The organism is Enterococcus sp. DIV1937 (genome assembly GCF_050535975.1).
Classification (GTDB): Bacteria; Bacillota; Bacilli; order Lactobacillales; family Enterococcaceae; genus Enterococcus; species Enterococcus faecalis.
The window spans coordinates 2,229,116-2,283,789 of sequence record NZ_CP172909.1 but is presented as its reverse complement, the minus strand read 5'-3'; the positions used below and the strand labels follow the sequence as shown (position 1 = coordinate 2,283,789).

The 54,674-nt window shown below is 36.8% G+C and carries 73 protein-coding genes, 2 tRNA genes and 1 riboswitch (2 of these 76 running past the window's edge); of the genes, 67 read left to right on the top strand and 8 right to left on the bottom strand.

The genetic code is table 11. From position 1 onward, the window contains the following. Positions 1–277, bottom strand: the 5' portion of a protein-coding gene (locus IGL13_RS10980) for a hypothetical protein (protein ID WP_430604605.1). The gene continues 278 nt to the left of window position 1, outside the view; 277 of the gene's 555 nt are visible here — the first part of the coding sequence; it begins with the start codon at positions 275–277; its stop codon lies off the left edge, out of view. 247 nt (positions 278–524) lie between these two features. On the opposite strand from IGL13_RS10980, the gene IGL13_RS10975 reads away from it, so the two are divergent. The 15 genes from IGL13_RS10975 to IGL13_RS10905 all read left to right on the top strand — a co-directional run bounded on the left by IGL13_RS10975 (position 525) and on the right by IGL13_RS10905 (position 8,116). Further along, positions 525–647, top strand: coding sequence for a hypothetical protein (locus IGL13_RS10975; RefSeq protein ID WP_002414628.1), 123 nt, complete (start codon positions 525–527; stop codon positions 645–647). Continuing rightward, the gene (locus IGL13_RS10970; protein WP_002381628.1) at positions 631–1,110 is read left to right on the top strand and encodes a siphovirus Gp157 family protein; all 480 of its coding nucleotides are present in this window, start codon (positions 631–633) and stop codon (positions 1,108–1,110) included. Before IGL13_RS10975 ends, IGL13_RS10970 begins: the two co-directional genes overlap by 17 nt. A gap of 11 nt (positions 1,111–1,121) precedes the next feature. Beyond that, positions 1,122–2,138 (top strand): AAA family ATPase, encoded by a 1,017-nt coding sequence (locus IGL13_RS10965; RefSeq protein ID WP_104842323.1) that lies wholly within the window; start codon positions 1,122–1,124, stop codon positions 2,136–2,138. Between the two features lie 4 nt (positions 2,139–2,142). Then, positions 2,143–2,784, top strand: a complete 642-nt coding sequence (locus tag IGL13_RS10960; protein ID WP_002401957.1) for a putative HNHc nuclease — start codon at positions 2,143–2,145, stop codon at positions 2,782–2,784. A gap of 5 nt (positions 2,785–2,789) precedes the next feature. After that, on the top strand, positions 2,790–3,275 hold the full coding sequence (locus IGL13_RS10955; protein WP_430601640.1) for a hypothetical protein: 486 nt from the start codon (positions 2,790–2,792) through the stop codon (positions 3,273–3,275). Between the two features lie 19 nt (positions 3,276–3,294). Continuing rightward, positions 3,295–4,137: a DNA replication protein gene (locus tag IGL13_RS10950; protein ID WP_430604646.1), complete on the top strand. Its 843-nt coding sequence runs from the start codon at positions 3,295–3,297 to the stop codon at positions 4,135–4,137. 4 nt (positions 4,138–4,141) lie between these two features. Further along, on the top strand, positions 4,142–4,669 hold the full coding sequence (gene ssb, locus IGL13_RS10945) for a single-stranded DNA-binding protein (protein WP_430604604.1): 528 nt from the start codon (positions 4,142–4,144) through the stop codon (positions 4,667–4,669). An 11-nt stretch (positions 4,670–4,680) separates the two neighbouring features. Then, the gene (locus IGL13_RS10940; RefSeq protein WP_033600926.1) at positions 4,681–5,010 is read left to right on the top strand and encodes a hypothetical protein; all 330 of its coding nucleotides are present in this window, start codon (positions 4,681–4,683) and stop codon (positions 5,008–5,010) included. Between the two features lie 19 nt (positions 5,011–5,029). Then, positions 5,030–5,236, top strand: coding sequence for a hypothetical protein (locus IGL13_RS10935; RefSeq protein ID WP_430604603.1), 207 nt, complete (start codon positions 5,030–5,032; stop codon positions 5,234–5,236). Positions 5,237–5,288: 52 nt separating this feature from the next. Beyond that, a complete protein-coding gene (locus IGL13_RS10930) occupies positions 5,289–6,242 on the top strand; it encodes a DNA cytosine methyltransferase (RefSeq protein WP_430604602.1) in 954 nt (317 codons plus the stop codon). Positions 6,243–6,247: 5 nt separating this feature from the next. After that, positions 6,248–6,643: a YopX family protein gene (locus IGL13_RS10925; RefSeq protein ID WP_430604601.1), complete on the top strand. Its 396-nt coding sequence runs from the start codon at positions 6,248–6,250 to the stop codon at positions 6,641–6,643. After that, positions 6,644–6,955: a hypothetical protein gene (locus IGL13_RS10920; protein WP_430604600.1), complete on the top strand. Its 312-nt coding sequence runs from the start codon at positions 6,644–6,646 to the stop codon at positions 6,953–6,955. Then, complete coding sequence (locus IGL13_RS10915) at positions 6,952–7,200, top strand: hypothetical protein (protein WP_126268790.1); 249 nt, start codon at positions 6,952–6,954, stop codon at positions 7,198–7,200. The genes IGL13_RS10920 and IGL13_RS10915 overlap by 4 nt, the downstream gene beginning before the upstream one ends. 11 nt (positions 7,201–7,211) lie before the next feature. After that, the gene (locus IGL13_RS10910; protein ID WP_126268791.1) at positions 7,212–7,730 is read left to right on the top strand and encodes a DUF1642 domain-containing protein; all 519 of its coding nucleotides are present in this window, start codon (positions 7,212–7,214) and stop codon (positions 7,728–7,730) included. 182 nt (positions 7,731–7,912) lie between these two features. Then, positions 7,913–8,116 (top strand): hypothetical protein, encoded by a 204-nt coding sequence (locus tag IGL13_RS10905; protein WP_430604599.1) that lies wholly within the window; start codon positions 7,913–7,915, stop codon positions 8,114–8,116. Between the two features lie 36 nt (positions 8,117–8,152). Here IGL13_RS10905 and IGL13_RS10900 read toward each other — a convergent pair whose 3' ends face one another. Continuing rightward, on the bottom strand, positions 8,153–8,302 hold the full coding sequence (locus tag IGL13_RS10900) for a hypothetical protein (RefSeq protein ID WP_164549970.1): 150 nt from the start codon (positions 8,300–8,302) through the stop codon (positions 8,153–8,155). Positions 8,303–8,388: 86 nt separating this feature from the next. Here IGL13_RS10900 and IGL13_RS10895 point away from each other — a divergent pair, with 86 nt between their 5' ends. The 35 genes from IGL13_RS10895 to IGL13_RS10725 all read left to right on the top strand — a co-directional run bounded on the left by IGL13_RS10895 (position 8,389) and on the right by IGL13_RS10725 (position 34,291). Further along, on the top strand, positions 8,389–8,796 hold the full coding sequence (locus IGL13_RS10895) for a transcriptional regulator (protein ID WP_002364505.1): 408 nt from the start codon (positions 8,389–8,391) through the stop codon (positions 8,794–8,796). Positions 8,797–9,071: 275 nt separating this feature from the next. Then, entirely contained in the window at positions 9,072–9,956 is an 885-nt protein-coding gene (locus tag IGL13_RS10890; RefSeq protein WP_430604598.1) for a hypothetical protein, read from the top strand. A 93-nt stretch (positions 9,957–10,049) separates the two neighbouring features. After that, positions 10,050–10,268, top strand: a complete 219-nt coding sequence (locus IGL13_RS10885; protein ID WP_104859439.1) for a hypothetical protein — start codon at positions 10,050–10,052, stop codon at positions 10,266–10,268. Positions 10,269–10,321: 53 nt separating this feature from the next. Further along, complete coding sequence (locus tag IGL13_RS10880) at positions 10,322–10,783, top strand: terminase small subunit (RefSeq protein ID WP_430604597.1); 462 nt, start codon at positions 10,322–10,324, stop codon at positions 10,781–10,783. Next, the gene (locus tag IGL13_RS10875) at positions 10,773–12,047 is read left to right on the top strand and encodes a PBSX family phage terminase large subunit (protein WP_267569773.1); all 1,275 of its coding nucleotides are present in this window, start codon (positions 10,773–10,775) and stop codon (positions 12,045–12,047) included. Before IGL13_RS10880 ends, IGL13_RS10875 begins: the two co-directional genes overlap by 11 nt. A gap of 12 nt (positions 12,048–12,059) precedes the next feature. Beyond that, the gene (locus IGL13_RS10870) at positions 12,060–13,535 is read left to right on the top strand and encodes a phage portal protein (protein WP_430604596.1); all 1,476 of its coding nucleotides are present in this window, start codon (positions 12,060–12,062) and stop codon (positions 13,533–13,535) included. Continuing rightward, positions 13,510–15,294, top strand: a complete 1,785-nt coding sequence (locus tag IGL13_RS10865) for a head protein (RefSeq protein ID WP_311051416.1) — start codon at positions 13,510–13,512, stop codon at positions 15,292–15,294. Before IGL13_RS10870 ends, IGL13_RS10865 begins: the two co-directional genes overlap by 26 nt. Beyond that, complete coding sequence (locus IGL13_RS10860) at positions 15,295–15,525, top strand: hypothetical protein (protein ID WP_010708925.1); 231 nt, start codon at positions 15,295–15,297, stop codon at positions 15,523–15,525. Between the two features lie 56 nt (positions 15,526–15,581). Continuing rightward, complete coding sequence (locus IGL13_RS10855; protein WP_105194825.1) at positions 15,582–15,902, top strand: hypothetical protein; 321 nt, start codon at positions 15,582–15,584, stop codon at positions 15,900–15,902. Positions 15,903–16,120: 218 nt separating this feature from the next. Further along, complete coding sequence (locus tag IGL13_RS10850; protein WP_010716907.1) at positions 16,121–16,750, top strand: capsid assembly scaffolding protein Gp46 family protein; 630 nt, start codon at positions 16,121–16,123, stop codon at positions 16,748–16,750. Between the two features lie 13 nt (positions 16,751–16,763). Then, positions 16,764–17,666: an SU10 major capsid protein gene (locus IGL13_RS10845; protein ID WP_104670709.1), complete on the top strand. Its 903-nt coding sequence runs from the start codon at positions 16,764–16,766 to the stop codon at positions 17,664–17,666. A gap of 23 nt (positions 17,667–17,689) precedes the next feature. Continuing rightward, positions 17,690–17,926, top strand: coding sequence for a hypothetical protein (locus IGL13_RS10840; RefSeq protein WP_430604595.1), 237 nt, complete (start codon positions 17,690–17,692; stop codon positions 17,924–17,926). Positions 17,927–17,934: 8 nt separating this feature from the next. Further along, on the top strand, positions 17,935–18,279 hold the full coding sequence (locus IGL13_RS10835) for a hypothetical protein (RefSeq protein WP_002395886.1): 345 nt from the start codon (positions 17,935–17,937) through the stop codon (positions 18,277–18,279). Then, a complete protein-coding gene (locus IGL13_RS10830) occupies positions 18,276–18,653 on the top strand; it encodes a hypothetical protein (RefSeq protein ID WP_002404932.1) in 378 nt (125 codons plus the stop codon). Before IGL13_RS10835 ends, IGL13_RS10830 begins: the two co-directional genes overlap by 4 nt. Continuing rightward, complete coding sequence (locus tag IGL13_RS10825) at positions 18,646–19,044, top strand: HK97 gp10 family phage protein (RefSeq protein WP_002402415.1); 399 nt, start codon at positions 18,646–18,648, stop codon at positions 19,042–19,044. Before IGL13_RS10830 ends, IGL13_RS10825 begins: the two co-directional genes overlap by 8 nt. A gap of 3 nt (positions 19,045–19,047) precedes the next feature. Beyond that, entirely contained in the window at positions 19,048–19,422 is a 375-nt protein-coding gene (locus tag IGL13_RS10820; RefSeq protein ID WP_010712243.1) for a phage tail terminator family protein, read from the top strand. Beyond that, positions 19,423–20,265: a major tail protein gene (locus tag IGL13_RS10815; RefSeq protein WP_430604594.1), complete on the top strand. Its 843-nt coding sequence runs from the start codon at positions 19,423–19,425 to the stop codon at positions 20,263–20,265. Between the two features lie 52 nt (positions 20,266–20,317). Continuing rightward, positions 20,318–20,671: a phage tail assembly chaperone G gene (gene gpG / locus IGL13_RS10810; protein ID WP_002364485.1), complete on the top strand. Its 354-nt coding sequence runs from the start codon at positions 20,318–20,320 to the stop codon at positions 20,669–20,671. Positions 20,672–20,919: 248 nt separating this feature from the next. Then, entirely contained in the window at positions 20,920–23,817 is a 2,898-nt protein-coding gene (locus tag IGL13_RS10805) for a tape measure protein (RefSeq protein ID WP_430604645.1), read from the top strand. Next, entirely contained in the window at positions 23,807–24,541 is a 735-nt protein-coding gene (locus IGL13_RS10800) for a phage tail protein (protein ID WP_430604593.1), read from the top strand. Before IGL13_RS10805 ends, IGL13_RS10800 begins: the two co-directional genes overlap by 11 nt. Continuing rightward, on the top strand, positions 24,523–27,237 hold the full coding sequence (locus tag IGL13_RS10795; RefSeq protein WP_430604592.1) for a phage tail spike protein: 2,715 nt from the start codon (positions 24,523–24,525) through the stop codon (positions 27,235–27,237). Before IGL13_RS10800 ends, IGL13_RS10795 begins: the two co-directional genes overlap by 19 nt. A gap of 13 nt (positions 27,238–27,250) precedes the next feature. Further along, complete coding sequence (locus IGL13_RS10790; protein WP_430604591.1) at positions 27,251–28,123, top strand: phage baseplate upper protein; 873 nt, start codon at positions 27,251–27,253, stop codon at positions 28,121–28,123. Next, positions 28,120–28,437 (top strand): hypothetical protein, encoded by a 318-nt coding sequence (locus IGL13_RS10785; RefSeq protein WP_430604590.1) that lies wholly within the window; start codon positions 28,120–28,122, stop codon positions 28,435–28,437. Before IGL13_RS10790 ends, IGL13_RS10785 begins: the two co-directional genes overlap by 4 nt. Further along, positions 28,430–28,747, top strand: a complete 318-nt coding sequence (locus IGL13_RS10780; RefSeq protein WP_010816177.1) for a hypothetical protein — start codon at positions 28,430–28,432, stop codon at positions 28,745–28,747. Before IGL13_RS10785 ends, IGL13_RS10780 begins: the two co-directional genes overlap by 8 nt. Further along, a complete protein-coding gene (locus IGL13_RS10775) occupies positions 28,747–29,235 on the top strand; it encodes a hypothetical protein (protein WP_002411010.1) in 489 nt (162 codons plus the stop codon). Before IGL13_RS10780 ends, IGL13_RS10775 begins: the two co-directional genes overlap by 1 nt. Before the next feature lie 10 nt (positions 29,236–29,245). Then, positions 29,246–29,566 carry a hypothetical protein gene (locus IGL13_RS10770; protein WP_430604589.1) on the top strand — a complete coding sequence of 107 codons (321 nt, stop codon included), beginning with the start codon at positions 29,246–29,248 and terminating at the stop codon, positions 29,564–29,566. A 1-nt stretch (position 29,567) separates the two neighbouring features. Next, positions 29,568–29,723, top strand: coding sequence for an XkdX family protein (locus tag IGL13_RS10765; protein ID WP_002411012.1), 156 nt, complete (start codon positions 29,568–29,570; stop codon positions 29,721–29,723). Positions 29,724–29,756: 33 nt separating this feature from the next. Further along, the gene (locus IGL13_RS10760) at positions 29,757–29,990 is read left to right on the top strand and encodes a hemolysin XhlA family protein (protein ID WP_002367247.1); all 234 of its coding nucleotides are present in this window, start codon (positions 29,757–29,759) and stop codon (positions 29,988–29,990) included. Between the two features lie 2 nt (positions 29,991–29,992). After that, entirely contained in the window at positions 29,993–30,196 is a 204-nt protein-coding gene (locus IGL13_RS10755) for a phage holin (RefSeq protein WP_002369080.1), read from the top strand. A gap of 4 nt (positions 30,197–30,200) precedes the next feature. Continuing rightward, the gene (locus tag IGL13_RS10750) at positions 30,201–31,460 is read left to right on the top strand and encodes a LysM peptidoglycan-binding domain-containing protein (RefSeq protein ID WP_430604588.1); all 1,260 of its coding nucleotides are present in this window, start codon (positions 30,201–30,203) and stop codon (positions 31,458–31,460) included. A 73-nt stretch (positions 31,461–31,533) separates the two neighbouring features. Beyond that, positions 31,534–31,607: transfer RNA gene (locus IGL13_RS10745), tRNA-Ile, on the top strand. Positions 31,608–31,726: 119 nt separating this feature from the next. After that, positions 31,727–32,212: a hypothetical protein gene (locus tag IGL13_RS10740; protein ID WP_010730080.1), complete on the top strand. Its 486-nt coding sequence runs from the start codon at positions 31,727–31,729 to the stop codon at positions 32,210–32,212. Positions 32,213–32,540: 328 nt separating this feature from the next. After that, positions 32,541–32,630 (top strand) — tRNA-Ser (locus IGL13_RS10735). A gap of 89 nt (positions 32,631–32,719) precedes the next feature. Continuing rightward, positions 32,720–32,971, top strand: a complete 252-nt coding sequence (locus tag IGL13_RS10730; RefSeq protein ID WP_002401667.1) for a hypothetical protein — start codon at positions 32,720–32,722, stop codon at positions 32,969–32,971. A 255-nt stretch (positions 32,972–33,226) separates the two neighbouring features. Further along, positions 33,227–34,291 carry an FUSC family protein gene (locus tag IGL13_RS10725; RefSeq protein WP_002378657.1) on the top strand — a complete coding sequence of 355 codons (1,065 nt, stop codon included), beginning with the start codon at positions 33,227–33,229 and terminating at the stop codon, positions 34,289–34,291. 259 nt (positions 34,292–34,550) lie between these two features. Here the strand turns inward: IGL13_RS10725 and IGL13_RS10720 are convergent, their stop codons facing one another. From IGL13_RS10720 to IGL13_RS10710, 3 genes are all read right to left on the bottom strand, one after another. Next, entirely contained in the window at positions 34,551–35,282 is a 732-nt protein-coding gene (locus IGL13_RS10720; protein ID WP_410497184.1) for a DUF4950 domain-containing protein, read from the bottom strand. Between the two features lie 353 nt (positions 35,283–35,635). After that, the gene (locus IGL13_RS10715; RefSeq protein ID WP_002401669.1) at positions 35,636–37,201 is read right to left on the bottom strand and encodes a membrane protein; all 1,566 of its coding nucleotides are present in this window, start codon (positions 37,199–37,201) and stop codon (positions 35,636–35,638) included. Between the two features lie 90 nt (positions 37,202–37,291). Then, complete coding sequence (locus tag IGL13_RS10710) at positions 37,292–37,867, bottom strand: DUF805 domain-containing protein (protein ID WP_002378653.1); 576 nt, start codon at positions 37,865–37,867, stop codon at positions 37,292–37,294. A 165-nt stretch (positions 37,868–38,032) separates the two neighbouring features. Here IGL13_RS10710 and IGL13_RS10705 point away from each other — a divergent pair, with 165 nt between their 5' ends. The 8 genes from IGL13_RS10705 to IGL13_RS10670 all read left to right on the top strand — a co-directional run bounded on the left by IGL13_RS10705 (position 38,033) and on the right by IGL13_RS10670 (position 44,100). Next, positions 38,033–38,803, top strand: a complete 771-nt coding sequence (locus IGL13_RS10705) for an alpha/beta fold hydrolase (protein WP_002356329.1) — start codon at positions 38,033–38,035, stop codon at positions 38,801–38,803. Positions 38,804–38,890: 87 nt separating this feature from the next. Next, entirely contained in the window at positions 38,891–39,433 is a 543-nt protein-coding gene (locus IGL13_RS10700) for a 5-formyltetrahydrofolate cyclo-ligase (RefSeq protein ID WP_002362346.1), read from the top strand. Positions 39,434–39,443: 10 nt separating this feature from the next. Next, positions 39,444–40,154 (top strand): rhomboid family intramembrane serine protease, encoded by a 711-nt coding sequence (locus IGL13_RS10695; protein ID WP_002362481.1) that lies wholly within the window; start codon positions 39,444–39,446, stop codon positions 40,152–40,154. Between the two features lie 17 nt (positions 40,155–40,171). After that, positions 40,172–40,390 (top strand): YqgQ family protein, encoded by a 219-nt coding sequence (locus tag IGL13_RS10690; RefSeq protein ID WP_002356332.1) that lies wholly within the window; start codon positions 40,172–40,174, stop codon positions 40,388–40,390. Further along, entirely contained in the window at positions 40,391–41,362 is a 972-nt protein-coding gene (locus tag IGL13_RS10685) for an ROK family glucokinase (RefSeq protein ID WP_002356333.1), read from the top strand. Between the two features lie 15 nt (positions 41,363–41,377). Further along, positions 41,378–41,776, top strand: coding sequence for a rhodanese-like domain-containing protein (locus IGL13_RS10680; RefSeq protein WP_002356334.1), 399 nt, complete (start codon positions 41,378–41,380; stop codon positions 41,774–41,776). A 121-nt stretch (positions 41,777–41,897) separates the two neighbouring features. Then, positions 41,898–42,248: a DUF488 domain-containing protein gene (locus tag IGL13_RS10675; RefSeq protein WP_002365077.1), complete on the top strand. Its 351-nt coding sequence runs from the start codon at positions 41,898–41,900 to the stop codon at positions 42,246–42,248. A 13-nt stretch (positions 42,249–42,261) separates the two neighbouring features. Further along, on the top strand, positions 42,262–44,100 hold the full coding sequence (locus IGL13_RS10670; RefSeq protein WP_002378650.1) for an FAD/NAD(P)-binding protein: 1,839 nt from the start codon (positions 42,262–42,264) through the stop codon (positions 44,098–44,100). Positions 44,101–44,262: 162 nt separating this feature from the next. Here IGL13_RS10670 and IGL13_RS10665 read toward each other — a convergent pair whose 3' ends face one another. After that, positions 44,263–44,430 carry a DUF3042 family protein gene (locus IGL13_RS10665; RefSeq protein ID WP_002356337.1) on the bottom strand — a complete coding sequence of 56 codons (168 nt, stop codon included), beginning with the start codon at positions 44,428–44,430 and terminating at the stop codon, positions 44,263–44,265. Positions 44,431–44,697: 267 nt separating this feature from the next. Here IGL13_RS10665 and galE point away from each other — a divergent pair, with 267 nt between their 5' ends. From galE to thiD, 8 genes are all read left to right on the top strand, one after another. Beyond that, positions 44,698–45,690, top strand: a complete 993-nt coding sequence (galE, locus tag IGL13_RS10660) for a UDP-glucose 4-epimerase GalE (protein ID WP_010710225.1) — start codon at positions 44,698–44,700, stop codon at positions 45,688–45,690. Beyond that, complete coding sequence (locus tag IGL13_RS10655) at positions 45,671–46,921, top strand: UDP-glucose--hexose-1-phosphate uridylyltransferase (RefSeq protein WP_002378648.1); 1,251 nt, start codon at positions 45,671–45,673, stop codon at positions 46,919–46,921. The genes galE and IGL13_RS10655 overlap by 20 nt, the downstream gene beginning before the upstream one ends. Positions 46,922–46,992: 71 nt before the next feature. Further along, a complete protein-coding gene (dnaX, locus tag IGL13_RS10650; protein ID WP_002356340.1) occupies positions 46,993–48,753 on the top strand; it encodes a DNA polymerase III subunit gamma/tau in 1,761 nt (586 codons plus the stop codon). 20 nt (positions 48,754–48,773) lie between these two features. Then, on the top strand, positions 48,774–49,088 hold the full coding sequence (locus IGL13_RS10645; protein ID WP_002382484.1) for a YbaB/EbfC family nucleoid-associated protein: 315 nt from the start codon (positions 48,774–48,776) through the stop codon (positions 49,086–49,088). A 147-nt stretch (positions 49,089–49,235) separates the two neighbouring features. Next, positions 49,236–49,324, top strand: a riboswitch (TPP riboswitch). A gap of 140 nt (positions 49,325–49,464) precedes the next feature. Then, a complete protein-coding gene (thiW, locus tag IGL13_RS10640) occupies positions 49,465–49,953 on the top strand; it encodes an energy coupling factor transporter S component ThiW (RefSeq protein ID WP_002356342.1) in 489 nt (162 codons plus the stop codon). Continuing rightward, positions 49,937–50,755, top strand: coding sequence for a hydroxyethylthiazole kinase (locus IGL13_RS10635; protein WP_002378646.1), 819 nt, complete (start codon positions 49,937–49,939; stop codon positions 50,753–50,755). Before thiW ends, IGL13_RS10635 begins: the two co-directional genes overlap by 17 nt. Then, entirely contained in the window at positions 50,752–51,387 is a 636-nt protein-coding gene (gene thiE, locus IGL13_RS10630) for a thiamine phosphate synthase (RefSeq protein ID WP_002368794.1), read from the top strand. Before IGL13_RS10635 ends, thiE begins: the two co-directional genes overlap by 4 nt. After that, entirely contained in the window at positions 51,384–52,214 is an 831-nt protein-coding gene (gene thiD, locus IGL13_RS10625; RefSeq protein WP_002362487.1) for a bifunctional hydroxymethylpyrimidine kinase/phosphomethylpyrimidine kinase, read from the top strand. The genes thiE and thiD overlap by 4 nt, the downstream gene beginning before the upstream one ends. A gap of 93 nt (positions 52,215–52,307) precedes the next feature. Here the strand turns inward: thiD and IGL13_RS10620 are convergent, their stop codons facing one another. Further along, positions 52,308–52,664 (bottom strand): winged helix-turn-helix transcriptional regulator, encoded by a 357-nt coding sequence (locus tag IGL13_RS10620; RefSeq protein WP_002356348.1) that lies wholly within the window; start codon positions 52,662–52,664, stop codon positions 52,308–52,310. Positions 52,665–52,808: 144 nt separating this feature from the next. Between IGL13_RS10620 and IGL13_RS10615 the strand changes: the two genes are divergently transcribed. Further along, the gene (locus IGL13_RS10615; protein ID WP_002378645.1) at positions 52,809–53,981 is read left to right on the top strand and encodes an MFS transporter; all 1,173 of its coding nucleotides are present in this window, start codon (positions 52,809–52,811) and stop codon (positions 53,979–53,981) included. A 68-nt stretch (positions 53,982–54,049) separates the two neighbouring features. Here IGL13_RS10615 and IGL13_RS10610 read toward each other — a convergent pair whose 3' ends face one another. Beyond that, positions 54,050–54,674, bottom strand: the final stretch of a protein-coding gene (locus IGL13_RS10610; RefSeq protein ID WP_002362334.1) for an MFS transporter. 737 nt of this gene lie beyond the right edge of the window; only the last 625 of its 1,362 coding nucleotides appear in the window; its start codon lies off the right edge, out of view — the gene reads right to left on this strand; it ends in the stop codon at positions 54,050–54,052.

Sequence of the window (54,674 nt, the reverse complement as noted above, 5' to 3'; positions counted from 1 at the left end):
TCGAAATAACAAACACTTTATATACTGGTGATTGATTCGAATTATTAGCTATCACATTTGGAATTTTTTCGAGTGAGACAGGGCTGTTTTTATCAGCTTGTTTATTGTTCCAAACGGAAACATTTTTTGATTGTTCTAACTTTATATTTTGCTCATTTTCATAATTAACTTTTTTTATTTGATTGTTGTTTTGCATCACATTCCAAATAGCAAATAAAGCTCCGATAGTAGTTACACATTTTACAAAAACATCAAAATATTTTTTCAAATTATTCATCACCTTTCAAGTTAAAGTATACCAAAGAAAGTAGGTAGAATTAAATGACAAGAAAAGAAAAACTAGAGCAAACGAAAAAACTTGCTGATTTATGGTATCAGCAACAAAAAAATAAAATATACATTGCGCAACAAAAAGAGCGCAGAGGTGTTGCATGACGACAAAAAAGCGACTTAAGCCGGCAAGCAATAAGTCGCATACAAAAATTATACAAGAAAAATTATATCACAGAAATGAGGTCTTGTGAATGAATCGTAGTGAAGCAGATGCGCTAGATCAATTTTTAACAGAGCCGTCAGAAGAATTACAGAAAATCGAACCAGAATGGGAATATGACGAGGAGGAAGATAGCCGTGGCAACACTTTATGAACTTAGCAACGATTATTTAAAAGTTTTGTCATTAGCTGAAGAGCTTGATGATGGAACATTAAAAGATACGTTAGATAGTATTAGCGATTCAATCGATCTAAAAGTAGAAAACACAGCAAAAGTAGTTAAAGAACTTGAAAGCAACATATCTATTGTTGAAAAAGAAATCAAACGGCTACAGTCACGAAAAACAACGCTTTCTAATAATGTAAAGAACCTAAAAGGATATCTGCAAGATGAAATGGAAAAGGTAGGCAAAACGAAAATCAAGGGCGAATTATTCAATGTAGGAATTCAAAACAATCCAGTTTCCGTGAATATTATAGACGAAAAATTAATTCCTATTGGCTTTTTAATTCCTCAACCTCCCAAAGTTGATAAAACAGCTTTGAAAGAAGAACTGAAACATGGGGAAATCAAAGGTGCAGAATTAGTTCAAACTAAGAGTTTGAGAATTAGATAGGAGGTTTCAATATGGAAATAAAAAAGGCTAAACGCGAAAAAATAAAAGTTCCTATCATGATAACTGGCGCAAGTGGTAGTGGAAAAACAGTAAGTGCGTTGTTTATTGCTAAAGGAATTATTGAAAAAATGCATTCAGACTTATCAGAACAAGAACAATGGGAAAAAATAGGTGTCATTGACACTGAGCACAAACGATCGTTGTTATATGCTGATTCAACTATTGGGAATGTCGACATAGGGGAATTTTTGCATATTGATTTTGAAGCACCATTTACTGTACAGCGATATATACAGGCTTTTAATTTATTCAAACAAGCTGGGGTTGAGGTGGTGATAGTCGATTCTCTAACACATGCTTGGAGTGGTGAAGGTGGCATTTTAGAACAAGTAGAAAACCATCAGAGAGGCAACTCTAAAAATCAAATGTTGGCTTGGAATAAAGTAAAACCATTAGAGAAAGAATTTCTTAAGTTAGTAACAGGAAATTCAATGTATGTGATTGGAACGTCTAGAAGTAAGCAAGCCTACGACATGGAAAAAAATGAACAAGGTAAAACACAAGTAGTAAAACTAGGGTTGAAACCTGATCAAAAAGATAGTTTGGAATATGAATTTGCTATCGCTTTACGTATTGATCAGGACCACATAGCGGAAGCTACCAAAGATAACTCAAATATGTTTAATATGCCTTTTAAAATAACAAAAGAAGTAGGCGGAAAAATATATGAGTGGAGTAGCGAAGGAATAGATTTAGAAAAATTAAAAGATGAATTAATTAGTAGTATTACAGAACTTGCTACACAATCTGAAAATCATGAAAATATGTTTAAAGAGTTGCACAGCAAGATTAACAACGTACCTTTAAAAAACGTAAAAACTAAAGTTCTTGAGCGTATGAAAGAAATGTTAGAAAAGATTGAAGTTCCTAGTGTAGAACAACAAAGTGAAAACGAACTCGATGAAGAACAAACAGAATTATTTGACGAGGCAAATCCTCCTATTGCAAATGATTTTGAAAAGAAGTGATTGAATGATTGGAAAAATCATAAACCACAAAGGGAATAAATTGGCCATCGAATTTGAGGATGAAATAAATTCAAATTTTCTCGAACTTCTGGCTAATAACGATGATAATTTAGCGAAAGTTGAATTCTTAGATAATCGACAGATGTCTCAAAAACAGAATGCACTTTCTCACGTTCTAATAGCCGATGTGGCACGTTGGAGCTATGACGAACCTAAATGGATTGAAAGTGTCTTGAAATACTACTACGAAGCTAAGAGTGGTGTTTATTTTGAACATAGTAGAGCTACCAAGAATGAAGCGACTGAGTGGATCGGTTTCTTAATTGAGTTCATTTTGAAAAACGATATACCACTTGAAAAAAGATACCAATACTTGCTTGAAAATAACAAATGGTTTTATTACTGCCTGAAATATCGTAAGTGCTGTATTTGCGGTAAGCATGCTGACGTTTGTCACATTGAGGTTGTTGGTATGGGGCGTAATCGTAAAAAAATCAATCATGAGACATTCACATTTTATGCTGGTTGCCGTCAGCACCATCAAGAGGAGCACCAAATAGGCACTAAGAACTTCTTGAATAAGTATCAAATTAAACCAGTGAAATTAAACATCGAAGAACGTAAGAAACTGAACATAGGAGGATGATTTAAATGCCAAACTGGGCAGAGGGAACACTTAAAATTAGAGGAAAAAAAGAGAATGTAATCAGATTTTTGAAAGAGGGGATAATTGCTTCACCTAATTTTAAAATGACTGAAGATGGACCAGTCACAGTCCCACAAAAGGTTGAAATTTCTGAAGATGATTATTCAACCACATTGTACAGTGAGAACGAATTCTACATCAATAATACCAGACGTGCTTTCATAGATAGAAAAGAGATAGAAGTATGGCACGAAGAATGTGATGAAGCGTTAGCAGAGATATTAGATTTTAAACAGGCTTGGGGTGTTATCGAAGAAGATTTTGAAGGTATTTCAAAAAAATATAATATCGATATTAAAATTTTTGTTTTTGAACAGGGGATGGAGTTCACACAAGAAGTTGAAATTATAGAAGGGGAAACAACTAAAAATATTGTGAAAAAATACGATGACTATTTTTGGGAAGTGCCGTTTTCAACTATAGGAGGTTAGATAATTGGCTGAAAGAAGAATGTTTGCAAAGACCATCATTGATAGCGATGCATTTTTAGACATGCCGCTGTCAACTCAATCTCTTTATTTTCATTTGTCAATGCGAGCGGATGATGATGGATTTATTAATAATCCTAAGAAGATCCAACGAATGGTTGGATGTGGAGATGATGATTTAAAGCTATTAATGGCCAAAAGATTTATTTTAGTTTTTGATAGCGGGGTTATTGTTATCAAGCATTGGAAAATTCATAACTATATCCGAAATGATCGATACAAACCAACTCTATATCAAGAAGAAAAGGCTGAATTAGCTGAGAAAAATAGTAAAGCATATACCTTTAAAACCGAGATTATAGAGAGTGAAAACAATCTTGGTATACCAGATGACAACCGCATGGGATACCAAATGGATACACAGGTTAGGTTAGGTAAGGATAGGTTAGTTAAGGATAAAAAAAAGAATAGTGTTGAGCCGAGCTCAACTGTGCATGAATTATTCGAAAAAGTTTGGAAAACTTATCCAAAGAAAACCAACAAGAAAAAAGCTAGAGAACAATTTTTAAAGAAGTTCAAGACGGAAGAAGATTTAGAGTCGTTTAAAAAAGGATATAAAGACTATCTTGCGTATATTAAATTAAACGATTGGTACCATCCACAAGAATTGTTTCGTTGGATCCGTGATGATCGTTATAACGATGAATATGATTTATCTCAAACAAATAAACAGCCTGCGTATTCTAAGGCGCCAGTGAGACAAGAGCAGTTACCAAATTGGACTGGAATGCAAGAAGATGTGCCTTTATCAGCTGAAGAATTAGCTGAATTAGAACGACAAAAACAAGAATTATTAGGAGAGTGACAATATGATAAACCAAGTTGTGTTAGTTGGACGTTTAACGAAAGATATAGATTTACGCTACACCGCAAGTGGTTCTGCAGTTGGAAGCTTTACTCTTGCTGTAAACCGTAACTTTACGAATCAAAATGGTGACCGTGAAGCAGACTTTATCAACTGTGTGATTTGGCGTAAACCTGCTGAAACAATGGCTAATTATGCCCATAAAGGAACATTATTAGGAGTTGTTGGAAGAATTCAAACTCGTAATTATGACAACCAACAAGGCCAACGTGTCTATGTGACTGAAGTTGTTTGCGAAAATTTCCAATTATTAGAGTCAAAAAGCACCAACGAGAATAGAAATAGCATTCAGACTTCACAGAATAGCGGTACAGGCGTTCAAAATAATTTCGAGAGTAATTATGCCACGAATCAAAACAAAGGCTTAAATCAGCAAAATAACAGCCAACAAATGTCGTTTGGTGGAGATGTAGATCCGTTCGCAGGTGCAGGTAATTCAATCGACATTAGCGATGATGATCTGCCTTTTTAGGAGGTTAAAAAATGAACAGTGTAATTTTTGAAGATATTGCACGTATTCAAGCTGAAAAAAAGCAAAAGCGAAAAGAAATGCTTAAGTTAATGAATGAAAACCCAGATTGGTATAGACATCCAAAAAGCATGGTCTATCGTCAAATTAAAATGCTTGGTAGGGATATTGGTGAGCAAACAATGGATAAATCTAAACCAATCAGCTCAATTGATAAAGACAAGTTCACCATTCAAGAATATTTGTATTTGCAGTGGGTTGGTTATTCAGTGAATGCAATCATAGAAGCGTTAGGAATGCCTAGAAACAAATTCTGGGAATATAAAGCTGAACATTTAAATTAGATTTATAAAATGAAAGTGAGTGTTCATTTTGTTAGAGATATATTACACGCCAACATCCGCTATTATTGCGGATGCATTGGTTAGAAAATACGAAGTTGTTTCTTTAGAAACAGCTAGAAATATTGCCAAGAAATTTAAAGCTAGCTTGAAACAGAAAACGGATCTTTATGTAATTGAAAGTATTTTGATTGATGCTGGTTATAAAAATGAGCCAGTGAATTTATAGAAGGGAGTGGAGGTTTGGTCGACCACAAAGAATTCTTTACTCCTTTGAAATTATGATACAAATTTTAGAACTATTTGGTGGTATTGGTGCGCCGAGAAAAGCATTAATAAATTTAGGAATTCCGCACAAATCAATTGATTATGTTGAATGGAATGAAAAAGCAGTACGAAGTTATAACGCTATGTTTGAAAAAGAAATAAAATATCAACCGCAATCTGTTGTTGGATGGAATTTGAAGCCAGATATTTTAGTGCATGGTAGCCCTTGTCAAGATTTTTCTATTGGTGGTAAGCAATATGGCGGTAATGTTGAAGATGGAACAAGAAGTAGCCTGATGTTTGAGACACTTAAAATTATAGAAAACTTTGGTATATGGAAACCTCGAGTAGTAATTTGGGAGAATGTTCCAAATGTATTCTCAAAAAAACTAGTTGGAGCGTTCCAAAAATACTTAAGTGATATGGAAAAGCTAGGATATTTTACAACATATAAAATCTTAAATGCAATGGATTTTGGTATTCCTCAAAAACGAAAAAGAGTATTTGCTATTAGTAAATTAGATGGTGAGCCATTCAATTTTGATCTACTTAAACACAGACCGCTAAAACCACTGAGGAATTTTCTGGAAGTCACCACTGATCAAAAGTATTTGGTGACACAGCCTAGTATGTTATCAAAGATTAGAAGTAAAAGTAGCTTAGCAACTGGTTTCAGTGGCAGATTAGAAGTCGTAAAAGATTTTGTTTATACGATTACCACGAGACAAGATCGATGTCCCAATAGCGGTTTGATTGAGTATGAGAAAAACAAATATAGGATTCTAACTGAAAAAGAGTGTTGGCGGTTAATGGGGTTTGATGATGATGATTTTATCAACGCTAAAAAAGCAAACCCTGGAAAAAACGAAAAGTACAAAAATACGACACTTTATCATCAAGCAGGAAACAGTATTGTAGTCCCTGTTTTAGAAGCGATTTTTGAATGTTTATTACCAGAAAGCGAGTGAAGAAGATGATTCCAAAATTTAGAGCTTGGGAGCCAGATGTAAAATATATGAACGATCAAGTACGAGTGACGAGTAATCGATTCGGAAGTGGTGAGGTTTGGGTTGAGGCGATCGAATCTTTTGGATGGATAGAATTGAAACCAGAGCATCTTATGCAATCCATTGGATTAAAAGACAAGAACGGCGTTGAAATTTTTGAGGGTGATATTGTTCAGTATCGAGATGGAGAATATAGCTACCTAGGTATCGTGAAAAGAGACTGTTATCAATTTTTTATCGATGGAATAGAACCAGATGACAACTATGATTTTATTGATGTTTCTAATACCTTTGACGGAACTAGTTCATTAGAAATCATCGGAAATATCCATGAAAATCCAGAACTATTGGAGGGAAATTAAATGCATGAACTAATAAAAGAAATTGAACGTCAATTAGAAATGGATCGCATTGAAGAAGGAAATATGTCAGCAGAAGATGTTTTATACATCGTAAAAGGTTTTAAAAGACCATATCTAAACGAAAATCAGCAGATCGTTCTGGATTGGTTGAAAGAGGATTATTCTAAAAACAGTTATATGTCGCCTTTTGGGACAATTTACGACACAATTCGGTATCGTGAAATTAAAATCAGAATGCTATCAAAAAAAGAACAAGCGGAAGTCTTACAAGCATTTAGCCAGTGGGCCCTTGAACAGGAGGAAGCGGAATGAGTTATGAAGTAACGTATGACGAGAACGTCAGCAATAATGTGCAACAAAAAAATATTGTTGTCAATGGTAGGCATTTATACAAGGTTTATCTTGAAAAAGAAGCCTATCGTAAAAATGGGGAGACGGGTGTTAATTACACGTTAGATATTAAATGTGATGAAACTGGCGTCAATGTACAAGCGGTGTTACCACACGAGGTCCTTTATGAAATAAATAAAATGATAGGCGACAGTCTGAAATTTTAGGAGGAACAGCGATGAATAAACAAGAATTGATTGAAGAATTAGAATGCATAGAAGTTTCTACAGACAGCCTTGATTATTTGAAAGGTGCTGACTATGCCACCGAAAGAGCAATTAATTTAGCAAAACAACTAGATGAACCGATAAAAGTTTTTGTTCCGAAGTTTGTAGCTGATTGGCTTGATAAACATAAGTATTCCACTAATATAATTGATCTCTTTTCAAATGTTGAGTACGCAACTGACTCAGATGGGTTTATTGCTGAAAAATGGGAATACCGCGGAGAGCTTTACGATTGGTTGAGTGATAATTCAGATACACTGTTTACGTTGTGTGATGCAATACGATACGGCTACGAAGTAGAGAAAGAGCCACTTTATTATGTGAAATTGCCAGAAATTGGATATATGAGATTTGGTTATAGATATTTTTATTCAAAAGATGTGGAAGAAGCAAAAAAATATACTGAACAAGAAATCAAAGCAATTGATGAACGTTACTGGGATTTTGCTGTGAAAGTTGATGGTGAATAGATGAAACGCAACTGGAAAAGAGTAATAAATAAATTTAGTGGCATTGCAATAATGATTCTTGTAGCAAAAGCAACCGTGAGCCATTTCGTGTATGGAAATGACATAACAAGCAGTGACCTTGTTTATTTCCTTTCATGCTCGTTTATTTTGGGATTAGGGCTATATTTAGGAGGTTCCAGTGTATGAGTTATCCAGAAGTTTTTATCTTAGGAAGGCAAGTAGATGGCGTGTATGTTGAATACTTACATGGAGCAGAGCAATCCGATTTATTTTTCGATTATACGATAGCTCGTGATGAAAGAAATCATATGAATAAAACCAATATGAAAGATGGCGAATGGAAAATTTTGAAATACGCTAGGCTGATAACGATAGAACGAAAATAGCCCTCATAATACATGAGGGACTATTATAAAAAAATATTACTTTTGAGAGGTATCCATGTATTTTTTTGGATCTGGCGTTTCTAATTTACAATGTTTACAAACATAATCACCAGTTTTCATTCCATGAAGCACTTCTTTTTCAAATACATGTTTACACTTTTGTTGTTTGGGGGTTAAGGCGTTCATTGCTTTCACTCCTATATTAAAAAATAATTAATTTAATAACATTATACCAGAAAAAAGTTTTAGTTAATACTATTTGGAGGAGAAATATGCGAACGTCAACATTTAACTATATAAAAGACATTTTAGGAGACTATTACAAAACAGATGACTACATTCGACAACGAGAGTTGGAACTACGACATCCGTATAAAGAAACGGATATCAATGGCGATATTCAAGGAAAAGGGACTAATTCGGCTACCACTGAACGGTTAGCTATTACTATAGCTACAGATCGTCGATTATGGAATTTAGAAAGGAACCGCAATATTATCCAAAGTTGCCTAGCAGAATCGGATGAACAGACGCAGGTAATCATTGAAGAGCTTTACTTAAAAAACAGACCAACACTCACTTTATTAGGGGTAGCTCAACAGTTGTTTATCAGTAAAAACACAGCCTATCGATTAAGAAATGCTTTTTTTGAAAGAGTCGCAGAAGAATTAGGATTGTAATGGGAATTTGTTGGGAATTTTAACTGTAGTCAATATGGTAAATTAGTAGTGTGAGAAGTGTAAGGAAATCAAAAATAAATATTATCTCGTTGCTAACACTGATCACACTATCACTCGCAAACTGATACGTTCTCTTATTAGAGGGGAGGTGAAGAGCCTTCTCTTTTTTTCTATAGGTTTGCGAGTGTTTGTTTGTAGACTTGCAAATATCCATTGAAATATATTTTTTTATGTTCAATAATATAAAGAGATATTAAAATGGAGGCTAAAATTATATGATGTGTTTACAGATGTTTTATTATTGGTTATTTGCTAAAACGATAAATTATTATACGAGTCTAAATGTTTTAGGTATAACTGGAGGAAATATATTTTTTGCTAAAGACGGAACCTTTCAGTGGTCAAGTATAGCAGCGCTAGTCAGCTTTGTTGCAGCATGCTTAACATTTGTAGGAGTTTTCATCAATGTAAGCACTCAAAAGAAAATAGCACAACAACAAATAGATGCTAATTTAAAGGCAAAGGCAAGAATAGAATGGATAAATGGAGTAAGAGAAAAGTCATCTGAACTTATATCATTGTTACTATCATTGCAGAAAGAAGAAACTGCATTTCATGAACAATGGTTAAAAGTGGAAGAGACGTCTGAATTATTAAAGCTTTTCTTTAGTTCAAAGACGATTGAAGATATAGAAAAAGATATCCATGTCCAAGAGGATAATATTTTTGTGTCTGAAAAAGCCGAGGAAATTCTTTATAACGAATGTAACAACAACGGTAAGAATATATTTGTTAGAAGATATATTGAATGTTTAATAGAATTGTACGAAAATGATAAATATAAGTCCAAGGCAAAATATAGAAAATCAATTGCTAAAATTTTGAATAGAGATTTGTTTGATCAGACATCGTTGTACTTTGAAGGTGTAGATAAAATGGTAGAAGTAAAAAATAGTCCAGAAAAAACAGGAAAAGATTATCTGAATGAAGAAAAAATATTCGAATATGAGAGATTAAAAACTAGTATACCTTATAATCAAAAAAGATTAGAAAAGGTAGATCAAGAGCTACAAAAATATAGAGAAGTAATTAGTGAGTTTTCGAAAATTATTTCTTATTATTTAAAAATAGAATGGGATAAAGCTAAAGAAGGAAAATAGAATCATCGTTGTTTAACATATGGTTCATATTTTTAATGGCTAAACACCTCCCACAAAATCAAATTTAAATTGTATAATTATTAAATGTAGGAGGTGATAACATTGGATAAGGTGCTATTAAAGAGAATTCAAAATGGAGAAAATACGTCAAAAGAAGTTTTGGGTATAGATACAGATAATTATTGTTCTATTATTTCTAAGTTATATTATGATGGATATATTACGGAACCTGTAAGAGCATCGGATGATTACATTAGCTTAGCAGGTTGTGCTTTAACAGAAAAAGGTTTGGAATATATAAATAAATCTTGAATTAAGACTTCGAAAGGAGTCTTTTTATTTTGTTTAGAAAGAAGGTGAATAACATGATAAAGAATCCAAAACATCAGGTTTTTGCTGATGAATGGTTAATTGATATGAATGGTACGAGAGCATATAAGGTTGCATATCCAAATATAAAAAAAGATATCACAGCAAGAGTAAATGCAAGCAGACTGCTAACAGATGCTAACGTGAAGCAATATATCGATGAACAGCTAGAAAAGATGCAGAACGAAAGAGTTGCAGATGCACAAGAAGTCCTTGAGTATCTCACTAGCACCATGCGTGGTGAAAAAATGAAGGGTGTTTATAATACCGAAACAACTAATGATGAAGGGGAAATATTTACGCATCAGAAAAACTATGAATATACTCCTAGCACTGAGGAGAGGACTAAAGCAGCGGAATTACTTGGTAAACGTCATGCGCTGTTCACCGACAAGCAACAAATAGAAGTTACTGAAATGCCAGTGTTTGTTGATGATATCGGTGATGATGATGGTTAAGAAAAAACTATCAGAATTATTACCGAAAAAATTTCATTCGGTATGGAGAGCCACTCTTAATTCGGACATACTCAATATTGTTTGTAAGGGTGGACGTGGTTCTGGTAAATCATCAGATATCGCACATATTATTACTCAATTACTTATGAGGTATGCTGTCAATGCAGTTGGCATTCGATATGTTGATAATACATTAGAACAATCAATCTACGAGCAAATGAAGTGGGCGATTGAACAGCAAGGGGTAACGCATCTATTTAAATTTAATAAATCGCCGTTGAGAATCACATACATACCTCGTGGTAATTATATGATTTTCAGAGGTGCCCAAAATCCTGAAAGAATCAAGTCTTTAAAAGATAGTCGGTTCCCGTTTGCGATTGGCTGGATTGAGGAGTTAGGCGAGTTTAAAACTGAAGATGAAGTAACGACCATTACCAATTCACTTTTACGTGGTGAATTAGGAAATGGTCTTTTTTATAAATTCTTTTTCAGCTACAACCCGCCAAAACGTCGACAATCTTGGGTGAACAAAAAATATGAATCTAGTTTCCAACCTGAGAATACATTTGTTCATCACTCTACTTATAAAGATAATCCTTTTATTTCGAGAGAATTCTTGAAAGAAGTGGAGGCAGCAAGAGATAGAAATCCTTTGCGTGCTAGATGGGAATACGATGGTGAAGCAATCGGTTCTGGAGTAGTTCCATTCAGTAACCTAAAAGTGGAGAAAGGCTGTATAACTGATGAAATGGTTGCTAACTTTGATAATATCAGAAATGGTCTTGATTTCGGTTATGCTACCGATCCGCTAGCATTTGTTAGATGGCACTACGATAAGAAAAAGAATGGCATCTATGCTGTTGATGAAATCTATGGAGTGAAAATCAGTAATCGTGAGTTTGCCCAAAAGGCGAAAGCAAAAGGTTATCAGTCTGATCGTATTGCATCGGATTCAGCAGAACCTAAATCCATAGCAGAATTGAACAATGAACACGGAATGAGCCACGTATTTGGGGTTAAAAAAGGCCCCGACTCTGTGCAGTATGGCGAGGAATGGTTGGATGATTTGGATTTTATTTGTATCGACCCACTAAGAACTCCCAATATAGCCAAAGAGTTTGAAAACATTGATTATCAGACGGATAAAGATGGCAATCCTAAGCCAAGGCTTGAGGATAAAGATAACCACACAATCGATGCAACAAGATACGCTTTTAGCGAAGACATGGAGAAAAATAACGTAAGTTTCATTAAATTTTAGGAGGTGGAATGATTGTTTCAAAGTAATTTAACATTGAGTCGATATAAAAGACTACGAACGAAATATTCTACGCAAATAAACGAAGAGCTGTTTGATCCAAATGACTTTATAACAGAGATGAAGCCATTTTTTGATGACAGAGAGCGTAAATACAAAGCTTATACAAGTGAAGAAAATGAGATTGATAGCAGACCTAAACCAAACACGAAAATTATAAAAGTGAATAATAAACTTCACGCTGGCTTATACAACACCATTGTTGATCAAGCAGCTGATCATTTCACTGGTATCCCAGTTAAATGGGATTATGATATTACAGAACAAAGAAAGTCCTTAATTCAAAAAACAAAGGATTTATTTTTAGGTAACGTCAGCGCGAAAATTAAAACGCCTAAAGAATTCGATAGACTAGCAGAATTAGTTAAAGAAATGCGATTCGCAATGTTGGATTCGGACACGGCACGATATCAAGGCGCTTGTGGGGTGGCTTTTCGTTTGTTAGAACCCGTTAAAACTGAGGGCGAGTGGCAATTGTGGGCATGTAATGTTGAGCCGTGGAGAGCCGAAAAATATGAGAATGCAGATATTTTCATTCGAGAGAAATATGACACACACCAAAAGAAATTTTTCGAAGAAATGAAAGTTGTTACTAAGAAAAAAATCTTAACGTATAACAGATACGTGGAAACGAATTTAATGAATGCGGCTGAAACATTTAAATTGACAGCAGAAACTGATAACCCTTTAGAAACGTTCTACCTATCAGAATTTAAAAACAACACAAACCGTTATTGTGATTTTGAAGTAGCAGAGGAACTTTCTGATGCATTTGATAGAAGCCTGTCAGACCAACAAAACGAGGTAGAGCAATTTAAATTAGCGTATATGATGATTAGCGGGTCCCGTTTAGGTGAAGAAGAAGCACAGGGGATGATGGAGCAATTAGGTATTATTAACTTGCCAGATCCACAAGCTAAGGTTGGCTATGTAACGAAAGATATTAACAAAGATTTCAACGAGTATCATCTTAATCAGCTGAAAAAGCTTTATTACACAGTCACTAAGTCAATCGACTTCAACGATGAAGTATTTAAATCCAATAGCTCTGGTGAAGCTCGCAAGTGGCAAATAATAGCACTAGAAGCCAAAACAAACACGAAAGAACAGTATTTCAAAGAAGGATTAAAAGAAGTTGCAGAGACGATGGCAGCTTTTATAAAATTTAACGATAAATTAGAAGTAGATGTTTCTAAAATTGTGTTTACATTTAGTCGTAGTTTACCAACTGATATTGGATATCTTGCTGAGGCGTTGCCTAAATTAGCACCTTATGTATCAAAACGTACTATCATTAATCAAATTCCATTCGTTAAAGATCCAGATTACGAGGCGGACATGATGAATTTAGAACAAGGGCAAAACTATCCAAGTGGGGAATACGGCAAGCTAGGCGGTGCGGATAATGACGAAGAAGAAAACAACGGCTAGTGAACGTTATTGGGAAAAACGCCGAGAATTAGAAGACAAAGCACGTTTGAAACTAGAGAAGAAAACTCTTAGTGAGCTAAAAACTGTTTTTGAACGTGCTTTAGTTAAAATTCAACGACAGCTATTGTCACAAGCGGATTTACATGACATCACACAAAGTGAAATGCTAGAAGACTTTAGCAAACGAGACCAAGAAAAGTACCGCAAGTATATCGAAAAAAACTATGAAAAGTTGATGGAATCAGATGAAGCTTATAAGCAATTCATTGATGAATATTTTCCGTCCTATGACTATGCGAAAGTTAATCGTTTGTTACAATTACGAGCAGATATCTTTTCAACGCTAGCTGATGAAGCAATCGCAAGCGACGTTAACGGTAAATTTAATAACGACTTAGAAAACATTACAAAACGAATCTACAATTCTAATTCTAATGCGTTGATGCAATTATTAGGCGGCTCAGCACCTGGATTAACTAAGAATGAACTAGAAAACATCATGAACTATCCGTGGAGCGGAAAAACATTTTCATCTCGCTTGTGGGGCAATATATCAACTCTAGAGCAACGTTTGAGCAATTCCATTATTAATTCATTGGCAAGTGGTGGAGGGGTTGTGGAAGCTCTTAATACGATGAAGAACGATGGTGTTATTAGCGGCATGTTTAAGTTAGAGCAGGGAAAGTTTAATCGATCGATTGAAAATCTTGTTAGAACGGAATATTCCCATTTTGCTGTAGAGGGCATTAGAGAATCATTTAGAGGGGCTAACGTTAAAGAATCAGAAAGTTGGTCTGCAGAAGATGAACGAGTTTGTTCCATTTGTGGCGGATTTCATGGCCAATTAATTAAGAATGAACATCCTCCCTACCACACGTTGTGCAGATGCACAGAAATACCAAGAATTCCAGAAATAAGCGATGATATTGACGCTTTGTATGAAGAAATGTTCGGTAATCTGTTAGACGAATTCGCAAGTGATCAGTGGGGTGTTAAGTTGAATCATCCGAAAGTGTCTATAAAAACTAGTATCTTTGATAAAACAAATATGGCAAAATCAATTGGTGAAGAGAACTATTTGAAGTTTATAGAAAGTTTAGATTCTATAGATAATACTCAAATTAAAGAACTGCTAAATTGTTTAGGGAATCGCTTCAATTTTAAAGACATTTCAGAATCAAAAAGCTTTGTTAATGGTAATGATATACAATTATCAAAAGAAGCGTTTGACGGCACTAAAAATAAAACTCAAATGCAAGTAGTATTTCATGAACTGGGTCATGCTATAGATAATATCGGTGTGGAAATGTTAGACAGTGATTTTGATCGCATATCTGTAATGCCAGAATATAAATTAAAAAATGCAATAAAAAAAGATTTATTAAACGTTTTCAATAATGATTTAAAAGAAGCAAATGGAGATAATTATCAACAAGTCAAAAATCTAAAAAAACTTTCTGTTTTTGATCAAAGTGCTATAGTTAGAAAATATAAGAAACTATCTGAAATATCTCCGAAAGCATACTCTGCATTGTCAGATATGATGGAATCCACAGGTGGTTTTATAGATCACCCGTTAGGATTTGGGCACGGAACTAAATACTGGAAAGCATATGGAATGCAAGAAACAGAATTTTTTGCTCATATGACTGAAACCGTTGTTAACAAAGAAGCTAAAAAAATGATGTACGAAGTATTTCCAACAGCATCGAAAATATGGGAAAATATGTTAGATGACATCTTAAAGGCGGTGAAATAAATGTTCAGTTGCGAAGATGGTGCATGGCCTATTATTGATGCTGCGATTAAAAAGTATGAACAACATTTTCATGATGAGTTTCCAATATATGAATATATCGATGTAACAAAGAGTGATGACTTCGATTTTTCTATTCAAGGTGCTAAAAAATTAGCGATACTCATTGATAAGCATATTAAAGAAAATAAATTGGTCCACGTCCCGTCAGATTACCATAGCAGACTTTACTAAGCACTTAAAGGATAACTTTGAGTGCTATTTTTATACCCTAAATTGGAGGTGAGATCATGAAAGGTTTATTCGAAGCAGTATTAAATCTAGAAGTTACCAATGGTACAGAAAAAGCCTATAAAAAAGCTTTTGAAGAAGAAAACGAACGATATTTGACCAAGCACACTTTGAGAGACGGCAACGGTAATATCGTCAAAGATGAGCTTGAAACAGTTTGGGGTGGTAATTATTGTCACGTTGATATTTTATATTCGTTACCAGGTAAAAAAAGTAAATTAACTATTTCGATTGTGTCTAGGACTCTACAAAATGTAAAAGATGCTGTCACTGATTATCAAATGCTAGGCGCTGAACTGGTCCATAAGAATTGGGAGTGATTAGATGGATCCCTATGATTACTTAGATGCAGATTATGAAGAGCATTTACTAAGAGAAGAAGAGCAATTAAAGCCTAACAAAAGTTAGGCTTTTTATCTTGTCCGAAATGACGTTAAACTAGCGCAATGCTGGGCTTGATTGAATGGTGGGGCGCAATAAATAAATCTAAAGCAATGCGGGGCGTGCAAACGAATCGCGGGGCGAAAGGAGAAACAAAATGAAAACAAAAAAATTATTACCAATGAATTTGCAGATGTTTGCTGATGGTGGGGGAAATGAACCAGAGTTCACTATTGATGATTTTAAAGCATTTGTCGAATCGAATGAAGATGCACAGAAATTCATTCAATCTCAATCACAAAGTGCTGCAGACAAACAATTAGAAGCTTGGAAACAGAATAACCTTGATAAGCTAAAACAGGAAGCTGTGAAGCAATATGAAGAAGCTAAAAAGAACAAAACACCAGAACAGCTAGAACTTGAGAAATTAAAAGCTGAGTTTGAAGCAGAGAAAGCTAAGAGCCGTTCGAACGAAAATAAAGCTTTTGTTGCTGAACAAATTGCAGGATTAGAGCTTGATAAAGAGTTGAAAGATTCAGTTTCCCAGTTCATGTTGAACACTTTAGTTAGTTCAGATACAGAATTCACACAGAAAGCTGTAGAAGCGTTCACAGGCGTTTTAGGAACAATCAACGAGAAGCATGCAGAAGCCATCAAAAACATGGAAATGGGTAAAGCTTTTGGTAATAAGCTGCAACAAACTAATGCGGCTAATGGTAATCAGTCAACGCAACCGATTGAAAATCCTAAAGAAGCATTAGGGCAAAAATTACAAGCATTTAATTAGGAGGAATTTATAAATGAAAAAAACTACACTTAATAACCTTGAATATTTAGACATTTCACAAGAAATCAATGCGTTACAACGTCCGTCAACACCTTTTTTAAGCTGGCTATTAGGAGCTGGTAAAACTAGTCCAGCAACTTCTACGGAGATCAAATGGCGTGAATCAGAACTTGATGGAGAAGATTCATCTGCGCAATTAGAAGGTGGAGACTATACAGATGCAGATTCAGGGCGTAAATGGTTCAATAACTACACTGAAATTTTCCGTAAATCTACTTCTGTTTCAGGTACATTAGATGCTATCAATGTAAATGGGGTAGGTAGTGAATTAGCTAATCAAGTATCTCAACGTGCATTAGAAATGAAGTTAGATTTGAACAAAAAGCTATTAATTGGTGTAAAAGCTAATGAAAATGGTACTAAAGGTCGTCAAATGGCTGGTGTAATTAACTTAATCAACTCTGATAACTTAGTTAAAACGTCTGCAGCTGATGCAGTAACACGTAAAGATGTGGATAAAATGTTTAAAACTATGTTTGACAAAGGTTATGCAGGAGAAAAACTATGTCTGGTTTCGACTGATATGGTTGATTTAATGACCGATGAAGTTGATAAAGCGGGCACTAAAGTGTTTAACTTTGGAGATCAAGTAGCTTTTGGATTGCAGCTAGGGAAAATTGTTTCAAATTATGGATCAGGTACAGCTTTAATTGAGCCGTCACTGCCAAGTGGAACAATGATTGCGTTAGATACAAACTATGTGGAGCTACGTCCGTTACGTGAATGGCGCGCAGAGGAATTAGCTAAAACAACTGATTCAAAACGTATTGGTTTAGTTGGTGAATACACGATTGAATACAACGCTTCAAATTCAGGGGCAATCTTAAACCTTGCAACTGCAGCCCCGGGTGAATAATTAAAAAGTAAAGGAGAATAATTATGGTTAAAAAGTCAGAGGTCAAAGAAGAAGCAATCGAAGAGACAAAAGAAGTAACTGAAGAAGTGAAACCTGCAACAAAAACATTCAAAGTTTTAAAAAATAAAAATTTCGTTGGTTTTGTTCATCCTGAAACACGTAAATTTATTACAGCAGTTGACGGAAAAATCGAAGTGAGTGTTTCTGATAAAAAAGCTATTACAATTTTAGAAGAAGCTGCAGATTTAACAGAAATTTAGGTGATTATATGACAGACGAACAAAAAAAAGTAATTATAGAAAAAGTTTCAAAAATGCTACCTAATGTTTCAAAAGAGCGTATTTCGTCTGTCTTAGACCTAGTTCTTTTGGAAATCGGATCTTACAATACATGTAAGATTGAAATTGATTGGGATTTACTTACCTCGCTTGTAATTGAAATTCTATATCAGTCACTTAAAAGTGAAACGGAACAAGCTGTAACTAGCATTAAGCGCGGTGATACATCTATTAGCTATGCAACTACGCAGCAGAGTATAACAGCGTTGCTTGGCAATTACAGCGACACTATTAAACGTTTAATTGGCTGTGATAGTGGGGTGTTTTTCTATTGAATGAAGCGGATATTTTGGCAATGACCTATCTTGACACTTGTGTCATTGAAAGAATGAACGATATTGAAAATTCTGAAACAGGCATCACTGAGCAAGGGTATTCACCGATCCACGGAGGTAAATTAAAGTGTGCTCTTTCCCAAAGTGGACTGGGTAGCGCTGGAAGCTTACCAGTTGTTGAAAACAAAGGAACCTTTAATATCACTTACGAAGATCAAAAATTGTTTTTAATGCCTGATGTAGATGTGAAAAAGGCCGACAGAATCACTGTCATTCAAAGTACAGGTCAAAAGCATATTTTATTTGCAAAGAAACCCTTTAACTATCCAAGTCACATCGAAGTGACATTGACAGGAAGTGCAATCGATGAGTAAAAGTGATTTTAGAATGACCTCGAATGCTGACAAAGTTATTGCTAATTTAAAGAAAATGACACCAATTGCTGAAAAAGAAGGTATTGCGATGGTCAATGATTCCTTAGCGAAGATTTATCAGTTAATTGTACCTATTACGCCGATTAAAACAGGTGATTTAAGACGTGGATACAGAATCATTAAAGCTAGAAAAACATCAAGTGGTAGAATTGTTGGCGCCTTAATTAACAATGAAAAATATTTTAAATATGTAAACGATGGGCACCGAACTAAGAATGGTGGATTTGTTAAAGGCCGATTCATGTTACAAAAGTCTTATAAATTAGCTCATGCAACTTATATTCCAAAACGGTTTAAACAAATGGCGATTGTCATTGCTAAGAAAGGATAGAGTATGTACGATAAAATTTTAAAAATGCTTACTAGCAAAATAAAACAGTTCTCGGATGCACCTATCTATCTTGATGATGTGATGCAATCGTCAGAACCGTTTTATTTTGTTTTAAGCGTAGAAGAAAGCATGACTGATAATGTTGGCCAAAACGTTCAGAATAAAGCATATAACGTTGATATTGCGTTAGTTGATAGCAAGAAAAATAAACAATTAGTAACAAGCCTAACAGAAAACTGTGGGGCTTTTTTTAATGTTTTGAATTTAGATGAAAATGAACTATTTTCAGAAGATTATCAGACATTTAAAACAGATGGAATTCAACATGTTAATTTTAATGTTGCTTTTCCTCAATTAATCGAATGGAGTGAAGAATAGATGGCAGTTAAAAAAAATGTAAGTGTCATTTCTGTGGAGAAACCAACCTGGTTCCCACTAACAGATGACACAGGTACTTTCCCAATCTACGGAGAGCCAACAACAATCGGGACTGCAGTAAGTATTAAACCAGATGTTACAACAGAAACAACGCCTGACTATGGCGATAGTGTAGTTCAAGATCAGTACGTTGCATTTGGTGGTGCAGAAGTTACTTTGGAAACAAATGGATACCAGAATGAAGTTTTAGCTGAAATTACGGGTGGTGAAAAATTGAAAGGCGGTGTTTTACGATCCGCAGATGATATTGCACCAGATGGAGCATTTGCTTATCGCCGTCGTAAATCAAATGGTAAATATCGCTACACAATTTTTTATAAAGGCAAATTTGCATTGACTTCTGATGAATCATCAACTCTAGAAGGTAGTTCAGTATCTTACACTCATCCAGAGTGGACAGGTTCATTTGTTGATGTTCCTGGTGTCGGATACATGTATTCAGTCGATGAAGACGATGAAGGTGTTGACTTAGATATGATCAAAAATTGGTTTACTACGGTTACTAATCCACGTGAAGAGTCTACAAATCCTGTCAGTGGTGTAACTTTAGATAAAACGGAATTAGTTCTAACGGTTGGTGAAACTGCAACTCTAACGCCAACAATTACACCTGAAAACGCAACAAACAAAAACTATTCATTCAAATCAAATGATACTTCAATTGCAACAGTAACACCTGTGCAAGGAAAAGTTACAGCAGTAACAGCAGGAACCACAACTGTTGTTGTCACTACTGAAGATGGCAACCATACAGCTGAATGCAGCGTAACAGTTAATGCATAATAAAATTTAAGGACGGCCAAGTGTCGTCCTATTTATATGGAGGAATAAAAAAATGGCAAGCAAATTACAAACGACAATTAAACTTTACTTGAAAGATGAAGAAGGCAATTTCACCACTAAACAATTTAAATCCGCTGAAATGTTACCAGGATCTGTTATGGAAGATGCGACAGAATTACAAGTAGAACTAGAAGAAATCGTTAAAACAAACGACATGGAGGAAATTCGGCCTGTTTTGCGTAAATGTTATGACTTTATCGCAAAAGTTATTTTTGAAGGTCAATTTACGGGTCAAGAATTTCTAGACGGAATGGATGCACGTGAAATCTTAAAAATTACGGGTCAACTATTAGGGTCTGTCTCTAGCGGTTATGATGCCGTTTATTCTGACCAGAAAAAAAAGTAACAGATCTCCTTTATCATCCTCATTTTAAATTTAGTCCACAGTACCGAGAAGCAGAATTAAAAATTGCGTTGCTTGAAAATGGCTGGACACTAAACGAAATTGAGAATACAGACTTGAACGAACTTATGAAGCTTTATGCGTTCAGAGATGCTGTTAAAGAATTTGAAGAGCTTAAATTCCTTGATGAACACACAATGTTCTAAGAAGGGAGGGGGTACTTATTGAACAATGAAGACTTAGTCTTAAAAATGATACTAGATGAATCAGGATTCTCCCAAGGTCTAAATTCGGCAGTAAAAAAGTTGCAAGGTTTTGATGGAGAGGTTGACAGAACAGGACAAAAAGGCGGCCGCTCTCTTGGATCTATTTGGACGTCATTTGTTGGTAACTTTTTAGCCAGCGGAGCAACTAAAATTATTTCAAAAGGAATTGGGCTGATTACCAGCAACATCGATGGGGCCATTAATCGCGTGGATACGTTAAATAACGCAAACCGTGTATTTGAAAATATGGGTTTTTCAGCTGGTGAAACATCAAAGACAATGGATAGCTTAAAGAAGAGTATCCAAGGGTTACCTACACCTTTAGACAGCGCAATTAAAGGTGTTCAATTAATTGCTTCGTCTACAAATGACTTAGGAAAATCAGAACAGATTTTCGCAGCTTTAAATAATGGTATCCTCGGCTTTGGTGGGTCTGCAGAGATGGTAGACAATGCTATTATCCAGCTGTCCCAATCGTTCTCAAATGGTAAAGTAGATGCGCAAACTTGGAACTCAATGATTAACAGTGGTTTGGGTCCAGCGTTGAATGCTTTAGCGAAGCAAATGGGGTTAACTGCTGGTCAGATGAAAGAAGGTCTCTCTGATGGTTCAATTTCAGTTGAAGAATTTCAAGACTCTCTAATTAAATTGAATAAAGAAGGCGGAGGAGGTCTTAAATCATTAGAACAGATTGCTAAAGACTCTACTGCAGGTATTAAAACCGGATTGGCTAACATGAAAACTGCGATCGTTCGTGGTGTGGCCAACGTTGTAACTAAAATTGACGAAGGTTTAAAGGGCGCAGGTTTTGGAAGTATTAGTGAAATCATTGCTGACAAAGGCGCAAAGATGGAAGCGGCTTTATCTAAGTTTGCTGAAATGATTCCGCCAATGATAAAGACAGTTAAAACATTGTATGATACGTTAAAACCTTATGCACCGTTGCTTGCAGGTTTAGCTGGTAGCATTGGTACGTTGATGCTTGTGAATAAAGTGAATGCAGCATTTAAAGCTTGGAGGGAAGGTACAGAAGCACTTTCGATAGCTCAAGCAATTTTAAATAAGACAATGCTATCAAATCCTTTTGTTGCAATCTTAACTGCTGTAGTAGGGTTAGTCACAGCGTTTATTTATCTTTGGAAAACCAATGAAGGTTTTAGAGATGCTGTTAAAAACATTTGGAAAAACATACAGGAGGTCATTTCAAGCGCTGCTGATGTAGTTGTAAAAGCATGGAATTCTACAATGGAATTTTTCAGCAATATGTGGGATGGCACAAAAGAAGCTTTTTCGAATGCTGGTACATGGATGAAAGAAGCTCCTGGAAACGCAGCCGACTGGGTTAAAAATAAATGGACTGGGACTAAAGAATTCTTTAGTGGACTTTGGGATTCAACAAAAGAAAGCTCAAAAAACACATGGGAAAACATCAAGCAGGGTGCTGCTGATAGTGCTAAAAGCGTTGGCGAAAGTTTTAAAAATGGCTTTGATAATGCGAAAGATTGGTTTAAGGGTATTGGAAAATCAATATCAGATGTTTTCACAAAAGCATTTAATTTTGTTTGGAAATACATGGGGCCATATATAACAGGAATCAAAAATGCGTTCAAGATGGTTGTTAACGCTATGAAAGCGAACATTGAAAATGTCAAAATGATCGCTGAAAATGTCGTTACCATTCTAAAAAATGTTCTGTTAGCTCCGATACTTTTCATTACATCAATGATTACAGGCGGATGGGAAGAAGCAAAAGAGAACATGATTGCCGTTTGGGATAATATTGCTGAAGCAGCTCAAACAATATGGTTTGGTATTAAAAATATCTTTTATAATACGGTTACAGCTATTTCCTATTCAGTCACTTCTATTTTTAATGGATTGATGTTGACAATTAAAAAGATTTGGATTGATGTGAAGTTATTTTTCACTTTGCTTTGGATTGATATTAAATATGGAGCAATCAATATCTGGATTGAAGTTAAGTATTCCATAATTGAAATTTGGATAAATATTAAATTTGAAGCAATTAGAATATGGGAAAGTTTGAAAACTTGGTTCTTTGAAACAGTAGAAAACATTAAAAATGGTGTGATTGATGGCTGGACCAACCTAAAACAAGGAACCATTGATACATTTAATGCAACTGTTCAATGGTCAAAAGATACATGGTCCAATTTCAAACAGTGGATTGTTGATACGGCGGTCGGAATAAAAGATGGTGTTGTTCAAACCTGGTATAGAATTAGAAATGGCACAATAGAAACCTTCAACAACATGGTACAAGGTGCTAAAAACGCATGGAATAATCTCACAAGAAGTGTCAGTGATACAGTGTCGAATGTAAAACAAACTTTTGAAGATTTAAAACATATTGATTTATTTGAAATTGGTAAAAACATTATTCAAGGTTTGGTCGATGGTATCGGATCTATGATTAACGCAGTGAGGGAAAAAATTCAAGAAGTAGCTGGTAATATCAAAGAAAAAATCAAAGGGGCTTTAGATATTCATTCTCCTTCGCGCTGGATGCGAGATATGATTGGTAAAAATATCGTGTTGGGTGTTGTGGATGGCATTGACCAAGAAAAAGGAACTTTGGATAAATCGGTTAAAAATATGGCTGATTTACCTACAGAATTACCGGATTTTTCTGTCACAGGTAGATATGCTAATCAACAGGAATCACAAAGATCTAAATCAGATAAGAACAACAGCAATGCAACGACTACCTTTGGTGGTGATACCTTTAACATTAATTTACAAGCAATGGGTGAATTAGATGATAAGCAATTAATGAGCATGGCTCAAAAATTAGTTAAATACATTCAAGTTGTCAAAAATAGAGATAGCGATGCAGTAGGAGGTGCTTTTGGTGGAATTTAAAAGAGGTCAGTTTTTTCTTAATGGAAAACATAGCTCTGAATTCAATGTGTTTATGAGAGAAAGACCTGAACGACTTTCTGCGGGACGTGTAGTAGAGCTTAGGGAGCGAATGGGTAATGATTCAATAGCTGTTGATTTTGAGTATTATAAAAATGTAGAACGCACCATTACATGCTATGCGAAAGCAAGAAATTTACAAGAAGTTTCTTTCTTAGAAGATGAAATCTCGTTCTGGCTCGATATGGGAAACTACTCAGACTTTATCGTCTATTTTGATGAACATTACATTTATCAAGCCATCGTAACAAGTCCACCAAAGTTTACAGGAACAAGAAAAACAGGGTTTTTAATTCCCTTTGAGTTTACTGTAAGTATCCGACCTTTCAAAAAAAATCGTATTGGCCAATATTGGACACGTAATCCTAAACAATTAATAAACACAGAAAAATATCCTTCAGAACCTACTATTCAGATTTTTGGTTCTGGGGATATTTCTTTTTTCATCAATAATCAGGAATACGCATTAAAATCGATTGCTGGAGACATCATTATTGATTCAGAAAAACAAGAAGCTTATCGAAACTCAGGTGGAGCTTTTGAAATTTTGGATCATAAAACACTTTTCAAAGATTACCCAATTTTAAAAAGTGGAGAAAATAATTTTCGCTGGACTGGAAAAGTTACAGAGTTTAAGGTTCAGCCTAATTGGAGGCGGAAAGTTTGATTCCAGTTATTTTTAAACCTGGAGAAAAAGATTTTACAACAAACGGCTTAGGACGTCTTATTGATGCGACACGTTGCGAAATCACTGAAGAAGCAAACGGAAAATATGAACTAGAAATGGACTATCCAGCGATTAGCAGATTTAGTGATTATTTCGAAAATGGCTATCAAATTAAAGCAAAGCCAAATGACTTAGAAGAATACCACATTTTCGAGATCAAACAAACGTTTAAAGATACGTTTACTAATAGTATTGTCATTTATGCTCAATCTCGTACTTATAAACTAGGAAATAGACAAGTAAGGCTAGTGACAGTTGATAATCGTAATGGCTCAGAAGCAATGAAATTAATCGAACAGAACATGGATGAACCATGCGATATCAAACTTCATTCTGATATTAACACAGCTTCTAGTACGATATTTGAAGCTAGAAACGTACTTAATTGTATTGCTGGTGAACAAGGTTCTTTGCTTCAATACTGGGGAGGAGAAATCAAACGAGAACCTTTTAAATTATCTTTGTTAAGACGTAGAGGACGAGATAACGTTGGAACTGTTCGTTATGGTAAAGATTTAAAAGGATTAACCATTAAATTTGATTGGCAATCAATTGTTACTAAAGTTTTACCATTTGCAGAGCTTCAAAGTGGTGCAGACGGAACTTCTCAACGGATTTATGGAAATGCGGTTAAAAGCGAATATATTACCAAGTATCCAGATGTTTACGCTCAATATGTTCAGTTTACTGAAGATCAAGGAGTAAAAGATTTATCCAGCTTAAATAAAGTAGCAGGTAAATACTTCACTACATTATATCCAGGAAGTGATAAGCCTAAAGTTTCTATTGAACTAGAAATTGAGAAACTCACGGATTCAGAAGAAGCAAAAGAATTTGCGAAAATGAGAAACTATAATTTATTCGATACGTTCACTGTGTATCACAAGTTTTATGATATTGACATTCAAACGAAAGTTACAGGGATTGTCTATGATGCTTTAGCAGAAAAAACAATAAAGATTACTGCTGGAGATATCCAAGTTGCTTTTTATAAACAGCAAAGTCAAGATTTTCAAGAAGCAATTAAAACCTTAACTAAAAAAGACTACATGAGTAATTTTATTGATTACATTACCGATTTAATCAATGGCGTGAAAGGTGGTAGTATTCTTCAATATCCTAAAAATAGGCCACATACGCTTTATTTTATGGATACAGGTTCCACAGATACTGCAAAAAATGTCATCGCCATTAATAACCAAGGTATCGGTTTTTCAACTACTGGATGGAAAGGCCCCTTTAGAAATGCTTGGACCATTGATGGTATTTTAAATGCTGACTTTATCCGAGCAGGTAAAATTAGATCGGATATTTTTGAAACGTCATTCAATGCATATGGAGATATTTTGCGTTTAGTTAACGGCGCTCTGCAAGCTTGGAATGGGAAAACGAAAATAATGGAATTGACTAAGCAAGGATTAGAATTCTGGAATGGCAATAGCCACATTGGCTCAATAGGAACAAAAGGGAATCCTTTTCCAGACTTGAGAGATGTTAATGGAAATCTTGTAGTATCTGATGGTAATTCGTTACTACTGGTCGCAGATAACCCTCAGAAAATTATTGGATTATCTAATCAATCAGGAGCAGGTCATTTAATTACTGGTCTAACACAGTTCTTTGTTGGAAATAATTTTAACTTCTTTGGACCAAAAGGAAGCAAATCAACTATAACAGTTGATAGATTGATTGTCGGAGGTAAAGAAGTAATACCTGGTGATGGATCAGGCGGCAATGATGGTGATGTACCACCAGAGCTAACAACCGAAAAAGAGAAAAACGCTTGGGCGGTTTGGCAGTTCTTAAAATCAAAAGGCTACAGCGAACAAGCAGCCGCTGGGATTTTAGGAAACATGGATCAAGAATCTGGAATTATGCCCGATATTGACGAAGGCGGCGGAGGTCCTGGATACGGGTTAGTTCAATGGACATCGCCAATTGCTGGTGAAAGCGGCCGTGCTTATGTGCAACGTTTGCTAGGTCAAGCTGGAATCAGTGGAGACTATCGAAATATTACCACACAGTTGAAGTTGCTTGATTGGCATATGCATAATGGCCAATACATTCCATCGGCAGCTTATCCATATTCTGTTGCACAATTTAAAGCATTAACAGATATAGGTACCGCTACTATGGCATTCGAGGCAAACTTTGAACGCCCAGCGGTCACACATCCAGAACGAATTCCGATGGCCCAATATTGGTATGAGTTGCTGAAAGACTTGAAACCTAGCAAGCCAACTTGGATGAACCCTGTTCGTTCAACTTATACGATTACTCAAGAATGGGACCAGATCGGCTGGGGAACGAACGTTATTCACGGCGGTATAGATATTGCTTCAGTGCCAGCAGGCACGAGCCCCCCTGTTTATGTGGCACGTAGCGGCACAGTTGAAACTGTCACTTATGATGGAACTGGTGGAAACTATGTTGTTGTTAAACATGATGATGGTTATTGGACCTATTATGGTCATTTGGATTCAGTTGATTTAGTTGTTGGTGAAAAAGTGACTACTAATAGTCGTGTTGGGATAATGGGTTCCACTGGACTTGCTAAAGGTATTCATCTCCATTTTGAAGTATGGAAAGGCGCTCAGTGGCAGCGAATAAATCCGCGTGATGTTATTAATTTTTGAAAGGAGCAAATAAATGGTTAAATGGCAAGCGACACTAAGCACCACGGAGCCATACAATTACATTGGTATTCAAAATGTACGGCAAGGGAACCGAAATACCGAGGTTTTAGAAGCTGTATTAGTTGAAAATGCTTTGCCACTTGATTTAACAGGTTGCGAAGTATTTTTTGAATCAGTTATTGATAATAAATATCCGATTCAACGAGCAGCAAAAATTGTGAATGCCAAAAAAGGGATTATCCAGTATACCTTTGATGAATACTCTATGCAGTCATTGCACAGACAGGAAGCATATTTCAGTATTCATAAAGGCGACAATCTAATTGGTGCAACGCAGAATTTCTCTTATTTTGTGGTGAATGCTGCTTCGAAAACAGAGGGCGAAATGGGCTCTTATTGGCAGTCCATTGAAGATTTAATCGCAGACATGACTGCTTTTATCAACGAAAATAAGGGCGATTTTACTGATTGGATGAATGCTAGAAAAGAAGAGTTCGAAGCGTGGCGAGATGCGCAAAAAACAGATTTCACTTCATGGTTCGAATCAATCAAAGATATTTTAAAAACTGTTGATCCAGGCGGCACAATGTTAGTCGAATTAATGGATGCACGTGTAGACATACAAGGAGTGCGCCACAATTCACTTTCAGAGCGTTTGTTGTCGGATATGGATTATTTGTATCAGAGATTAGAGGAACGCTTATTTACATTAAAACATGGCAATGTAAGTACACTGGAAATTCTTCAAGATGATTCATTTTCAACCAATCATCAAGTGAAAGTAATCGGTAGTGTTAACCGTCCGATGAAAGATGGCGCATTGATTATTGCTAAAATTGATGATGAAAAACAAAACACGTTTAGAATTGAGGGTGTTAGTAAATGATAGAATCAAAAAGAATGATGGAAACAGATGAAAAAGGCGTTAAACGTCAGTTTTTTCCGATGACACACGTATCAGCAATCATTGGATTATCAGAAATAATGGGCGGGCAATCGATGGTTTCATCTGTTAACGGAAGATCAGGTTCAGTAATTATTACACGTGCAGATTTAGATTTACCTAAAGATGGTGTGATGATATCTCAAGAAGAATATTCAAAAATCACACAAATCATCGCAGATTATGAAGCAGGTAAACTAGGTGGTTCTAGTGTGGAATTTGAAAAAGTAAAAGGAGATGAAGAATCAAATGCCTGATTTATATGTAGTTAAAAAAGACGGCGTAGCTATTGATGTACAAACTAGTACAACTGGTGTTGTTGGATTAAATGAATTTGTAGATGCAAAACTAGGTGATGCTGGAGCAGGTACTGTTTCATCTGTAAATGGTCATACAGGCGAAGTTATATTGAATGCTGCTGACGTAAAAGCATTGCCTGACACTACTGTTATTCCAACAATACCAAGTAATGCTACTGCTGAAAAAGACGGTTTAATGTCTAAAACGGATAAAGCGAAACTGGATGCATTGCCAGTTTTCACATTTGAAAAGGTGGGTGAAGTTTAATGGATATTGTTCAATTAATGGAAAACAATGAGCCAAAAGCAATGGCAACTGTGGTAGAAGCTGTCGATGGATTAGAAAACTATCCAACTAAAGCAGATGCCGACAAATCATATCAAAAGATTATTCAAGGATCACCGCTATGGACCGGTGTGTGGTATGGTGGAGCTTCCGGAAGTGGCACAACACCATCAAAGCCACTGTCGCAGTGCCAAAATGGTTGGATTTTGCAATGGCAGGAAATGAGTTCAACAGGACAAGCCAATGACGCAGTTTTTCAATTCCAGTACGTGCCAAAAAATCACATCTCTAATAGCGGGAGTGGTGGAACTGTGTTTAATTTAAACGCGTATAATGGCAAAAATCCTCAAACAAAATATTTGTATATAAAAGATGCAAAAATCACTGGTCATGATTTAAATGCACCTGACGGTACAGCTGCTGGATCGGGGAATAAAATGTATATTTTGACAAAAATTTTCGAATATTAGGAGGGGTAAAATGAAAATATGGATTGATAATGTAAAAGGGTTTTTGCAAGGTTATTCACTAGTAGAACAACCGAAAACAATTGAAGTTGAAGTAAATGAAGATTTCTCTGACTTCTTCAATTATCGATGGGATGGAACGAGTTTAATTTACGATCCTGACAACGTCCCAGAACCTGCCCCAACACCACCAACGGAAGTGGAACTTTTACAAAAACAGAATGCTGAACTAATGAAGCAAGTTTCTCAGCAAAATCAAGTTATTCAACAAACTCAAAGAATGACTGGTGAATTGATGAAACAAGTAGCTGAACTTACGAAAGGGGCGGAATAAGATGAAAACGAATGTTTTTCCAGGTTTCGATAATATTAAACAGTTGTATGATTGGAATTGTTATACAAAACAGGATTTAGTTGATTACGTGAATATGAATTGTTTAACCGAAGAAGAATACACAAAAATTTGTGGGGAACCGTTTAGCGAAAGCTAGACGGTTTTTTGTTACAGGAATGGAGACGATAACTTGAAAGATGAGCCTTTAATTGAAATCGTCGATCGTTTGGCACGGATTGAAACAAAGTTGGATAATCATGAACAATTAAGAGAGAAAGCAGACATAGCGCTCTCAATGGCCAAAAACAATGAAGGCGATATTGCGGAAATAAAAGAGAATCAAAAGTGGACATGGCGAACAATTGCGGGAATCGGGGTTTCTGTTGCTGTTTACTTAATAACGAAATACTTAGGAGGAATTTGAAAATGATACTACCAGACAAGTATTATAAAATCATCAAATGGGGAGTACTCACTGTACTACCTGCTAGTTCTGTTTTAGTAGCAACGTTAGGCAAAGCCTACGGATGGCAACAAACAGATATGGCTGTTTTAACTATCAATGCCATTGCAACTTTTTTAGGAGTAGTAACAGGCGTGTCAGCATATAATTTAAAAGACAAGGAGTAAACGAATGAAAAAGAAAATTTTAGTAGGAGCGCTTGTCGCTCTGTTTTTTATGCCTTTAAATGTATTAGCTGCAAGAGGCGATCAAGGTGTGGACTGGGCTATTTACCAAGGTGAACAAGGTCGTTTTGGCTATGCGCATGATAAATTCGCTATCGCTCAAGTTGGCGGCTACAATGCTAGTGGTATTTACGAGCAGTATACCTATAAAACGCAAGTAGCAAGTGCCATTGCTCAAGGAAAACGAGCGCACACTTATATTTGGTACGATACGTTCGGTAGCATGGACATTGCCAAAACAACAATGGATTACTTCTTGCCACGTATTCAAACGCCTAAAAATTCCATTGTTGCATTAGATTTTGAACATGGAGCTAGTCCTGATGTAAACGCAAATACAGAAACGATTTTGTATGGTATGCGCCGTATAAAACAAGCAGGATATACACCAATGTATTACAGCTATAAGCCTTTTACGTTGCAATATGTGGACTATCAGCGAATTATTAAAGAGTTCCCTAACTCTTTATGGATTGCAGCGTATCCTAGCTATGATGTAACACCAAGTCCATTGTATAACTATTTCCCTAGTATGGATGGTATTGCAATTTGGCAATTTACATCTACTTATATTGCTGGTGGGTTAGATGGTAACGTAGACTTAACAGGTATTACTGATAATGGCTACACAGATACCAATAAACCAGAAACGGACACACCAGCAACAGATGCAGGGGAAGAAATCGAAAAAACACCCAATTCCGATGCTAAAGTCGGCGACACTGTTAAAGTGAAATTTAGTGTTGATGCTTGGGCAACAGGCGAAGCTATTCCAGATTGGGTAAAAGGAAACAGCTATAAAGTACAAGAAGTAACTGGAAGCAGAGTATTGTTAGAAGGTATCCTGTCATGGATTAGCAAAGGCGATATTGAATTATTGCCAGATGCAACAGTTGTTCCTGATAAGCAACCAGAAACAACACACATAGTACAATACGGCGAAACGTTATCCAGCATTGCTTATCAATATGGAACAGACTATCAAACGTTGGCGGCATTAAATGGATTGGCTAATCCAAATCTTATTTATCCTGGTAAAGCTTTGAAAGTAAATGGATCAGCAGTAAGCAACGTTTACACAGTTCAATACGGTGATAATTTATCAAGTATTGCAGCTAAACTCGGCACTACTTATCAAGCCTTAGCTGCATTAAACGGATTAGCAAATCCTAACTTGATTTATCCAGGACAAACGTTGAACTATTGATAGTTTTAATATAAAATAAGGATACGCTTATTAAATTTCTCTTGAGTCGTCTTCCCCAAGGCGGCTCTTTTTAGGACCATTAGCTCAGTTGGTTAGAGCCAATCGCTCATAACGGTTAGGCCACAGGTTCGAGTCCTGTATGGTCCATAGTAAAACACCTGCCTCTTTTTCTTACGAGAGGTGTGTGTTTTTTGTTATGTGAATATTTTTTTGTTGAAAAACAGAACAAACGTTCGTATAATGTTTCTGATAGGAGAGTGTATCAGATGGTGAGACGAACGAAAAAAGAGTTTAAACCTTACAACGATTATGTTGACCGTCCTTTTGAATTAAAGTGGCCAACGGCGTTTCCGTTGGGCGAATTGACTGAAGCAATAAAGAGTACTGATGAATATCATGCTCGCAATATTGATAGACTGCCGCAGCAATCACAGCGACAAATAGAATATTTTTTAGATCGCTCTATTAAGCAAAATAAAGTTTTAGAAATCCAATTGAATTCGTTAGATGAATATGACCGAGTGAAACCACATGTTTTTGGTGTATTTCGTGGAATGGCAGAATTCGATGTTGTGCTGATTGGTGAACAAGAAATCGATTTTTACGATATAAGACATATTCAGATTCATAATTTCACCAAGTGGAGTGAAGAGCACGTAACGGAAGAAAAACCCTTTGAGGAAGACCCAGAATACGATGAAGCAATCGATGAATTTGTGGACGAATATTTCGATGATGAATGGATAGAATAATTAGAAATGTAAAAGCTCTACTTCTCACTCACGGGAAGTAGGGCCTTTTTTGTTTATTCGGTATAATTTATATATCTATTCGCTTGCCTTTTTTAATTTTTTGATGTAGATTTTATCTTGTTGTTATAGTCTATTTTGCTAATTTGAATTAAAATGATATTACGCAAACCCTTGTGAGTTCTAGTCTGTCTAAATATGGTGTTGCATAAAAATTACACCGTGAAACTAAATAATTTAGTTAGATAGAGCCTAGAATCCTTGTTGTGTAAGGGTCTAGGCTTTTTATCTTTTGATTCATTACATGTTCATTTGTAGATGGAATGTAGAGGGAGGATTACCCAAGTTTGGCTGAAGGGGACGGTCTCGAAAACCGTTAGGCGAGTAACATCGTGCAAGGGTTCGAATCCCTTATCCTCCGTACTGAGAAGCAGTTGAGTTATTAGTTGCAAATAAAACGACAGAGACGTACACTTAAAGTAGAAAAATACTTAAGAAGAGGTGTCTATTATGTCAAACTATGAAGAAAAAGAAGCGCAAGCATTAGTAAAAATTGCTGACGTTTTGAACAAATTGGATGCAAGTTTAGAAGAGTTGGGCTCGCTAGATGAGGATACAAAAAAACATAGTATGAAGAGATGGATTGTTGAAAAAAAAGCCATTCATGAGATTAAAAAAATTGCACAAGAAGCTGGTAAGTATGACAAGTATGATGAAAAAGAATTAGAAAAAGAAATGGATCTGTTGGAAAAGTTTATGTAAAAAAGCGCTAGCTTTTGTTCAACAGTTATTTAAGTTTGAGTCTAGAATTAATCGTTTTGATTTTTTCTAGGCTTATTTTTTATGAAGTAAGCAAATCGTATCGGGAGAGGTATTGGAATAAGAAATAAAGCATGTATTGATTCAGAAAAAAAGTTGTAGTAAAATGTTCGTCACAACTACTTTTCTTATGATTTCATAGAAGGAAAAGTTGGAATAATGAATTGAGAAGAGTCGATTTTTAGGAGATGATTTTAGGTGACTTTTTATCAATTATTGCAGTTAGATCCATTTATTTTAAAACAAAAAATTCATCAAGCGGACACTAAAAAACAGCGGAGATATTTTTGGCGCGCCTTGTTAATAAGAGATATTTTATTAGTTTCGTTTGCGATTTTATGGGTGTCGACGATTACTTTTTTCTTTGGAAAAGCTGTAGCGCCTTTTTCAATTGTATTATTTTGTTTGCTGTTGAGTATCCGTTTCGTCTCATATGGCTACAGGGAAAAACAGGCCTTGCTTAGTTTAGGAATCGTGTTAACAATTCTAGGTGTTAGTCCACTAATTTCACTGATTTCTGTATCATTTTTACAATGGGGTCTTCATTTTATCTGCTTGCTGGCATTGTTTTTCTTAACTGGTAAAAACCCTAAAATGGGTAATCCTGGCTTGTATACGTTCTCCTACTTATATTTAGTTGGCACGGTTCACTATCAATCGTTTCAGCAATTAGAACAAACTTTCTTTGTATTAGTGTTTGCTTATCTACTTTTAGCTTTTGTTTATCATGTGAAACATAAAAAATTGGATCAAGAGATTACTTTTATACAGATGGTTACAGAAAATGGTTTTTTTAATCAAAGAAATATTTGGTTTGGTTATTACGCTTTAGGCATTAGCTTATTACTTTTTATAGGAACGCACCTTCAGATTGACCGCTTTATGTGGGCAACATTTGCTAGTTCGTCATTATTTTCTGGGTATAATACGTTTAAATTGTCTGAACGAGCAAAAGAACGAATAATAGGGGTCGTTATTGGTTCTCTAGTATCGGCTATCTTGTTATTTTATATACCAACGAACCTACTTGGTATTTTAGGAGGACTTTGTTTAGGCTTATGCACATCTTATAAAAGTAAAACGATTTTTAATTGTGTTGGTGCTATCATGGCAGCTTCTATGATATTTGGGCTAGAAACAAGTCTTTACTTAAGAATTTTGTTAAATATGTTGGGGCTAGCTTACGGTTTGCTTTATCATTTTGTCTTTGTAAAAACTATGTCCTATTGCAATCGCAAAGAGTGGCTGAAATTGTCTGAATAAAAGGAGCCTAACATTCTTTCTTGAAAGAATGTTAGGCTCCTTAGACATTTTTGTTTATATTTCATATTATCAAATTATATGCATGCTGTTAATCAATGCCCAACTGCTATATCAAATGTCGCAATTTTTGCTGAGCCAGTAGGTACAAGGTCTAGTTCCACTTCGTCAAACTGATTGCCATCAACTGGTATCCCAAAGTAAATGGTAGATAGTCCAGTTCTACTTTTATAGACTATTATCTATTAGTATACCTAAATTTCTATTTAATTCGTAATGACTGACCAGGATAAAAAACAGAAGTTTCAATGCCTGGATTTAATGCTAATAATTCTTCTAAGGTTAAACCATTTCTTTCGGCTAACTGTCGCCCACCTTCACCACTTCGTACCGTATCGTATATAGGTTGGTCTGATTTAGAATTTTGTATTTGTTCACTAGAATCAGAGTTTTGTGGTGGTTGCTGTTCAGATTGTTCAAAAACTTGTTGAGTTTGATTATTTCTTTCAATTAATTGTTCCAACGTAATATTACCTAGATAAGTGTATATTTGTCCATTAACAGTTAAAGTACCATCATTATTTTTCGTTACTGTTCGGGGCGTATTATTCAAAAGAAACGTCATTGTTTGATTACCATTCTCATCCACAGAAAAACTTACATTTTGAAGAGGAACATTCGATTGAGTTATGCTAGTGAGTGTTCCGTCAGCATTTATAAAAAATAAGTTATCACTTTGAGGAATACCCCAACCGCCTATAAAATCAGCTAAGCTAACTTGTGGTAGCGGTTCTTTAGTAGTAGATGAAGAGGTAGATTGGTTTGTTTCAGATGAGACGTTTTGATAATTAGAGCTGGTTTCTTCCGTTTTATCTTTTTGAGTAGAAGAATCAATACTTTTCTTTGTGTAAGGTTTCAAAACTAGTTTTGTTTGGTTATCAGAATTGTTTGTCTTAGTAGGAGTGAAAAGTAGATTTTGCTTTTCTTTTTTTATCTTGTAAGCTACTTCTTTTCCTTCATTTTCCCAACGAATTTGATTGTTTTTTAGATGGTATTTGACTTTGTATTCTATTTTATTTGCAATTTGTTTACCTAATTCTTCGCCTGCTTTTTCCAACTCATTTTTTGCAGTTGATGTGTGTTCATCTGTATTGATTTTGAAAGTAGCGGTATCTTCGCTGAATGATACAATCATTACTACTTCATCAACGTTGGAGTTTACGGCCCACTCGTTTGCCATTAGCTCTTTTGTGGTCACTTTATTTCTGCAAGAAGTAAGGGTCAGTAAGGATAAAAAAACAATCAACCCCAGTAAACTTTTTTTCATTTTTAACTCAATCCTCTTTTCTATTTTACTGTTTTTTTGTATCTTCGAATCTCTCTCAACCCCAGCCAACCACTCGCTGATAACAAGTACCAAAACGGCATAAACTGGATTAGATAGCGAGAGCGGCCGCCTTCAAAGAGCAATAAATACAGAATAGCTCCAATGAAAGCTAATTTTAAAATCGCGTAGTTATTTTTTGAATCTTTTAGAGGGATACTGAACAATAGACCTAGTAATGTGAGTAAATAGAAAAAATGCATATAAATTCGTAGATAGTTACTTTTTTGATTTTGCGGATAATACAGTGACCGCAAGTGTTCTTGCCAACGATTTTTAGAAGGTGTTTCTGGAATTAAATCACCGCCATCCCAACCCCAGTCAAAATCACCATTGGCAGTATTATGACGATTTTTTTGAGCCAGAAAACGGAGATAACCGAAGAATCCTTTATTTTTTAAACGGTCTTGAATCATTTTTATGGTATAAGCTTTTTTGGCTTCTTGTGTAGGCAACTGATTTACTGCTTGTGTATCTGCATCATTGTAACCGCCAGTTCCAGTCAAACCCATCATTACAAAAAGTGTCCAAGGTTTGGCTTGTTCTTGATCGATTTCCGTAATCGTTTGTTTTTCCACAAAAAATTGAAAACTATAATATGCGCTGGCGAAACCAGTCAGTAAAAAGAGAGCAACCACGGTTAATTTTACGATAGACTGTTTGTTCCGATTTACTAAAAGAAGTTGCAGCACTTTGATACAACTAAATGCAATAAAAAAGATAATAGACGAAGGTTTCATTAAAAAACACCAAGCTAGGCCAATCCCAATAAACAGTAATAAACAATATTTTACGAAGGGAGGGGAAACTTGGTCAAAAAGGCTATATGCAAAAAAGACTAGGTTGATGAACAATAAGACGGCCGTATCTGTATAAGGCGTGAGTAACCATGGAGACAATCCGAAAGAAAGAAAAAATAAACTGTAAGCAACGAAGGCCGTTAATGGATTAAAGACACGCTTAGAGGCATGATAAAAGAGAAATAAACTGCTATTAATAAACAAGCAATTAACCACTTGCCAACTAAACCAAGTATTGCTCCAGCTCCCTGTTACATCAATGAAACGCAAAAATTTATTAAGGTAATACATCATGAAAAAGAAAAATTCGTTATTGGGGTTTAAAGAAAGTACGATTTTTGAATAATCCCTATTTTCAGTGGTAATACTATGAAAGTTGTCAAAAACATCCCAGCCAATCGGCACAGTAATCTGCGTCAGGAGTAAAAGTTGTAGTAAAAATAAACTGATCAAACTACCAATAATAACCACACGATCATGGGTTTTTATTAAGTGCCAGAGCGCTTGAATCTTAGTGTAAAGAAATTTTTTGTTTTTATAAATAATCAACAATAGAATAATTAATAGAGGAAGTAAAACAAGCAAGTGCTTAGGCTTTTCCCAAAGAATTTTTACCAGCGAATAGGGAGAGTTAATTGCGCCGTAAAAGACAAATAAAATAAAAAAAGTAAAAATATAATTTTCTAGATTCAGAATCCGTTTAAAAGTAGCCATATTTTCTCCTTCCATTTTTTTAGCTAGACTAGTTCTTATTTTATCATAAAGATTTTAAAATAAGAAAAAAGCCCTTCTTTTAAAAGAAAGGCTTAAAACTTTTCCTTACTTCACTTCTTTGTAACGGAAGAAGAAGCGTAAGACGCTATTTTGGCTAGTTGTTGTTAGTTTATCTGTCGGTAAGACTGTTAGTAAGAAGAAAAACAGACTAATCACAAGAGTGAAAAATAAGAAGACGGGACTGCCACCTGTTATCACAGTATCTGTTTGAACATCATATTTCAGTGTTGACATAACAGAGAAAACTTGTGTATAGCTACAGGCAATAGAAAGTAGATATAAAACAAGCACGCCCCAACCTGTCATCCCAGCATCACGATAACGACGTACACACATTGCCCACGTTGGTAATAATAAAGCTAACCATAAAACAAGTGCAAAAAGCATTAACGGTAATAAGTTTCCAAAATCATAGGTTTCAAAATATTCAGCTGCTAAAATTGCTGACACGGCTTTGCCGACAATGACAATATAAAAAATAAGTGCTAAAATGCTTAATACCAATGTCATCCACCAATAACCAGCACGTGTGGTCCGACCTTTAAAATCAACATATCCACGAAAATAATCTTTAAAAGCTTGTCCAAATGTTACTTTACCTTTTTCCTCAATTTTAACCATAAAAACACCCCTTTGTATTTAATAAAATGATTATAACGGAAAGTAATAAAATAGGAAAATGCGAATTCGCATATTTTGTGATTTTTTTGATAAATCATATAAAGAGCAGGTTTTATCAAAAAACGGTAAAATAAGAGAAGATATTTTATAATGGAGGAATCATGAATGAAAATCAGTATTAGACATCGCTACATAGCAAAAATTCCAGCATTAGAAGTGACAACAGAAGAGCAAAAAAACGAAGCATTACCTTTAATTGTTTACTATCATGGTTGGCAATCAGCTAAAGAATTATCTTTAACACAAGCAAGAAAATTAGCACACGAGGGGTTTCGGGTCATTTTACCAGATGCCATGAACCATGGAGAAAGAAAAACAGGACCTATTTCCACGATTCCTTCGATTACATTTTGGAGTAGCATTCAATATAATTTAATTGAATTTCCAGTAATTATCCATCATTTTCATAAATTAGGGTTGATTAAAGAAAATTGGATTGGCGTAGGTGGTGTATCCATGGGCGGTATTACTACTAGCGCTCTTATGACCCAACATCCTGAGATTCAAGCTGCTGCTTGCTTAATGGGAACACCCTATCCGGCGCGCTATATTCAGCGAGTGATTCAACGGGCGAAAGAATTTGCTATTTTTGTACCTAAAGACTTGCCACTGTTGCTAAGTTGGGTGCATCAATACGATTTATCACAAACGCCAGAAAGACTACAAGAACGACCGATGCTGTTTTGGCATGGAACGGAAGATGAAAAAATTCCCTATGAAGACATGGCTGATTTTGAACAATTAGTGTCTGGGAAAACGTATGCGAGAAATACGCAATTTATAACGGAAATCGGTGAGCGGCATTTAGTGAAAGGAGAAACAATGGATTTGGTTGTTGACTTTTTTAAAGAAGCGTCAAAAACGTTAGAAAAATAACGGGATTTTTCAAAGAGAAAAGGGGAATCAGCTTGTTTTTTAAGAACACTTTCTATAAACTTAACAGAAAAGGGGTTGAAGGTGTACATGGAGAAAAACAAGTTGAGAAAAGTGGGCTTAACTGCCCTGGAATGGCTAAAACAACATCCAGAAATTAAACAACATAAAGAATCAAGTCTCTATGAACAGTTGTTTGCTAGTCAGCAATGGCAACAAGCACAAACAATCGGAATGATTCGGTCGTTACCGCTAGAATTATCAACACAGCCAATTTTCGAACGGGCCATGCAAGAGGGCAAGCAAGTGGCGGTGCCGCGAACATTTAAAGGAGGCAAAATGCACTTTTATCAAGTCTTTCCAGAGACGGTTTATGATACCAGTGCATTTGGCGTGGAAGAACCTCCGTTAACAGCGGCAGAAATAACAGCTACAGCGATTGATTTATTGATTGTGCCAGGGATTGTTTTCAATCGTGCTGGCTATCGAATAGGCTTCGGCGGTGGTTTTTATGATCGTTATTTGGAACATTTTTCGGGCCATGCATGTAGTTTAGTTTTTAGTGAACAACTCCATGAGCAATGGCAACCAGAAGCGTTTGATCAGCCAATCGAACAATTATTTATACAATAGGAGGAATGGAATGAATTATCAAACAGAAATGAAATTGAAACGGCTAAAAAATCAGCCGTTCATTACGTATGCCCTTTTAGGTATTTCAATCATTGTTTTCCTTGGATTGGAATTAACTGGAGGATCAGAAAATATTTTAAACTTAGTTAATTGGGGAGCAATGGTTCGTCCACTGGTAGCTCAAAATCATGAATACTGGCGGTTTATCACGCCAATGTTTCTTCACATTGGATTTATGCATATTATTTTGAATATGGTTACTCTTTATTATATCGGCGCACAGGTTGAGGCAATTTATGGGCATTGGCGCTATTTGGGAATTTATTTATTGAGTGGGATTGCTGGAAATATCGCCAGTTTTGCCTTTGGGACACCCAACAGTGTCTCAGCGGGTGCTAGTACAGCGCTTTTTGGTTTGTTCGGCGCATTTGTTATTTTAGGACGCCATTTTAGAGACAATCCAGCGATTATGTATATGGTGCAACGCTATTCAATGTTTATTGTGATTAATTTGTTATTTAACTTGTTTAGTAGCTCTGTAGATATGATGGGTCATGTTGGCGGTCTAATTGGTGGACTATTAGTAGCGACGGCTTTTGCTGTTCCAAATCGTGAAGAAGCATTTAATAAGCACGAGCGAATTATGGCCACGTTAATTTTTATTTTTCTTGTCGTAATTTGTCTGTTATTGGGTTTTAAAAAATACGGTTTACCTGTATAATAAGGAAGTGTTTTCGTATGGAAACGTTATATGATGTACAACAACTTTTTAAACAGTTTGGGATGTATATTTATGTCGGTGCACGGATTTATGATATTGAGTTAATGATGATTGAATTAAAAAAATTGTATGAAGGTCAATTGGTAGACCGAGATACGTATTTACAGGCCCGGCATATTTTGCAAAGAGAGCATCGAATAGAAGAATCTAGAGGGAAGCAGAAAGGAATCGACTAAATGGATAAGAAGATTATTGGGATTGATTTAGGTGGAACGACCATCAAATTTGCTATTTTAACAACCGATGGCGTTGTTCAACAAAAATGGAGTATTGAAACGAATATTTTAGAAGATGGCAAGCATATTGTGCCATCAATTATTGAAAGTATTCGTCACCGTATAGATCTTTATAATATGAAAAAAGAAGATTTTGTGGGAATTGGTATGGGAACACCAGGAAGTGTCGACATTGAAAAAGGAACTGTTGTAGGTGCCTATAATTTAAACTGGACGACTGTACAGCCTGTCAAAGAACAAATCGAATCTGCTTTAGGAATTCCGTTTGCCTTAGATAATGATGCCAATGTTGCCGCTTTAGGTGAGCGTTGGAAAGGCGCGGGGGAAAACAATCCCGACGTGATTTTTATTACTTTAGGAACAGGTGTCGGCGGAGGCATTGTTGCAGCGGGAGAATTGCTCCACGGTGTTGCTGGCTGCGCTGGTGAAGTTGGGCATGTGACGGTTGATCCTAACGGCTTTGACTGTACCTGTGGGAAACGTGGCTGTTTAGAAACTGTTTCTAGTGCCACTGGTGTCGTTCGTGTTGCACGTCATTTATCAGAAGAGTTTGCAGGTGACTCTGAACTGAAACAAGCGATTGATGATGGACAGGATGTTTCAAGTAAAGACGTTTTTGAATTTGCCGAAAAAGGCGATCATTTTGCTTTAATGGTTGTGGATCGTGTTTGCTTCTATTTAGGCTTAGCCACAGGAAACTTAGGCAACACGTTAAATCCAGATAGCGTGGTTATCGGTGGAGGTGTTTCTGCAGCAGGAGAATTTTTACGTAGTCGTGTCGAAAAATATTTCCAAGAATTTACCTTCCCGCAAGTTCGAAATAGTACAAAAATCAAATTAGCAGAGCTAGGTAATGAGGCCGGCGTCATTGGTGCCGCTTCACTAGCATTACAATTTTCAAAAGAGAAATAGAGAGGGCTTTTTAGAATGAGTATTTTATGGGTAATCAATGGCATTTTGCTAGTTATTGTACTAGCGATGGTATTCAATGAATTATATTTGAAAATTATGGTGAAACGTTCAGCAAAAATGCTGACGGAAGAAGAATTTAAAGAAACAATGCGTAAAGCACAAGTGATTGATGTTCGTGAGAAAGATACATTTGATGCTGGGCATATTTTAGGGGCGCGCAGCATGCCATACAGCATGTTAAAAACAACAATTGGTTCTCTTCGTAAGGATCAACCTGTTTATCTTTATGATCAGAAGAAAGCTTTAAGTATCCGAGCAGCTAATTTATTACGCAAAAATGGCTATACTGATATTTATATTTTAAAAGGCGGCTATGATGGCTGGACTGGGAAAGTGAAAAAGAGAAATAGTTAATAACAAAAAGAGTTGGTCTTCATTGAGACCAACTCTTTTTGTATAGGAAAGCTTAATAGAGATGTTGCTTTTTGTCAGTCCTCACTTTTTGAGCTACAATAAAGAGAAGAGGTGAAGGCAGATGATTCAAATCAAGCGAGCATATGAAGCACCGACAGAGCAAGATGGCTACCGTGTTTTAGTTGACCGTATTTGGCCACGAGGAAAATCCAAGGAATCTGAAAAGTTAGATGAATGGCTCAAAGAAGTGGCCCCAAGTACAGAGCTACGGAAATGGTTTAATCATGAAGTAAATAAATATCCCGAGTTTAAACAAAAATACCAAGAAGAATTGAAACATGAGCCAACTGCCACAGCGTTTAAGCAGTTACAGACGATTGTAAAAAATCAGCCAGTAGTCACGCTGGTCTATGGGGCGAAAGATACAGTGCATAATCAAGCGGTTGTCTTAAAAGAATTATTAGAAAAATAGAGTAGGTGATTGGATGAAAATTGCAATTGTAGGTGCTGGACCCAGAGGCTTATCAGCTGCAGAACGAGTCATTGAATGGGCTCGTAAAACGGAAATAAATGTTCAGCTCACGTTGTTTGATCCATACGGTCCAGGTGGGAAAATTTGGCGAGCAGAGCAACCTAATTATTTATTAATGAACACCGTGATTAGTCAAGTCACTTTATTTACAGATGAATCTTTTAGTGGCGAAGGACCAATTGTCAAGGGCCCCACTCTCTATGAATGGACCCAAACAGAAGCTGCGCAGTACATTCAACAGCAACAACCCTATAATTATCTTGAGTTGTTGAAAGAATGTCATCGCCTTGGACCGAATGATCACTGCTCGAGGGCTTTTTATGGCATGTACCAAAAATGGTTTTATACGTATTTAGCCACGAGGTGTAACGAACAAACATCGCTGACGTTTTTTAAAGAGCCAGTAACTGCTGTGCGGGCAGGAGAGGATAACTATTATGTGTATACTCAATCCATTGAGTTTACGGCAGACAAAGTAATTTTAGCTTTGGGTCACCAAGAAAATGAATTAACGACTGTTGAACAAGAGCTGGCGGACTACGCCAAGGAGCATCGTTTGTTTTATTCTTCTCCTAAAAATGCGGCGGATGCTTTATTGGCACTTGCCAATATACCTGCAAAACAACCCGTTGTGTTAAAAGGCTTAGGTTTGGCATTTTTTGACTATTTATCTGCCTTGACGATTGGCCGCGGGGGTGTTTTTTCTCGTCAAAATGGCCGCTTACGTTATGAAACTTCTGGAAGAGAGCCTATTATTATTGCTGGTTCTGGTCGCGGTTTTCCTTCTCATCCTCGAGGGATTAATCAAAAAGGCTACGGGGAAGCCTATCAGCCTGTTTTTTTAACCGAAACGTATTTAGCTGAATGTCGTAAAAAAGGACAGGTTACAGGCGCAGAGTTTTTTGGGTATTTAAAAAAAGAAGTGGAATATGTGTATTACACTTGCTTAATCGAAGAAAAATATCCGCATCTTTCTAAAGAGGCCTTTCAACAGCTGTTTATTCAAACCAAGGGAGCGCCGGAAAGCCTAGCCCACTTTGAAAAACAAGATTGGTTTGATTGGCAAGCGTTAGAACATCCTGAAACAAAGAAAACCACTCATGAAAGTTTTCGTTCGTTTTTACTAGAGTATTTAAAATGGGATATTCAAGAAGCAGAGAAAGGCAATCTTAGCGGTCCTTTGACCACTGCTTTAGACAGTTTAAAAGATTTAAGAGATCAGATTCGCTTTGTTTTGGATGAAGGGTTATTAACGAATGACGAGAGTCAAAAGTGGTTGTGGCATTGGTTTACCCCGTTGAATACCTTTTTGTCAGTGGGACCTTCTGTTGAAAGAACAGAAGAGCTACAGGCGTTAGTTGAACTGGGATTAGTCACGATTCTGGGGCCAGAAATGCGTGTCGAAATGAAAGCGGGTCAATTTATTACTTATGCTAATTTGTTTCCGGAAAATCGGTATAATAGTCACTTTTTAATTGAAGCGCGCATTCCCAAAGTCAATAATGAAAAAAGTTTGAATCCTTTAACGAGGCAGTTGTTAGCCGATAAGCTAGCTACGCTCCATCAACTAGCATTAGCCGATGGTCAAATAGTCAAAACAGGTGCACTCTTGATTGTGCCTGCCACGAATCAAGTCATCACAAAAGATGGACAGGTGGCGACAGGCCTTTTTAGTTGTGGTATTCCAACAGAAGGTATTCATTGGTTAACAGCCGCTGCAGCTCGTCCTGGTGTGGATCCTTGGAATATGCGCGATATGGATCGGATTGCTGCTACTATTTTTAATAGTTAAGAAAAATAGTCAGCTCCTTTGGTAAAAAAGAAAGCATAACAAGTGGTCATCCATCAAAGCGATGGATGACCACTTGTTATGCTTAAGAGAATCAACAGAGCCAGAAGCGCTTCTGTTGATTTCTTGGCGTTAGATTTTTTATCTCAACGTCACAGCTATTTTTTAACGTGCAATACGTTTACGCATCGCTTTTTTACGGTTTTCTTCAATCATATCTTCTTTTTCTTCAATTGGATCAATGACTGTTTTTTTAATAGTTGTAGCCACACCGGCTAAAGCAGCAACTGTGATAGCAGTACCGACTAACATACCTGATACAAATTTTTTCATCGTTCATTCCTTCTTTCAAATTGTATTTGTTTCTATTATGACGGAAAAAAGCAAAAAAATCCAATAGTTACAATGATTTTTCATAAACTCTACGACTAATTTAGAGATTTGTTAAAATTTACCAAGTCTTTTCTGTATTTTTATAGGAAAAATGAATAAGGAGAAATGGCCAAATTAAATCCTGTTTACAAAATGAAATAATTCAGAAGTAAACCTTATTTAATGGTACAATAGAAAAAGAAATTAGGGAGTAAAAGGAGCGTATTTATGTCTATTTTAGTATTAGGTGGCGCAGGCTACATCGGCTCACATGCCGTTGATCAATTAATTTCAAAAGGATATGCCGTTGTGGTTGTTGATAATTTATTAACGGGGCATCGTTCAGCAGTTCATGAACAAGCGACTTTCTATGAAGGCGATATTCGTGATAAAGCTTTTTTATGTAGTGTCTTTGAAAAGGAATCAATTGAAGGGGTGTTGCACTTTGCGGCCAATTCTTTAGTAGGAGAATCCGTGGAGCAACCGTTAATGTATTTCAATAACAATGTTCACGGCACTCAAATTGCCTTGGAAGTTATGCAAGAATTCGGAGTGAAACACATTGTTTTTTCTTCCACAGCGGCCACTTATGGCGAACCAAAAGCAATGCCTATTACAGAAGAAACCCCAACGAATCCTAAAAACCCGTATGGGGAAAGTAAATTAATGATGGAAAAAATCATGAAATGGTGCGACAACGCTTATGGAATGAAATATGTTGCTTTGCGTTATTTTAATGTTGCGGGAGCAAAAAAAGATGCCTCAATTGGTGAGGATCACACGCCAGAAACGCATATTGTGCCAATTATTTTACAAGTGGCATTAGGCCAACGAGCAGAGCTAAGTATTTTTGGGGATGATTATGATACACCAGATGGCACGTGCATTCGAGATTATGTTTATATTGAAGACTTGATTGCAGCACATATTTTGGCTTTAGAATACTTGAAAAATGGCGGCGAAAGTGACGTCTTTAACCTGGGTAGCAACAACGGCTATTCTGTTAAAGAAATGTTAGATGCTGCTCGCGAAGTAACAGGTCAAGAAATCCCTGCGACAATCGCGCCACGCCGAGCAGGGGATCCTAGTACATTAATTGCTTCTAGTGAAAAAGCCAAACGAGTTTTAGGCTGGCAACCAGAAGTAACTGAGGTCAAGGACATTATCGCCACCGCTTGGCAATGGCACCAAGCTCATCCACATGGATATCAAGAAAAGTAATAGGAGGAATGAATCGATGACCACGAGTCAAATGATTGCCGATTTTACCACACTTGCTATTCAAGCAGGTGGTTGGATGGAATTGGATCGCTTATATCTTCAGAACCGTTTATTATCAATGATTGGTGAACAAGAATTAGGCGAAGTAGACATACGGCCTGTGGCAACACCCGCCGCTGATTTGGCGGAACAATTGTGTCAAATTGCGAGTGCCAACCAACTTGTAAAAACAGAGCAACAAAAAGAACAGTTCATGGTGCAATTGATGGATTTGTTAACACCGCCACCTTCTGTGGTTAATGCTTTTTTTGCACAACATTATGCTAAAGAGCCACAAGAGGCTACCGAGTATTTTTACCAACTTTGTCAAAAAAACGGTACGGTCATTGAACAGGAAAAACCTGTTGTTTTTTCAACAGTCTATGGTGATTTTTTAGCAAATAAGGTCCACAGTGAGGCGCCAAAAGCAACGCTCTCTGCACAAAACTATCCCCGCTGTGAATGGTGCATGGCAACAGAAGGCTACCAGGGAAGTCAGCAATTTCCTGCGACTACGAACCATCGAGTGATTCGAATGAACTTAGATGGCGAAAGCTGGGGGTTTTCCTTTGTAAAACAGGCACAATATCAGCAACAAGGTGTGATTGCGTTTGAAAAACATCAGGCAGCGAAACGTTCAGTTAAGACTTTTCAGCAATTGTTGAAAATTGTTGAGGTCTTTCCTCATTATTTTGCTGGGATTGATGCTGTCTTTGAACAAAATGAGCATGTCTATTATCAAACGGGTTTGCAACAATTTCCATTAGCCGAAGCGAGCATTTCAGAATATGTTGAGTTAGCTAACTATCCTTTAATCAACGCAGGAATGGTGAATTGGCCAGTTGCAACATTTCGCCTAGAGGGACCGAATGCGTCAGAAGTTGCCCAAGCCGCAAATGATATTTTTGAGCAATGGCAAACGCTGAAACTGCCAACGGATGAGATACAAATCGTTGCCCGACGAAAAGAACTTTTATATGTCATGGACTTAATTTTTAGTCGACCTCAAGCAAAGCCTTCGTTAACGTTAGCAGAAGTCCAAGGTTTAACGACTTGGAGCAATCAGAAAACGCAGGCACTTGAAACTGTCGCTTCAGCGTATCAACAGCGATTAAAAGAAGCCAGTGCGTTTGCAGAAACAAGTGAAGGAAAAGCGGCTTTTTTAGCAATGGTTGCGCCAGTGACTCATTAAAAGAAAAAAGATGCCGAATGACTAAAAATCACGTATAATAGATAAGAATGAAAAATAAGGGAGGGTAAAAAATGGCTTATCAAGCACTTTATCGGGTCTGGCGTTCACAACGTTTCGATGACGTAGTAGGACAAAAAGCAATTACTCAGACACTGAAAAATGCGATAGTGCAAAAGAAAACATCTCATGCCTATTTATTTACTGGCCCTCGTGGTACAGGTAAAACCAGTGCCGCAAAAATTTTCGCTAAAGCGATTAACTGTAAACATAGTCAAGATGGTGAACCTTGTAATGTTTGTGAAACCTGTGTAGCCATTACGGAAGGTCGTTTAAATGATGTCATTGAAATTGATGCGGCGAGTAATAATGGCGTGGAAGAAATCCGTGATATTCGTGATAAAGCAAAGTATGCACCGACACAAGCCGAGTACAAAGTTTATATTATTGATGAAGTTCATATGCTATCAACAGGCGCGTTCAATGCACTTTTAAAAACCTTGGAAGAACCGCCACAAAATGTTATTTTTATCTTAGCAACGACTGAACCACACAAGATTCCGTTAACGATTATCTCACGGACGCAACGCTTTGATTTTAAGCGAATTAGTACGCAAGATATCGTCGATCATATGGCCCATATCATGCAGGAAATGGCTCTCGATTATGAGGAACAAGCCCTTTATGTGATTGGGCGTGCTGCGGAAGGTGGGATGCGAGATGCCTTGAGTATCTTGGATCAAACGATTTCATTTAGTGATGAAAAAGTAACACTGGAAGATGCAATGCAAGTGACAGGCAGCCTAACCTATGAAATGATGGATCATTATATTCAGTGTTGTGTCGCCGGTGATGTTGAACGAGCATTAGAAGGCTTGGAAAGTATTTTAGGCGAAGGCAAAGAAGCGCGCCGTTTCTTAGAAGATTTGTTATTATATTGTCGAGATTTGCTGATGTATCAGCAAGCACCGAAGTTATTAGCAGAAAAAGCAGGAACTTTGACAGAAGCATTTAAGGAACTAGCTACACAAACACCTGCTGAAAAAATCTACCAACTAATCCAAATTTTAAGTGACACACAAAATGAGATCCGCTTTACCAACAATGCGAATATCTATCTGGAAGTAGCCACTGTCAAATTAGCTAAAACGGTGCAACCCAATAAACACAACACGCCAGAAACAGCTAATCAAGATGGTAGTGCAGAGGGAAATCCAGAATTAGCAGATTTACAAAATCAAATCGGGCAACTGAAGAAAGAACTGGCTGAATTAAAGAAACACGGTGTAGCTGCCAAAGAAGCAGATGCGCCACGTCAACAAGCACGACCACAAGCGCCAAAAAGTTCGTTCCGTGTACCCACAGAACGGGTATATCAAGTCTTAAACGAAGCGACTAGAACACATTTAATGAATGTGAAAAATGTCTGGGAAGACTTACTGCAAACATTATCTGTGACTCAACGAGCGATGCTAAAGGCTAGTGAACCTGTCGCAGCGAGTCCTAAGGGCATCGTGGTGGCATTTGACTATGAGATTGTTTGTGCTCGTGCAACAGACGATGAAGAGATGCAGTTAGCTTTCAATAATAATTTAAGCCGTTTGATGGACTATACACCAGAGATGGTCTGTATTACTAGAGAAAGCTGGCCAAAACTAAGACAAAGTTTTATTAACCAAAATCAGGGCAGTTTGAATCATTCTGAACCTGAAAATGAAATGGCTCGTCTAGCGGACGAACCGCCTGTAACAAATGAACATTCACAAGAAAATCCAGTAGTAGATGAAGCAATCGCTATGTTTGGTGAAGAGCTTGTCGAAGTACTAGATGATTAATACGAAGGAGTCGAGGAATTATGATGCGAGGAATGGGCAACATGCAAGGCATGATGAAACAAGTACAAAAAATGCAAAAAGAAATGGCCAAAGCGCAGGAAGCGCTAAATGAAAAAGAATTTATCGGTGAAGCCACCAATCAACTTGTGACAGCGACATTTACTGGTGATCGCACAATGAAAGATTTGACCATTAAAGAAGACGTGGTTGATCCTGAAGACGTTGATATGTTACAAGATTTAGTCATTATGGCTGTCAACGACGCGTTAGTAAAAATTGAAAAAGAAACCGAAGCAACTTTAGGTAAATACACCAAAGGAATGCCAGGATTCTAAAAAATAAGACAAACGAAAGTATGAAAAACGTCATGCCCAAAAAATCGAACTTTTTGGGCATGACGTTTTTTCTGTTTTTGTGGGAAAACTCTTTGGCAATTTTAGTAGTCGCTTCCAAAAAACTATGCTATACTAAAGCCAATTGAAGAGAAACATTTGGGGTGCTATTAGCTGAGATTATACCCATGGAACCTGAAACAGTTAGGACTGGCGCAGGGAAATGTCTTGAAATTTTGACCGATTATTGCACCCAACTACGTTTATTTGTGGTTGGGTTTTTCTGTCTTTTTCAGTCGCGCCTCCTTTTGCTTCTCGCAGAAAGGAGTTTTTTTACGTGGAAAAAAATCGAATCCACAGAGTTACGTTACTAGCTTTAATGATTGCGATGGACGTCGTATTATCGCCGTTAATGAGAATTGAGGGAATGGCCCCTATGTCCAGTGTCATGAACATTATTGCCGGAGTTTTATTAGGTCCTCTTTACGGAACGCTCATGGCACTTGTCTGCGGCTTAATCCGTATGACGTTCTTAGGTATTCCGCCATTAGCGTTAACAGGTGCCGTCTTTGGCGCGTTTTTTGCTGGTTTATTTTATCAATGGGGACAAAAATTAGGCTGGTCGATGCTAGGAGAAATTTTTGGGACAGGCATCATTGGCTCGTTATTGTCCTATCCTGTAATGGTTTGGTTTACTGGCAGTAAGCAGAATTTTTATTGGTTCATTTATACACCACGATTTATTGGTGCCACACTGATTGGTTCAGTGATTGCTTGGCTTGTCTTAGTAAAACTGAAAGAAACTCGGGTATTTAAACAAACACAGGAATTATTTTTGGGAGGGTACTTTTATGAAAACAAGCGTTAAGTTTGAAACGATTTTTCCACTGACAACGGCACCATTAATTCAGTGCATTACGAATGAAATTACGTGTGAGTCTATGGCGAATGCATTACTTTATATTGATGCTAAGCCTATTATGGCAGATGATCCCCGGGAATTTCCGCAGTTGTTTCAGCAAACCAGTGCCTTGGTTTTGAATTTAGGCCATTTATCACAAGAACGAGAGCAGAGCTTGTTAGCAGCTAGTGATTATGCTCGGCAAGTGAATAAACCGACCGTAGTCGATTTAGTTGGTTATGGCGCTAGTGATATTCGCAATGAAGTCGGGGAAAAGCTGGTGCACAATCAGCCAACCGTTGTGAAAGGGAATCTTTCAGAAATGCGGACTTTTTGCCAGTTGGTGAGTCATGGTCGAGGAGTAGATGGCAGCCCTTTGGATCAAAGTGAAGAAGCAATTGAGGAACTGATTCAGGCTTTACGTGAACAAACGCAAAAGTTTCCCCAGACGGTATTTTTAGCAACAGGGATTCAAGATGTTTTGGTTAGTCAAGAGCAAGTGATTGTCTTACAAAATGGCGTTCCTGAGTTGGATTGTTTCACTGGCACGGGCGATTTAGTCGGCGCGTTAGTTGCCGCTTTATTAGGTGAAGGCAACGCGCCAATGACTGCGGCAGTAGCCGCAGTGAGCTATTTTAATCTTTGCGGAGAAAAAGCCAAGACTAAGAGCCAAGGGCTGGCCGATTTTCGCCAAAATACGTTAAATCAGTTATCTCTTTTAATGAAGGAGAAGGATTGGTTTGAGGCGGTGAAAGGACGAGTGCTATGAGAGAGCAATTGAAAGTTTATTTGGTGACAGGCCGGTATGATTTTAGTGATACTGAATTTTTAAAACGAATTGAAACTGCTTGTCGCAGTGGAGTGACATTGGTCCAACTGCGTGAAAAGGAAGTGTCAACACGGCGCTTTTACGAATTAGCAGTGAAAGTTAAAGCGGTAACAGATGCGTATCAGATTCCGTTGATTATTAATGATCGTGTCGATATTTGCTTGGCAGTGGATGCGGCAGGTGTGCATATAGGGGATGATGAATTACCGGTTGCTCTTGTGCGAAAACTGGTTGGGTCCACAAAAATCGTAGGTGTTTCAGCCAAAACGGTGGCACGAGGAGTTGAAGCGGAAAACGAGGGCGCCGATTATTTAGGCGTGGGCGCAATTTTCCCCACAACGACTAAGGACAGTCCGTTAACTTCTTTGCAGACACTTTCTGAAATTGCCGCAGCAGTCACGATTCCTGTTGTAGCGATTGGTGGAATCAAAGAAGAAAATATAGAACAACTTATGGGAACGGGAGTGGCTGGTGTTTCACTGGTCAGTGAAATTATGCTGGCTGAACAGATAACCGAGAAAGTTCAAGGGTTGATGCGTGTAACGGAGCGAATGTTGGAGGCGAGAAAATGACCGAATATAATTTGACCCCACAAGTAGTCACGATTGCTGGTTCTGATTCTGGTGGGGGAGCTGGCATGCAAGCAGATTTAAAAACATTTCAAGCACGGCAGGCATTTGGCTTAAATATTGTCATTGCATTGACGGCACAAAATACGTATGGCGTGCAAGATAGCTTACCGATTCCTAGTTCATTTATTGATGCACAATTTCAATCACTGGCGGCTGATTTTAAAATTGGGGCAGCGAAAACGGGGATGTTAGCAGATAGTGAGCGTGTCGAAGCTGTTGTTCGCAATTTGCAGAAAGTTGATTTTGGTCCGTTGATTGTCGATCCTGTAATGGTGGCTAAAGGTGGACATCATTTGTTAGAAGCCGAGGCAGTTCAAACAATTAAAGAGCAACTGTTGCCATTAGCAACGGTCGTGACACCTAATTTACCAGAAGCGGAAGTTTTACTAGAGACGACCATCAAGACAGAACAAGAAATGCAGACCGCAGCAAAAAAATTACAGCAATTGGGCACAAAAAATATTATTATGAAAGGCGGACATAGCACAAATCAACAAGCGGCTGATTATGTGTTAATGGAAGACGGTTCGAGCTTTTGGCTAAGTGCACCACGAATTGTAACGAAAAATACTCATGGAACAGGAGATACTTTTTCAGCGTGTATCGCAGCCGAATTAGCAAAAGGTACGCCGTTAGAAGCGGCGATTGTGATTGGCAAACAGTTTATACAAGGGGCCATTAGCCAAGCAATTTCTGTTGGACATGGTCACGGACCTACTAATCATTGGGCCCAATTAACGCAAGATATTCAAGTTATTAAAGCATAAGAAGAGCCTGGGGAAAAATCATTTTAGATTTTTCCCCAGGCTCTTAAATAGCTTAAAGCTCTTTTTTGATATAGTTTATAAACGTTTTGTTCACTAATCTTCACATTTTAAATAAATTTCTTGGCCTTGTTCTTGCAAATGAGCCACGTGGGATTCTCCCCAATTACATAAGTTATCTAAGACAGCAGAGAGGCTTTGACCATAATCGCTTAAATAATATTCGACTTTTGGTGGAACTTGGTTGTAAACTTTCCGCTCGATAATGTTGTCTTCTTCGAGTTCCCGTAATTGTTGTGTCAGCATTTTTTGACTAATGCCAGTAATACCGCGTTTTAAATCGCTGGGGCGCATGGCGCCGTGCCGTAAATTACACAGAATAATTGGTTTCCATTTACCGCCAATAACATCCATCGTTGCTTCGACACCAATCGCATATGTACGAGTTTCCAAAAAACATTCCTCCTTAATAGGTTGATAATAAACAAAAGTTACTAAAAGGTACCTATGATACAAAAAAGTAGGTACTTATCAAAATTTCAATCTTAGTATATAGTAATTTTTGTTGAAATTCAAATGTTTTTTAGGAGGAAGAGAATGGAAAAGAAAATTTCACCAAATTTAACGCTCTTTGCATTAGCTATCAATGCTTTCGCAATCGGTTCAACAGAATTTATTAGTGTGGGTTTATTACCAATGATTGTTAAAAGTTTTCATATTAGTCTTTCCCAAGCAGGTTTGACTGTTTCTTTGTACGCTTTAGGTGTGACGATTGGGGCGCCGTTATTAACAATTTTGACAGGAAAATGGAATCGTCGCTCATTAATGCTGGGGATTATGCTTCTTTTCATTAGTGGGAATTTAATTGCTGCGTTTGCGCCAACGTTTATTATTTTATTAGTAGGGCGGATACTTTCTGCATTGGCGCATGGCATTTTCATGTCTGTTTCGACTGTCATCGCCGCAGATGTTGTGCCGCCATCACGTCGAGCCAGTGCCATTGCTATTATGTTTACGGGGTTAACGGTTGCAACAGTGACTGGCGTACCTTTAGGGACGTTTATTGGGCAACAAACAGCTTGGCATATGTCCTTTCTTTTTATAGCCAGTATTGGCTTGGTGGGACTGATTGCTAGTTATTTTTTAGTTCCCAAAAATTTACCGATACCAGGGAAGGTTGACTTAAAAGGAATCACGCGGATTTTTACGAACAAACCCCTCGTTTTCTCTTTTCTAATTACTGCTTTTGGTTATGGTGGAACGTTTGCTGCATATACGTACTTGTCACCGTTATTGGAAAATTTAGGCTTTTCAGCCAATGCGGTAGTGATTATTTTAGTTGTTTATGGCGTAATGGTCGCAATTGGCAATACAGTAGGTGGTCACTGGGCAAATAAAAAACCTTTAGATTCGTTAGTAAAAATGTTTAGCTTATTAATTCTGTCCTTAGTCTTTTTATTCATTACTGTTTTAATGGATAACAGTCTTCTAGGCTTATTAGGAAGTTTGATGTTGGGTCTATTTGCCTTTATGAATGTACCTGGTTTACAACTATATGTTGTAGAATTAGCGGAAAAGTATGTTCCAGAAGATATCACTTTGGCCTCAGCTTTTAATATTGCAGCCTTTAATATTGGGATTACCGTTGGCTCAATGACAGGTGGGATGGTCACAGATCATTTATCAGTAACATATACACCGATTTTTGGTGGTTTTATCGTGCTAATTGCTGTCTTGTTCGTACTTTATATTCGGAAGCAAGAAGCATAAAAAAACAACTATCTTTAGAAAACTAAAAAAAGCAGCTGGTCACTATGGAACTGACCAGCTGCTTTTTTTTAAGCTTTTTTGCGGAAATAATTCCAGCAAGCAATCAAAACAATCACTAATAAGGTTAGCAAGAAAATCAGAGAAATGAGTGAGCCCATCGTTGTCCCCTGAGCAAAATTATCTGCGTGGTCTTGAGCGATATTAATAATCGTCGCTACAATGGCCGTCGCAATAGCGCCAGAAAATTGTTGAAGTGTATTAAATAACGTATTGCCGTCGCCAAAATCTTTCTCCTCTAACAAGCTCATACCAGTCGTCATCATATTACTGTATGCAAAACCTAGACCAATCATATAGGTAACATGTCCAGCGACGAATCCTAATAAAACAGGCATCTCTAGTAAAATTGTTAAAGCTAGCCAACCGATTGTCGCCAAACTTAAGCCAAATAATATAGGTTTTTTAGCGCCGTATTGATCCAACACTCGTCCAGAAAGTGGTGCCAAAATGGCCCCAACTGTAGCACCTGGCAGCATGACTAGCCCAGCTACAAACGCATTTTTTCCAAGGACGATTTGAACAAAGTTTGGTAAGACAAAGGAAATACCTAACAATAAGAATTGACAAACTAAAAAGCCACATAAAAATAAAACAAAGGCGGGATTTTTTAAAATTGTCAAACGTACTAGTGGC

Bases quoted from the DNA above. Each gene is read 5' to 3' on its own strand.
- IGL13_RS10930 (WP_430604602.1), top strand. From the start codon at position 5,289: ATGATACAAATTTTAGAACTATTTGGTGGTATTGGTGCGCCGAGAAAA.
- IGL13_RS10775 (WP_002411010.1), top strand. From the start codon at position 28,747: ATGGATATTGTTCAATTAATGGAAAACAATGAGCCAAAAGCAATGGCA.
- IGL13_RS10700 (WP_002362346.1), top strand. From the start codon at position 38,891: ATGGAGAAAAACAAGTTGAGAAAAGTGGGCTTAACTGCCCTGGAATGG.
- thiD (WP_002362487.1), top strand. From the start codon at position 51,384: ATGACCGAATATAATTTGACCCCACAAGTAGTCACGATTGCTGGTTCT.
- IGL13_RS10670 (WP_002378650.1), top strand. From the start codon at position 42,262: ATGAAAATTGCAATTGTAGGTGCTGGACCCAGAGGCTTATCAGCTGCA.
- dnaX (WP_002356340.1), top strand. From the start codon at position 46,993: ATGGCTTATCAAGCACTTTATCGGGTCTGGCGTTCACAACGTTTCGAT.
- IGL13_RS10730 (WP_002401667.1), top strand. From the start codon at position 32,720: ATGTCAAACTATGAAGAAAAAGAAGCGCAAGCATTAGTAAAAATTGCT.
- IGL13_RS10690 (WP_002356332.1), top strand. From the start codon at position 40,172: ATGGAAACGTTATATGATGTACAACAACTTTTTAAACAGTTTGGGATG.
- IGL13_RS10645 (WP_002382484.1), top strand. From the start codon at position 48,774: ATGATGCGAGGAATGGGCAACATGCAAGGCATGATGAAACAAGTACAA.
- galE (WP_010710225.1), top strand. From the start codon at position 44,698: ATGTCTATTTTAGTATTAGGTGGCGCAGGCTACATCGGCTCACATGCC.
- IGL13_RS10685 (WP_002356333.1), top strand. From the start codon at position 40,391: ATGGATAAGAAGATTATTGGGATTGATTTAGGTGGAACGACCATCAAA.
- IGL13_RS10950 (WP_430604646.1), top strand. From the start codon at position 3,295: ATGTTTGCAAAGACCATCATTGATAGCGATGCATTTTTAGACATGCCG.
- gpG (WP_002364485.1), top strand. From the start codon at position 20,318: ATGGCAAGCAAATTACAAACGACAATTAAACTTTACTTGAAAGATGAA.
- IGL13_RS10835 (WP_002395886.1), top strand. From the start codon at position 17,935: ATGACAGACGAACAAAAAAAAGTAATTATAGAAAAAGTTTCAAAAATG.
- IGL13_RS10825 (WP_002402415.1), top strand. From the start codon at position 18,646: ATGAGTAAAAGTGATTTTAGAATGACCTCGAATGCTGACAAAGTTATT.
- IGL13_RS10655 (WP_002378648.1), top strand. From the start codon at position 45,671: ATGGATATCAAGAAAAGTAATAGGAGGAATGAATCGATGACCACGAGT.
- IGL13_RS10820 (WP_010712243.1), top strand. From the start codon at position 19,048: ATGTACGATAAAATTTTAAAAATGCTTACTAGCAAAATAAAACAGTTC.
- IGL13_RS10765 (WP_002411012.1), top strand. From the start codon at position 29,568: ATGAAAACGAATGTTTTTCCAGGTTTCGATAATATTAAACAGTTGTAT.
- IGL13_RS10855 (WP_105194825.1), top strand. From the start codon at position 15,582: ATGAAAGGTTTATTCGAAGCAGTATTAAATCTAGAAGTTACCAATGGT.
- IGL13_RS10865 (WP_311051416.1), top strand. From the start codon at position 13,510: ATGACGAAGAAGAAAACAACGGCTAGTGAACGTTATTGGGAAAAACGC.
- IGL13_RS10710 (WP_002378653.1), bottom strand. From the start codon at position 37,867: ATGGTTAAAATTGAGGAAAAAGGTAAAGTAACATTTGGACAAGCTTTT.
- IGL13_RS10900 (WP_164549970.1), bottom strand. From the start codon at position 8,302: ATGAACGCCTTAACCCCCAAACAACAAAAGTGTAAACATGTATTTGAA.
- IGL13_RS10755 (WP_002369080.1), top strand. From the start codon at position 29,993: ATGATACTACCAGACAAGTATTATAAAATCATCAAATGGGGAGTACTC.
- IGL13_RS10955 (WP_430601640.1), top strand. From the start codon at position 2,790: ATGCCAAACTGGGCAGAGGGAACACTTAAAATTAGAGGAAAAAAAGAG.
- IGL13_RS10910 (WP_126268791.1), top strand. From the start codon at position 7,212: ATGAATAAACAAGAATTGATTGAAGAATTAGAATGCATAGAAGTTTCT.
- IGL13_RS10905 (WP_430604599.1), top strand. From the start codon at position 7,913: ATGAGTTATCCAGAAGTTTTTATCTTAGGAAGGCAAGTAGATGGCGTG.
- ssb (WP_430604604.1), top strand. From the start codon at position 4,142: ATGATAAACCAAGTTGTGTTAGTTGGACGTTTAACGAAAGATATAGAT.
- IGL13_RS10635 (WP_002378646.1), top strand. From the start codon at position 49,937: ATGAAAACAAGCGTTAAGTTTGAAACGATTTTTCCACTGACAACGGCA.
- IGL13_RS10920 (WP_430604600.1), top strand. From the start codon at position 6,644: ATGCATGAACTAATAAAAGAAATTGAACGTCAATTAGAAATGGATCGC.
- IGL13_RS10880 (WP_430604597.1), top strand. From the start codon at position 10,322: ATGATAAAGAATCCAAAACATCAGGTTTTTGCTGATGAATGGTTAATT.
- IGL13_RS10790 (WP_430604591.1), top strand. From the start codon at position 27,251: ATGGTTAAATGGCAAGCGACACTAAGCACCACGGAGCCATACAATTAC.
- IGL13_RS10695 (WP_002362481.1), top strand. From the start codon at position 39,444: ATGAATTATCAAACAGAAATGAAATTGAAACGGCTAAAAAATCAGCCG.
- IGL13_RS10940 (WP_033600926.1), top strand. From the start codon at position 4,681: ATGAACAGTGTAATTTTTGAAGATATTGCACGTATTCAAGCTGAAAAA.
- IGL13_RS10665 (WP_002356337.1), bottom strand. From the start codon at position 44,430: ATGAAAAAATTTGTATCAGGTATGTTAGTCGGTACTGCTATCACAGTT.
- IGL13_RS10860 (WP_010708925.1), top strand. From the start codon at position 15,295: ATGTTCAGTTGCGAAGATGGTGCATGGCCTATTATTGATGCTGCGATT.
- IGL13_RS10615 (WP_002378645.1), top strand. From the start codon at position 52,809: ATGGAAAAGAAAATTTCACCAAATTTAACGCTCTTTGCATTAGCTATC.
- IGL13_RS10975 (WP_002414628.1), top strand. From the start codon at position 525: ATGAATCGTAGTGAAGCAGATGCGCTAGATCAATTTTTAACAGAGCCG.
- IGL13_RS10785 (WP_430604590.1), top strand. From the start codon at position 28,120: ATGATAGAATCAAAAAGAATGATGGAAACAGATGAAAAAGGCGTTAAA.
- IGL13_RS10715 (WP_002401669.1), bottom strand. From the start codon at position 37,201: ATGGAAGGAGAAAATATGGCTACTTTTAAACGGATTCTGAATCTAGAA.
- IGL13_RS10705 (WP_002356329.1), top strand. From the start codon at position 38,033: ATGAAAATCAGTATTAGACATCGCTACATAGCAAAAATTCCAGCATTA.
- IGL13_RS10815 (WP_430604594.1), top strand. From the start codon at position 19,423: ATGGCAGTTAAAAAAAATGTAAGTGTCATTTCTGTGGAGAAACCAACC.
- IGL13_RS10895 (WP_002364505.1), top strand. From the start codon at position 8,389: ATGCGAACGTCAACATTTAACTATATAAAAGACATTTTAGGAGACTAT.
- thiE (WP_002368794.1), top strand. From the start codon at position 50,752: ATGAGAGAGCAATTGAAAGTTTATTTGGTGACAGGCCGGTATGATTTT.
- thiW (WP_002356342.1), top strand. From the start codon at position 49,465: ATGATTGCGATGGACGTCGTATTATCGCCGTTAATGAGAATTGAGGGA.
- IGL13_RS10675 (WP_002365077.1), top strand. From the start codon at position 41,898: ATGATTCAAATCAAGCGAGCATATGAAGCACCGACAGAGCAAGATGGC.
- IGL13_RS10960 (WP_002401957.1), top strand. From the start codon at position 2,143: ATGATTGGAAAAATCATAAACCACAAAGGGAATAAATTGGCCATCGAA.
- IGL13_RS10740 (WP_010730080.1), top strand. From the start codon at position 31,727: ATGGTGAGACGAACGAAAAAAGAGTTTAAACCTTACAACGATTATGTT.
- IGL13_RS10890 (WP_430604598.1), top strand. From the start codon at position 9,072: ATGATGTGTTTACAGATGTTTTATTATTGGTTATTTGCTAAAACGATA.
- IGL13_RS10845 (WP_104670709.1), top strand. From the start codon at position 16,764: ATGAAAAAAACTACACTTAATAACCTTGAATATTTAGACATTTCACAA.
- IGL13_RS10805 (WP_430604645.1), top strand. From the start codon at position 20,920: ATGATACTAGATGAATCAGGATTCTCCCAAGGTCTAAATTCGGCAGTA.
- IGL13_RS10925 (WP_430604601.1), top strand. From the start codon at position 6,248: ATGATTCCAAAATTTAGAGCTTGGGAGCCAGATGTAAAATATATGAAC.
- IGL13_RS10780 (WP_010816177.1), top strand. From the start codon at position 28,430: ATGCCTGATTTATATGTAGTTAAAAAAGACGGCGTAGCTATTGATGTA.
- IGL13_RS10770 (WP_430604589.1), top strand. From the start codon at position 29,246: ATGAAAATATGGATTGATAATGTAAAAGGGTTTTTGCAAGGTTATTCA.
- IGL13_RS10875 (WP_267569773.1), top strand. From the start codon at position 10,773: ATGATGGTTAAGAAAAAACTATCAGAATTATTACCGAAAAAATTTCAT.
- IGL13_RS10965 (WP_104842323.1), top strand. From the start codon at position 1,122: ATGGAAATAAAAAAGGCTAAACGCGAAAAAATAAAAGTTCCTATCATG.
- IGL13_RS10915 (WP_126268790.1), top strand. From the start codon at position 6,952: ATGAGTTATGAAGTAACGTATGACGAGAACGTCAGCAATAATGTGCAA.
- IGL13_RS10840 (WP_430604595.1), top strand. From the start codon at position 17,690: ATGGTTAAAAAGTCAGAGGTCAAAGAAGAAGCAATCGAAGAGACAAAA.
- IGL13_RS10750 (WP_430604588.1), top strand. From the start codon at position 30,201: ATGAAAAAGAAAATTTTAGTAGGAGCGCTTGTCGCTCTGTTTTTTATG.
- IGL13_RS10850 (WP_010716907.1), top strand. From the start codon at position 16,121: ATGAAAACAAAAAAATTATTACCAATGAATTTGCAGATGTTTGCTGAT.
- IGL13_RS10680 (WP_002356334.1), top strand. From the start codon at position 41,378: ATGAGTATTTTATGGGTAATCAATGGCATTTTGCTAGTTATTGTACTA.